Source organism: Ciceribacter azotifigens (assembly GCF_048159625.1).
Lineage (GTDB): Bacteria > Pseudomonadota > Alphaproteobacteria > Rhizobiales > Rhizobiaceae > Allorhizobium > Allorhizobium azotifigens.
Genome location: NZ_JBLQTA010000002.1, coordinates 219025 through 273900, shown reverse-complemented (window position 1 = coordinate 273900; position 54876 = coordinate 219025). Strand labels below are relative to the sequence as shown.

Here is a 54876-nt window from a genome sequence, read left to right as displayed (position 1 = left end):
GATCGACGGCCAGCCGGTGCCTTCGATCATGCCGCTCGACACCGCGACCATCTCGCCCGGCCAGCGGCTCGATCTCATCCTGCGCATGCCCGACGACGAAGGGGCGATTGTGACGATCGAGGACGTCCGGCCATCGACGCCGAAGACGGTCGCGCGGCTCAGGGCCGTCGGCACCTCGCTCAAGCGGAACCTCGGCGACGTGCCGCCGCTTGCCGCCAATCCGCAGCCTGAACCCGACCTTTCGGCGGCCACGGAAGTGCCGTTGATCCTCAGCGCCACCGCCGAACAGGCGGCGAAGGATTCCATCTGCGGTTCGCTCGGCTATTCCTTCTGGGCGATCAACAAGGTCCCCTATCCCGGCGACAGCGCCGATCCCATGGCGCCGCTTGCGGAGATGAAGCTCGGGAAGACCTATGTCTTCAATCTCGAAAACGTCACGCCGCATGCGCATCCGATCCATCTGCACGGGATGAACTTCAAGGTGCTCTCCTCATCGACGCGCAAGGTCCTGCCGCTCTTCTCCGACACCTATCTCGTGCTTCCCGACGAGAAGGTGCAGATCGCCGTCGTCGCCGACAATCCGGGCGACTGGGTGCTCCACTGCCATATCATCGAGCATCAGAAGACGGGTATGACCAGTTTCGTGCGGGTGGTATAGCGAGGTCTCCTGCCCTTGCCGACCGGAGCCGCTCCATGCCGTCGCTCACCGACACCCTGCGCATCCACGAGCCCTATCCCGGCCTATTCGCCTATTACGACGGCCGGATCGAAGGCGTGCGGCTCTGGTCGAAGGGGCGCAACTGGATGGACGACGGGGCCTATTCGCTGGGCGTCGCCAGTTTCTCGATCGTCTCGGGAAAGGAGGCGATCGTCTACGACACGCATATCTCGCTCGATCATGCCCGTGCGATCCGCACGCATCTCTTGAGCCTCGGCGTCGAGACGATCCGCGTCGTGCTCAGCCACTGGCACACCGACCATATCGCCGGCAATGCCGTCTTTTCCGATTGCGAGATCATCGCCAACCGGCTGACCCACGAGGCGATGGTGGCAAACCGCGAGACGCTCGCGGCGAAGACCCCGCCGATCTCGCCGCTCATTCTTCCGACGCGTCTTTTCGAGGACGAACTGGTGCTCGACCTTGCGGGGCTCGAACTGCGGCTCATGCGCTTCGACATCCACAGCGCCGACGGCACCGTGATCCTCATTCCCCGTCTCGGCGTGCTGCTTGCCGGCGACACGCTGGAGGACACCGTTACCTACATCTCCGAACCCGAACATACGCGCACCCACATCGCCGAGCTCGACCGGCTGGCGACCCTGCCCTTCCGCCGCATCCTGCCGAACCACGGCGCCGAGGCGGTGATCGCCGCCGGCGGTTACGAGACGAGCCTCATCTCGGCGACCAAAGCCTATCTCGAACGATTGCTTTCCCGCCTCGACGACCCTGCGATCGATAGCGAGCCGCTCTCCGCTTTCGTCGCGCCCGAGATCGACAAGGGCTGGATCGGCTATTTCGCCCCTTACGAAGAGGTGCATCGTGGAAACATCGCGGCCCTGCGCAAGGTGGCCCGCTGAGCCTCTTCTGTCGCTTCGCCGCGTCACTTCGCCCGGAAATGCCACCGCAGCGGCCGGAAACTGCCGTTCATATTGACATCGCAGGGCGAACGCGGAAGGAAGGTGGATCACAAATTCCATCAAGACCGAGACGACATGATCGAAACGACCGCTGCCCTCGAGGAAGCCTGCACAAAGCTCGCCAAGTCCGACTTCATCACCATCGACACCGAATTCCTGCGCGAATCCACGTTCTGGCCGGAACTCTGTCTGATCCAGATGGCGAGCCCGGACCTCGAGGTGATCGTCGATCCGCTCGCCAAGGGCATCGATCTCGCTCCCTTCTTCGCGCTGATGGCGGACAGCTCCGTCGTCAAGGTGTTCCACGCCGCCCGCCAGGACATCGAGATCATCTTCCACCTCGGCAACCTGATCCCGCATCCGATCTTCGATACGCAGGTTGCGGCGATGGTCTGCGGCTTCGGGGATTCCGTCTCCTACGACCAGCTCGTGCAGAAGGTGAAGAACGTCCACATCGACAAGACCTCGCGCTTCACCGACTGGAGCCGGCGGCCGCTTTCCGACAAGCAACTGGAATACGCGCTCGCCGACGTCACCCATCTGCGTGACGTCTACCTGAAGCTCAGGGGGGAGCTGGAACGCGAGGGACGCGCCGACTGGCTCACCGAGGAGATGAACATCCTCGAATCGCGGGAAACCTATGACCTGCATCCCGACGATGCCTGGCAGCGGCTGAAGATGCGGCTCAGAAAGCCGCAGGAACTCGCCGTCATCAAGTATGTCGCCGCCTGGCGCGAGCGCGAGGCCCGTAACCGCAACGTCCCCCGCTCCCGCGTGCTGAAGGACGACGCAATCTATGAGATCGCCCAGCAGCAGCCGAAGGATACCGAAGCGCTCGGCCGGCTGCGCACCATCCCGAAGGGTTGGGAACGCTCGAATGCCGGCGCCGCGATCATCGAAGCGGTCAACGAGGCGCTCGCCCTGCCGAAGGCGGAGATGCCGCATGTGCATCGTCACGTCCAGGCGCCCGACGGGGCAGCAGCCTCGGTCGAGCTTCTCAAGGTGCTCCTGCGGCTCACCTCGGAAAAGCACGGTGTCGCCGCGAAGGTCATCGCCAACAGCGAGGACCTGGAAAGGATCGCCGCCGAGGGCGAGAAGGCCGACGTGCCGGCCATGCACGGCTGGCGACGCGAACTCTTCGGCGATGTTGCCCTGAAGCTCATCTCCGGCGGCGTCGGCCTGCGCTTCGTCGACAAGCGCGTCGAAGCGGTGGAGTTCTGAGGCTGAACTGGCGCTGAAGACACCATGGAACTGCCCGCCGCCCTGCGCCGCGCCGTCGACGAAGCCCTCGAAGGCGAGCCGCTCGACCGCCTGACCCGCGCCAGCCAGACGCTCTCCGACCGTTACCGCCGCGAAGTGCGCGACGGGCGTTTCCATATCGACGGGACGCTCGCCGCCAAGGCCTATCTCGCCACCCGCCTGCCCGCGACGTTTGCCGCTGTGCGCGCTGCACTCGAGATGGTCTCCGAGGCGTCACCCACCTTCGCGCCGCAGACGTTGCTCGATGTCGGCGCCGGCCCCGGCACGGCCCTTTGGGCGGCCGCCGACTGCTGGCCGGAGCTCGGTCAGGCAACGATCGTCGAGGCGAGTGCATCGATCCGCACCGTCGGCGAGGCGCTCGCCAGATCGTCGACCGTCGCCTCGACGTGGCTTCCCGGTGACGTGACCGGCGCGCTTCCCGTGGAGGCCCCGGCCGACCTCGTCACGCTCGCCTATGTGCTCGACGAAATCGCCGAAGGCGCCATTGCGGCCGTTACGGCCAAGCTCTGGGCGCTGACCGGCCAGACACTCGTGATCGTCGAGCCGGGAACGCCTGCCGGCTGGCGCCGTATCCAGATCGTCCGCGACACGCTGATCAAGGCCGGCGCCCATCTGGTCGCGCCCTGCCCGCACGCGGCACCCTGCGCGATCGCAGGCAGCGACTGGTGCCACTTTTCCCGCCGTGTGGCGCGCTCGCGTCTTCACCGGCTGGCCAAGCAGGCGGACGTGCCGTGGGAGGACGAGAAGTACATCTTCATCGCCGCCTCGCGGACGCCGGCCGAACCGCCCCCGGCGCGGGTTCTTGCGCTGCCGCGCGCCGCAAGCGGCCTCGTGCGCTTGAAGCTCTGCCGTTCCGACGGTGGCATCGGCGAACTCACCGTCAGCCGCAGAGACGGTGATCTCTTCCGGGAGGCGCGGCGGGCGGACTGGGGCGACGGCTTCCGTCTTCCGCAAGATGAAGACAGTGTCGAAGCCGACCGTCACGACGGCGCGTAAGCCGACGGTTGAAAGCCGCGGCATGAATCGGAAGGGCCGGCGCTCGTCAGCCGTGCAACCTGGCGCCCTTGGTGATCTTGTCGACGAGCTTCTTCTCGGCCCTGAGACCGATGCCGACCACCTTCGCATTGTCCGGCGCAAACTCGGCGAAGACGGCCCGGTTGGCTGCGTCGTGGCCAGTCGAGAACATTTCCTCGATGTAGAGCGACGAGGTTACGCCGCGTTCGAGCGAGCGCCGGTGGATGGTCGAAAGCGTCGACGCGTCCGCGGAGAGCACGACGATCGGCTGCCCGGCCATGGCATTGTAGACGTTGCCGGCCGCATCGCGGTAAGGTTCACCGATCACCGATGCTTCCTGCGCGACGATACCGCTCGTCAGGAATGCGGTGACATTGAGCTTCTGCCAGCTGGCGAGATCCTCCCTGAGGACGACGACGATCTTGGTATCGAACATGGACGACAATTCCCTCCGCGGTTTCAAGGGCGCACTCGCCCCTGCCGCCGCTATAGCGAAGGATGCTGAGCACGGTCTTGAACGATCCTGCACCGCAGTGACGGAGGACCGCCTGCGCCTTCTCGGTGGCTCGGAGGGGCTGGAGCACATCGAGGCCGCCTTCAGGGGCGACGGGTTCTCCCCGCACCGCCACGACACCTACGGCATCGGCGTAACACTCTCGGGCGTGCAGACCTTTCAGTACCGGGGATCACGCCGTGCGAGCCTTCCCGGCAACATCATCGTCCTGCATCCCGACGAGTTGCACGACGGCGCCGCCGGGACCGAGAGCGGGCTTTCCTACCGCATGATCTACGTCGCCCCGGAAAGGATTGCCGACGCTCTCGGGAGACGGGGTGCGCTGCCCTTCGTCGCCGACCCCGTCATCGACGATCCGGGGTTCCGGCGCGGTCTCGCCGAGGCGATCATCCAACTCGACGAAGTTCCCTCGGAGCTCGCTGTCTCCGCCGTGGTGGCGATGATCGCCGACGGCCTCAAGCAACATTGCGACGACAGGGGCGGATCGGCCGCGCAAGGCGTATCGGCGGGCATCGCCGCCTGCCGGGACTTTCTCGCGGCACATTGTACGCGGGAAGTCCGCTCCTCCGAACTGGAGGCGATCGCCGGCCTCGACGGCTACACGATCGCCCGGCAGTTCCGCCGCGCTTTCGGCACGAGCCCGCATCGCTATCTCGTCATGCGGCGGCTGGATTTCGCGCGCTCGCTCATCCGCGAACGTGAAGGACTGGCGCAGGTCGCGCTTGCCGCGGGCTTTGCCGACCAGGCGCATTTCACCCGGCATTTCAAACAGGCCTACGGCATGACGCCCGGCCGCTGGCAGGCGCTCATTTCGACGGCACGGTGAGCTTCTACTCGAAACGGAAGGCGAGGCGCTTGCCGGTCAGACGCGCGAGTTGCTGCAGGCGCCCGTCGAGCCGCTCGCCGGCAAAGCCGCGATACTGCGGCGGCACGACGAATTCGAGGTCGAGGTCCGGCTTTGCCGACCGCGCAAAGGTGAGACTATCGACCACGCCCGGCATCGAGGCGGAGAAGAGATAGACGACCCGCAGCAGACCGCCGACGAGCTTCGCCCGTTGCAGCAGACGCTCGGTCGCGATCGCCGCGAGCGGCCCCGTCTGGCCGTCGTCGTTGAGACCCTCGAAGCGATAATAGTTGGTGAGCGCGATGAAGGCGCGTCCGGGATGGGAGATCCCGATAAAGGACGAGTGGGCGATGATGTTCAGCGCCTGCAGGCCGCGGTAATCCGGATGCGCCCGCCAGCTGATGTCGGCGAGGAGGCAGGCGGCCTGCCGGTAGCGGCCCTCCTCCACCGTCTCGTCGATGTCGAAGAAGGGCATCATCCGGCCCGTCCAGTCGGCGAGTTCGCGGGCATGTTCAGGTGAACGGGCCCTCAGGATCGCCAGTTCGTCGGCGGCGACGAGCAACGGGTCGGCGGCACGGTCCTCCTCCGCAAGCAGCGCATAGAGATAGCCTTCGCGCACGCCCTGCGCCGAGAAGGAAACCTTTGCGGGCCTCATCGCGTCGAGGACTTCGCGCATGGCTATGGCGCCGTAGGGCAGAAGCGCACGGCGGCTCTTGGAAATCGCCTGCCAGGCCGGATCGCGACTGTCGCCGTTGGCGATGATCTCGTCGAGGAAGCGGACGACCTCGTCATACGGCAGCTCGTAGCCCTGCATCATGTGGAGCGGGTAGTTGCGCTTCTCCATGTGGAGCTTGGCAACGTTTCGCCAGGTCCCGCCGACAGCATAGAAAGTGCGGCCTGCGCCCTTCTCCAGGATCGACGTCTCCCGGATCAGCCGCCGGGCGATCGTGCGGGCCTTGGCAATCGAGCCTTCGGCGGTCTCGGACAGGCGGATACCGCCGAGCGGCAAGGTGATACCCTTGCCGAGGTCCTGGCCGCGGATGTCGATAAGCTCCAGCGATCCGCCGCCGAGGTCGCCGGCGATGCCGTCCGGATCATGGAAGCCGCTGACGACGCCGAGCGCCGAATAGAGTGCTTCCTGTTCGCCGCTCAGCACCTCGATCCGGTGTCCGAGGATCGCCTCGGCCTCGTGGATGAAATCCGGCCCGTTGGCGGCCTCCCGTGCGGCCGCGGTCGCCAGTACGTACATGGATGTCGCCTGCGCCTGCTCCGAAAGCGCACGAAAACGCCGGAGCGCCGCGAGCGCACGGCGCACGCCCTCCTCGTCCATTCGGCCTGTCGAAGCGAGTCCCTTGCCGAGGCCGCAGAGGACCTTTTCGTTGAACAGGATGGCAGGCGACCTGGAAAGCCCTTCATAGACGACGAGGCGGATCGAGTTCGAGCCGATGTCGATGACGGAGACAGGGGCGATACCGGGTAAACGTCCCTGCGCTTCTGATCGTGTCATGAAGTACCAGTTATTTCTTTCGGCCGGAGATAATGCCGGCGATCAGCTTCGGCGCGCTCGACTTCAACGCTTCGCCCCGGCCCGAAAGGCTGGGATTGGTCATGAAATACTGCTGCGCATTGAACGGTTCCTCTCCCGGGCGCACTTCCATGCGCCGGGAGGTACCGTCGGGCAGTATCTCGTAGCTCTGCTGGTTGTCAATCAGATTGCCGAGCATAATCTGTGAAAGGACCTGCTCGTGAACCGTCGGATTTATCAGGGGAACCAGCGTTTCGACGCGCCGATCGAGATTGCGCGGCATCATGTCCGCGGAGCCGATGTAGACGAGCGCCTTTTCCGACGGCAGGCCGTAGCCGTTGCCGAAGCAGAAGATGCGGCTGTGCTCCAGGAAGCGGCCGACGATCGATTTCACCCGGATATTCTCGGACAGCCCCGGCACCTGCGGACGAAGGCAGCAGATGCCGCGCACCACGAGGTCGATTTCCACGCCCGCCCGGCTTGCGCCGTAGAGCGCATCGATGATCTCGGGATCGACGAGCGAGTTCATCTTCATCCAGATCGCCGCCGGACGACCGGCCTGGGCATGCTCGATCTCTTCGGCGATATGCTTGAGGATACGCGGCCGAAGCGTATAGGGCGAGACGGCCAGCTTCATGCTTTCCTCCGGCTCGCCATAGCCGGTGATGAAGTTGAAGACGTTCGCCATGTCGTGGGCGATCTTCGGGTTGCAGGTGAAGAAGGACAGGTCCGTGTAGATCTTCGCCGTGACCGGATGATAGTTGCCGGTGCCGAGGTGGCAGTAGGTCCTGAGCTTGCCCTCTTCGCGGCGCACCACCATCGACATCTTGGCGTGCGTCTTCAGTTCGATGAAGCCGAAGACCACCTGCACGCCGGCGCGTTCGAGGTCGCGCGCCCAGCGGATGTTCGCCTCCTCGTCGAAACGCGCCTTGAGCTCGACGAGCGCCGTCACGGACTTGCCGGCATCGGCTGCGTCGATGAGGGCGCGGACGATCGGACTGTCGTTCGAGGTGCGGTAGAGCGTCTGCTTGATCGCCAAAACGTCCGGATCGCGCGCCGCCTGCAGCAGGAACTGCACGACGACGTCGAAGGACTCGTAAGGATGGTGGACCACCATGTCCTTCTCGCGGATCGCCGCGAGGCAGTCGCCGGCGTGTTCGCGCACCCGCTCGGGGAAACGGGCGTTATAGGGTTCGAAGCGCAGGTCGTCGCGTGGCGCCTTGGCGATCTCGGAAAGCGTGTTGAGCGCCAGCAGCCCGGGCAGGATCGCCACACGGTTTTCCGGCACGCCCAGCTCGTGGACGACGAACTGGCGCAGCGCCGCCGGCATTTCCGAATCCGTCTCGATGCGGATCACGGACCCGCGGCGGCGACGCTTCAGCGCCGTCTCGAAGTAGCGCACGAGGTCTTCGGCTTCTTCCTCGACTTCGATATCGCTGTCGCGAATGATCCGGAATGTGCCGAAGCCCATGACCTCGTAGCCTGGATAGAGCCGGTCGATGAACATGCCCACCACATCTTCGAGCGTGATGTAGCGGAGCATGTTCCGGTCGTCGGGCAGCCGGATGAACCGGTCGAGCGTCGTCGGCAGGCGCAGAAGCGCGGTCATCGGCTCACGGCCCTGCTTGCGCTCGAGCTGCAGCCCCATGGAGAAGCCCAGGTTCGGGATGAAGGGGAACGGGTGCGCCGGATCGATCGAAAGCGGCGTCAGCACCGGAAAGATCGACTCCTCGAATTCCGTCTCGATCCACGCCCGGTCCTCGTCCGAAAGCGCGGCCGGACGGACGATGAGGATGTCCTCCTTGGCGAGATACTGTTGCAGCACGGCGAGCGAGGCTTGCTGCTCCATCTGCAGATTGTCGATCTCGTTCAGGATCTCCTCGAGCTGTTCGAGCGGCGTTTTGCCGTCGGGGCTGCGAATGGTGATGCCCTGGCGCACCTGCCCCTCGAGACCGGCGACGCGGACCATGAAGAACTCGTCGAGGTTCGTCGCGGAAATCGACAGGAAGCGGACCCGCTCGAGCAGCGGATGGGCCGTGTTCAGCGTCTCCTCGAGGACGCGGCGATTGAACTGCAGCCAGGAGAATTCGCGGTTGATGAAACGCGAAGGACTGGTCATCAGGTCTTCCGTGTCGGCGCTCGCCTCCGCCCCGACCGTTTCCATCCCGGTTGCAACGTGATCCATGATTCCGTCCTTTGTTCGCCCTCTGGCGCCCACTATAACAGCTTCAAGACGTCACTGTGACAACTCAATCATGATGGTCGTCGCCGTGGAGTTCGTCGAGGACCTCCGCGACCAGCGCCCGCGAAATCTTCGCTCGACGCGCCAGCGCCAGCCGGTCGATCCGCTCGACGACATCCTGGGCGGCGGCGAAGGAACGCTCCATCCGCTGCACGATATAGCCGACGATGCGGTCGTCGATCGCAAGCTGCCGGTCGGCGAAGAGCTTGACGATGAGTTGGGCGAGGAGCTCCTCCTCGGGCTCGCCGATCTCGACCATCGTGGCGGCCTTCAGCCGCGAACGCAGGTCGGGCAGCGCGACGGCCCAGGACAGGGGCCATGTACGCGACGTCATCAGCAGGCTGGTGCCGTTCTCGCGCACGCTGTTGATCACGTGGAAAAGCTCGACCTCGTCGAAGCCTCGCCGCTCGGCATCCTCGAAGAGGACCGGGCCCGCCGCCGCGGCGAGCGCCGCCTGCGATCCGGCGACCGGATGGATGTCGACGGCGCCGCTCTGCTCACGCCAGATTTCGGCAAGATGCGACTTCCCCGAGCCCGCGGGGCCGGCGAGGATCACCACGGGCGACGGCCAGTTCGGCCAGGAATCTATGATGGCGACGGCCGCTTCCAGACGTCCGGAGACCAGGAGGTCGTCGCGGCCCGTCGCAGCGGCATGGCCGAACACCAGAGGAAGCTGTTCCGCCACTTTCAGCTTCGCCTCGGCCTTCTTGTTTTCACTCATTTATTTCTCTGAGACATCCGGCTTGTGCTCACCGCCACGACCGGGTGTCTGTCCGTAATACAAATCGCTCTCAAGATACCGTGCGAGGGCGAACCGGACAAGGACGCCGATCGCCGCCGCCGCCGGAACGGCGACGAGCACGCCGACGAAACCGAAGAGCGCGCCGAAGGCGAAGAGCGCGAACATCAGCCAGACCGGATGGAGGCCGACGCTCTGGCCGACAAGCTTCGGCTGCAGGATGTTGCCTTCGAGGAACTGGCCGGAGAAGAAGAAGATCACCACGATGACGACGTGGACGTAATCGGGCCAGAACTGCACCAGCGCGACGCCGGCGGCGAGCACCAGGCCAACCGTCGAGCCGACATAGGGAATGAAGCTGATCATGCCGGTGAAGAAGCCGATCAGCAGTCCGAAATTGAGGCCAATTAGCGAAAGGCCGACGGCATAGTAGATGCCGAGGATGAGGCAGAGCGACCCCTGCCCGCGCACGAAGCCGGCGATCGTCTTGTCCATTTCGGTGGCGAGCTCGCGGACCGCGCCGACCTGGTTGCGCGGGATCCAGTGGTCGACCTTCGCCACCATCCGGTCCCAGTCGAGGAGGAGATAGAAGGCGACGACCGGCGTCACGACGAGGAGCGCCGCAATATCGACGAGCGCCTTGCCGGAGTTCCAGATCTGCGCCACCAGCGTGGCGACAAAGCCGGCCCCCTCGGTCACCAGCTTGGAGAAGTTCTCCTTGATCGTCACCATCTGGCCGTCGAGCCATCCCGGCAGCCAGCGGGCATTGGAGGTGGCGATGAAGTTCTGCAGCTCGGTGACATAACCCGGAACGTGCTGGATGAAATCGTTGAGCTGGGTCGCGAGCACCGGAATGATGATCATCAGGGCGAGCACGAAGACGAAGATGAAGGCCACGAGAATGAGCGTCGTCGCCATGAAGCGGTTGAGGCCGAGGCGCTCCAGCCGGTCAGCGACCGGATCGAGGAAATAGGCGAGCGCCATGCCGACGATGAACGGCAGGAGGATTGTGCGGAACAAAAACAGGAACAATATGAAGCCGGCAAGCGCCGCGAGCCCGAAAAAGGCCTGCCGCTTCAGGGTAACGCCGGAAATGTGCTGGGTCATGCTCGATGCTCCGCTGCGGTGGTCGGCATAGCAAGTAGAATGGCCGGGGCTGGAGGGTCAAGGGCCGCCGCACGCCATCCCGCTTCACCGCCCGCCGGCGCACAGATGCCGGCGCGGCAGTTTTTTCACCGGGACTTCCCGGTATTTCCCTTGAATCCCCGCCCCGGTCATGCCATTGCGCGGGAGAACGACGACACCCGATTGGAGAGCCCCATGTCCGAGAACGGCAAGAACGGTCTGACCTATAGCGACGCCGGTGTGGACATCGATGCCGGCAACCTGCTGGTCGAGAAGATCAAGCCGGCCGTCCGGTCCACGCGCCGCCCCGGCGCCGACGGCGAAATCGGCGGCTTCGGCGGCCTCTTCGATCTGAAAGCCGCGGGCTTCACGGACCCGGTCCTCGTGGCCGCCAACGACGGCGTCGGCACCAAGCTCAAGATCGCCATCGACGCCGGCATCCACGACACGGTCGGCATCGATCTCGTCGCGATGTGCGTCAACGACCTCGTCGTGCAGGGCGCCGAGCCGCTATTCTTCCTCGACTATTTCGCCACCGGCAAGCTCGATCCCGACCAGGGCGCGGCGATCGTCGGCGGCATTGCCGACGGCTGCCGGGAAGCTGGCTGCGCGCTGATCGGCGGCGAAACCGCCGAAATGCCGGGCATGTACGCCGGCGGCGACTACGACCTCGCGGGCTTCGCGGTCGGCGCGGCAGAACGTGGCCAGCTCCTGCCCGCCGGCGATATCGCCGAAGGCGACGTGATCCTCGGCCTCTCCTCCTCGGGCGTCCATTCGAACGGCTTCTCGCTGGTGCGCAAGATCGTCGAACTTTCCGGGCTGTCCTGGGACGCTCCCGCGCCGTTCGGCGAAGGCGAAAGCCTCGGCCGGGGGCTGCTTGCTCCGACCCGCATCTACGTGAAACCGCTCCTGAAGGCGATCCGCGAAACGGGTGCACTGAAGGCGCTCGCCCATATCACCGGCGGTGGCTTCCCGGAGAACATTCCGCGCGTGCTGCCGAAGCATCTCGCTGCGGAAATCGACCTCGGCGCCTTCCGGGTACCCGCCGTCTTTTCGTGGCTCGCAAAGATCGGCGGCGTCGCCCAGAACGAGATGCTGCGGACCTTCAATTGCGGCATCGGCATGATCGTCGTCGTCGCCGAGAAGGATGCCGCCCGCGTGGCCGAAGTGCTTGCCGGCGAAGGCGAGACGGTCGTCACCCTCGGCCGCATGGTCGCCCGCGCCGAAGGCGCGGCGGGCACCGTCTACAAGGGCGCGCTCGCCCTATGACAGCCTCGCGCAAACGCGTCGTCGTCTTCATATCCGGCGGCGGCTCCAACATGATGGCGCTGCTGGCGGCGACCGAAGCCGCGGATTTTCCCGCCGAAATCGTCGGCGTGATCTCCGACAAGACCTCCGCCGGCGGCCTCGCCAGGGCGGCCGCGAAAGGCATTCCGACCTTCGTCTTCGAACGCAAAGCCTATGCCGGGAAGGCGGAGCACGAGGCGGCGATCCTCGCGAAGCTCGGCGAGCTCGCGCCGGACCTGATCTGCCTTGCCGGATACATGCGCCTTCTGTCGGCCGATTTCATCCGGCCCTACGAGGGGCGCATCCTCAACATCCACCCGTCCCTGCTGCCGCTCTTTCCGGGACTGCACACTCATCAGCGGGCGATCGACGCCGGCATGCGCGTCAGCGGCTGCACCGTGCACTACGTCACTGCCGGCATGGATGAAGGCCCTGTGATCGCCCAGTCGGTCGTGCCGATCCTTCCCGATGACACGGAAGACACTCTGGCTGCACGCGTGCTCACCGTCGAGCACCGGACCTATCCGCTGGCGCTGAAGCTCGTCGCCGAGGGCAAGGTGCACATGCTGGCCGACGGCGCGGTCGAACGTGCCGGCTTCTTCGGCGACCCTGCCGCGACGCTCGTTTCCGCCTGACCTCGAGGCGCGCCGAAGCGCTACGCCTTCTTCTTGCGCGATCCCATGAAGACCTCCGCCGCCTTTGCCTGCAGGCTGCGCGGGGCAAGTCGCGTCGAAAACGCCATGATGCGGTTCGCAAGCCCGGTGACGACCGCCGGCTTTCCGGCATAGAGCGCCCGCAGCCCCTCCTCCACCACCGGCCCCGGCTGCATGAGGTCGGCACGTGCGCCCCATTTCAGGACGTGGCCGGCCCGCGCCCAGAATTCCGTCTCCGTCGGCCCCGGACACAGCACCGAAACGACGACCTTGCGCCGGCGCAACTCCTCGTGCAGCGCGTGCGCGAGCGAGAGTACATAGGCCTTGCTGGCCGCATAGACGGCGTAACCGGGGATCGGCTGGAAGGCTGCGGTGCTTGCGACGAGCAGGACGTGACCACCGCCGCGCTCTGCCATATCTGCGGCGAATGCGTGGGTGAGTTCGGTGAGGGCGGCGACATTGACGGCCACCATGCCGCCGATCGCCTCGGCCGACTGGGCGTGGAAGCGTCCGTGGAGGCCGAAGCCGGCATTGTTGACCAGTGTCTCGACCGCGATGTCGCGTGCCTCTACGGCACGCTTCAGCGCCTGCGCCGCACCGGCCTCGGCGAGATCCGCCGGCTCGACCGCGATCTCGACGCCATGGCCGGCGCGCAGTGCTTCAGCGAGCTCTTCGAGGGGAGCCGCGTGCCTGGCGGAAACGACGATATTATAGCCGCGTCGGGCGAGCGCCTCGCAAAAGGCACGCCCGAGGCCGCCCGTCGCACCGGTGACAAGAGCCCATTTCGGCGCGACGTCCGCCATAACCGTTTCCTTCCGATCGAGGGAGATGCCGCAAGATAGCCACCGCGACCGGGGCGTCAACACCGTCCGTCAAGATACGCAACGGCGAACCGGCGGCGCCCGTCTGTGGCAGAAACGAGGCTTAGGTCCAGTTTTGGACCCCAATGACCCAGATATGGACCATGCAAGCCAGTTGAAGCGAAAACCCTTCTTCTCGTATTGAGAATCGACGAAATGTTCAGTCGTGGGGGTCTCAATGCACTATCGGAGCTTCAAATCGGCAGCGGCCTGCTGTCTTCTTCTCACTGCACCGACTGCGGCGCTCGCGGAGGACACTCTGTTCTCCTCGTCTGATGGCGGCTTCGTGATCTTCGGCGGCGTCGGCCTTGCCAACATCAAGGCGGACGAATTGGTCTACGACAACGGCAAGAAGCTCAGCGAGCTCAACTGGGAAAGCAAGGGGATCACCGTGTTCACCCTCGGTGCCGACGCCCAACTCGACAAGAACTGGAGTATCCGCGGCGATTTCAACGTTGGCACCGGTGGCGACGGCCACATGGTCGACTACGACTGGATGAGCGCGACGCACGATGAGTGGAGCCACCGGTCCATCCACCCCGACACCCAGCTGGATCATTATTTCAGCGGCTCTCTCGAACTCGACCGTGCGGTTTACAGTGACGACAGCACCAATCTCGCCGTCGGTCTCGGTTTCCGTTACACCGACGTCAAATGGACCGCGTATGGCGGCTCCTACATCTATTCGAGCGGCGACCCGTTCTTCCGCGACCTCACCAGCACCTTTACGCCCGGCGAAAAGGGCATCAGCTACCAGCAGCAGATCCCGGTCGGCTTCCTGAGCGTCAACGGCGAGCACAAGGTCGGCAAGTTCACGATCAGCGGCGGCCTGGAAGGCGGCCTGAGCTTCGGCATCGACGACATCGACGATCACTGGCAACGTGACCTGCGCTTCTACGACAGCATGAATGCCGCCCCGATGCTCGGCGCCAAGGTGTCTGTCGATTACGCACTGACCGAGAGCGCCTCGCTCTACGTCTCCGGCGCCTACCAGGAGGTCTTCCACGCCTATGGCGACACGGAATACTACGACACGACGACGGACACGCTGGTCGGCACGGCCGAGGACGGCGCCGGCGCGACGTTCCGCGCGATGTCGGTTTCCTTCGGCCTCAAGGGCACGTTCTGACAAGAGCTCCGGGGCGGTGCGATATACGCCGCCCCCTACCCTTCCTGCGCCTGCAGTTCGCCCGCCCGGACGAGGCTTTCGCGGTTCAGCGCCGCCCATTGCAGCAGCATGATCGTCTTGGCGTCGCAGATCGCGCCCGTCCCGATCATGTCGAGCGCCTCGTCGAGGGCAACCTCCGAGAGCTCCAGATCCTCATGCTCGTGGTCGAGACCGCCGCCGTCGGCAACCTTGTCGGCCGCCGTCACCGTCGCGGCGTAGAAGTAGACCTTTTCGGTGAGCGCGCCGGGCGAGGTGTAGGCGGCGAACAGGAAACGTGGGGCATCGATCCGGTAGCCGGTTTCCTCCAGCACCTCCCGGCAGACCGCCGCCTCGGGTTCGTCCTCCTCGACGCCGCCGGCCGGAACCTCCAGCAGGAACGCCGGATCGCCCATCAGATGCACGGGAATGCGGAACTGCCGCACGAGCACGACCGTCTCGCGCGTCGGGTCGAACAGCAGGATCGCCACCGCGGGGCCGCGGTCGAACACTTCCCAGACGAGTTCGGTCTCGCGGCCGTCGTCGCGGCGATAGTCGAAGGTGACACGCCTGAGATGGCTCCAGCCCTTCCAGAGCGTCTCGTCCTTGCGGATGGTGATCCCGGTGCGGTCGAACTTGCTCATGCCGGGTCCTTTGAGAGCCACACCTTGTTGTCATGGAAGGCCGCGCCGCCGTGGGGAGCGACCGCGTCGGCGCCCGTCAGCACGTTGATGCCCTCGCCGTCGACATGCGCCTTGTTCGGCCAGATCCCCTCGGCGACCAGCACGCCCGGCTTGACGGCCTCCGTCACGCGGGCATGGATGCGTAGCGTGCCGCGACGGTTGCCGAGACGGACGAGCTCACCGGGCTCGATGCCGAGACGCGCTGCGTCGGACGGATTGACCATCACTTCCGGCCTGCCCTCCTTCTCGGCCGAGGTGCGGGTCTCGGAGAAGCTCGAATTCAGGAAGTTGCGTGCGGGAGACGTGGCGAGCCGGAAGGGATGCTCGGCATCCGCCACCTCGATGATGTCCACCTGATCAGGAAAGGCCGGCAATTGATCGACCGGCCCGAGAATGCCGACAGAGGCCGGCGGCCGGTTCGGCGCCGGGGCCCCCGCCCAGTCGGGACTGAAGCGGAATTTGCCGTCCGGACAGCCGAAGCCGTTCAGGAAATGCGCCTCCTCGAAGGGCGGCTGGCATTCCAGCCACTTCTCTTCGGCCAGCACGTCGAAGCCCGGTTTGCCGCTCGCCTTCAGCATGCGGTCGATGTGCTCGCGTTCCGTCAGCCCGAAGCCCGGACGGTCGGCGACGCCGAGGCGCTTTGCCAGTTCCTCGATGACGAAAAGATTGGTGCGCACGGTCGCCGGCGGTTCGACGATCTTCGGCCCGAGCAGGATATGGCTCTGGCCGCCGGCGCGGTAGATGTCGTCGTGCTCGACGAACATGGTGGCCGGCAGCACGATGTCGGCAAGCTCGGCCGTCTCGGTCATGAACTGCTCGTGCACCGCGACGAAGAGGTCGTCGCGCAGGAAACCCCGTTTCACCAGGCGTTGTTCGGGCGCGACATTGGCCGGATTGGTGTTCTGGATCAGGAGCGCCGTCACCGGCCCGCGATGGCGCAGCGCCTCCGCGTCGCCAGTCAGCACCCGGCCGATCTGCGACTGGTCGAGGACGCGGACGTCGGGATCGAGATAGGCCGTGCCCATCAGTTCCGCCTTGTTCAGACGGAAGATGTCGCCGTTGTTGTGGAAGGCACCGCCGCCCTCGTATTGCCAGCTGCCGAGGACGGTCGGCACGCTGAGCGCCGCGTGCATCTGGGCGACGCCGTTGCGGCTGCGGGCAAAGCCGTAGCCGAGCCGGAAGAAGGTCTTCTTGGTCGTGCCGACGAGCCGGGCGAAAGTCTCGATCTCCTCGACGGACAGTCCCGTGATCGCCGCCGCCCATTGCGGTGTGCGGGTGGCGAGGTGCGCCTCGAGCCCCGCCGGATCGTCGGTGAACTTTTCCATGTAGGCGCGATCGGCATAACCGTCGCGGAAGGCGATGTGCATGACCGCGCAGGCGAGCGCCGCATCGGTTCCGGGCCGAAGGATGAGGCGGATATCCGCCTGTTTCATCGTCGGATTGTCGTAGACGTCGACGACGACGATCTTGGCGCCGCGCTCCTTGCGGGCGCGGGTCGCGTGCGTCATCACGTTGACCTGGGTGGCGACCGCATTGGTGCCCCAGATGACGACGCAATCGGCCTTCGCCATCTCGCGGGGATCGACGCCGCGCAGTACACCCGTCCCCATCACGTAGCCGGTCCAGGCCATGTTGGTGCAGATCGTGCCCATGAAGCCGGAATAGCGCTTGGCGTGGCGCAGACGCTCGATGGAATCGCGCTGCACCTGTCCCATGGTGCCGGCGTAGAAATAGGGCCACACCGCCTCGCTGCCATGCGCCTGCTCGGCCTTGACGAAGGCGTCGGCGATCTCGTCGAGTGCCTCGTCCCAGGAAACTTCCTGCCAGGCGCCCTCGCCCTTGCCGCCCTTGCGCCGCTTCGGCGTCAGCAGGCGGTCCGGATGGTAGAGCCGCTCGGCGTAGCGGGCGACCTTGGCGCAGATGACGCCGGCCGTGTAATCGTTGTCGGCAGCCCCGCGGACACGTCCGATGCGGCCGTTTTCATCGATGTCGACATCGAGCGCGCAGGTGGATGGACAGTCGTGCGGACAGGCCGTATGACCGACGGAACGGGTTCGGATGGGGCTCGCGATGTTCATGTCCGCATGTATATGGCAAGCGGCAGGCGCCTTAAAGGTCCATTCCAAGAATTCATGAGAGCCATCGGAAACACAGATGAACTACCGCCACATCTACCACGCCGGCAACTTCGCCGATGTGCTGAAGCACGCCGTTCTGGCGCGCCTGATCGTCTATCTGCAGCAGAAGGACAAGGCATTCCGCATGCTCGACACCCACGCCGGCATCGGGCTCTACGACTTCTCCTTGGAGGAGGCACAGAAGACCGGAGAGTGGCGCGACGGCATCGGCCGGCTGATGGAAGCCGATCTTCCGGAGGGCGTCGCAGCCCTGCTAGCACCCTATCTCGGCGCGATCCGCGCGCTCAATCCGAAGGGGCCGATCACCCTTTATCCGGGCTCGCCGAAGCTCGCGCGGATGCTCTTCCGCCCGCAGGACCGGCTTTCGGCGATGGAGCTCCATCCGGACGACAGCCGCGCGCTCGCCCGGCTGTTCGAGGGCGACTACCAGGTGCGGGTGACCGAGCTCGACGGCTGGCTCGCACTCGGTGCACACCTGCCGCCGAAGGAGAAGCGCGGCATCGTGCTCGTCGATCCACCCTTCGAGGAGGCGGGTGAATACGAACGGCTCGTCGACGGCCTCGCGAAGGCGTATCGACGTTTTGCCACCGGCACCTACTGCCTCTGGTATCCGATCAAGAAGGGTGCGCCGATCGCCGAATTCCACGAGGCGCTGAAGGCGCTCGGCATCCCGAAAATGCTCTGCGCCGAGCTTTCGGTGCGCAGCGATCGCGAGACGACGGGGCTCAGCGGTTCCGGGCTCATTATCGTCAATCCGCCCTTCACGCTGAAGGACGAGTTGCATCTGCTGCTGCCCGAACTGAAGCGCGTCCTGGCGCAGGATCGCTACGCCTCGCAGCGTTGCTTCTGGCTGCGCGGCGAGAACTGAGGAAGAGCCGTTTCCTGCGGCGTCGATCGCCCTTGACCTCCTGCGGGTTTGACAACATTCTGGCGGCAAACGGGAGAGAGCCATGGGTGCGAAATTCCTCGTCAGCGCATGCCTTGCGGTCGCCGCCACCGCGCTTTCGGTCACGGACAGCCAGGCCGCGACACCGCGTTGCGACGACGCGGCCGTCGTCGGGTCGGTCGAAAGCCGGTTCTCCCGCAACAACCGGCAATTCCTGAAGGTCGATCTCTCGATCGCCGACTTCGGCATCATCCGCGAAACCGGTTTCCGGCCGACCGACGAGACGCATCGCGTCGAGCGGCGTTTCTGCCATGCGACTGTCACCACCAGCGACGGCCTCGGCCGCAATCTCTGGTATCTGATCGAGGGCACGTGGGGCTTTGCGGGGCTCGGTTCGTCGGTCGAATTCTGCACGGATGGCCTGGATCCTTGGCATGTCTACGGCGCCCGCTGTGCGTCCCTGCGCTGAATCGATGTGGATGTCTGCTCGACTGAAGGCGCTGCGCGCGGCCGCTCTCGCTGGCGTCATGCTCGTTGCGCCGAACGGTGCGGGAGCGGATGGGCCGCCGAAGCCTTCCGGTTTCGACTTCTATGTGCTGGCGCTTTCCTGGTCCCCGACCTTCTGTGCGAGCGCCAAGGCCTCCAGCAACCGGGACCAGTGCGGCGAAGGCAAACGCTACGGGCTCGTGGTGCACGGGCTCTGGCCGCAGAACGAGCGCGGCTATCCGGAAAACTGCCCGACCGACCAGCCGCGGCGCGTACCGGAAAAGCTCGGACGCACGCTCTTCGACATCATGCCGAGCATGGGGCTCATCGGCCATCAGTGGCGCAAGCACGGCACCTGCTCCGGGCTCGCCCAGGCGGACTATTTCGCCCTCACCCGCGCGGCTTACGAGCGCGTCCGCATTCCCGACAGCCTGCGCAATGCCGAACGCGCGACGACCGTCGACGTCGACGCGATCGAGACGCAGTTCACCAGAGCCAATGCCGGCATGACGCGGCAGGCGCTGGCGGTCACCTGCGAACGCGGCAAGCTTTCCGAAATCCGCGTCTGCCTGACACCGCAACTCGCTTTCCGCGACTGTCCGGAGATCGACGCGCAGGCTTGCTCTCTCCCCTCCGTCGCGGTGCCGCCGGCACGCTGAACAACCGAACTGGAAGAACGATGAAACTCCTCTACTCCTCCACCTCGCCCTATTCCTCGAAAGTGCGCATGGCGCTCCGCTATCTCGACATGGACGCGGAGGTGGTACCGGTCGCCACCAACGACGACCCGCCCGAACTGATCGACAACAATCCGCTCGGCAAGATCCCGACGCTTCTTTCCGGCGAGGACGGCCCGATCTTCGACAGCCGCGCCATCATGCACTATCTCGACCGCCGCTCGAAAGGCGGTCTCTACCCCCGCAAGAACCGCAAGCGTACCGAGGCAGAGGTGCTGGAGGCACTCTGCGACGGGATCACCGACTGCCTCATCGCAATCGTCTACGAACGGCGCCAGCGCCCGGAAGAGCACGTGCACCAGCCCTATATCGACCGGCAATGGCAGAAGGTGAGCCGTGGGCTCGATCACCTGAACGCCCATCTGCCGAAGACCGGGAAATCGCTTCACGGCGGGCATTTTTCGCTGGCCGCGCTGATCGGCTACCTGATGCTCCGCTTCCCCGGCGAGTGGGAGAACGGACGCACGGCGCTCGCCGCCTGGCCGCAGAAATTCGAGAAGCGTTTCGAGGATTATGCGGAACTGAAGCCGCAGGCGTAATCCCGGCGGTCACCGACAGCAAAGCGGAACAAAAAAAGCCGGGCGCGGGCCCGGCTTTCCTCGTGACGTCGTCTTACGGCGATCAGAACTTGACGCCGATACCGACCTTGACGCTGTGATCGTCGAAACCGCGCGAGACGGTCGTGCCGTCGAGGCTGAAGTCGCGCTTCTGATAGTCGCTGTAGCGGTACTCGATGCGAGCCGTGATGTTGTCGGTGACCATGGCTTCGACGCCGGCACCAACGGTGTAACCGGCGGCGACCTTCTCATCCGAGTCGGTGGCGCTCTCGAGCTTGTTGTTCGACAGTGCGAGACCGGCGGTACCGTAGATCAGGAAGGGGTTCATGTCGTAGCCGACGCGGCCACGGAGAGACCCGTTCACGCCCTGCGTACCGGTCAGGCCGGTACCGGCGTCACCGTCTTCGCCGGTATAGGCGATGTCGGCTTCCGCACCGTAGACGATCTGGCCGTTCTGGAAGTTGTAGCCGCCGTAGAGCGAGCCGCCAAAGCCCTTGGCGTCATAATCGCCGCTGCCGAAGCGGCCCCAGTCGTAGTTCGCCGTCGCACCGACATAGGCACCGGCCCAGTTGCTGACGGGCGCGCTGTAGCTTTCGGTCGCGGCAGGAGCCTCGGGGATCTGGTCGACGGCATCGGCGGCCTGTGCGGTCGAGAACGTCGCGACACCGGCGGCGGTTGCCATGAGGATCATAACGAGTTTACGCATACTAGTCTCCTTTTCAGTCCGTTGCCGCAGGCGAACATTTCAAAGTGGCGGCATGAACAATTGAGCGGGTTACCTCGCCCGTTCCGAGAGTAAATGTGGCGGCCAATTGAGGAATTGGAAGAGCCGAATTGTGAATTCATTGTGGCACAGAAATGACGGAAATTGGATGTTGCTAAACCGCAACAAACTCTTTGTTAACTATGTTTACTGCGATTCCGATTAATACTCGTTAATTTCGAAACTTATCTCCAGTCTTGCCAAGTAGAGCGCGAAAGAGGATACCGAAAAGAATCCGCATTCCCTATTTAACAATGAGCGATACGACATATATGCGGGGCAGTTCATCGGAAGTCGAAAGCAGAGCGGAAATGGAAAAAGGGATACCGAAGACCGCCCTCGTCACCGGCTCGGGAAAAAGACTTGGCCGCGCGATCGTCGAGGATCTGGCGCGCCACGGTTTCGCCGTCGCCATCCACGTCAACGGCTCGATGGACGAAGGCGAAGCACTTGCAGCGAGCCTGCGACGCGACGGTGCCGATGCCGCGGTGCTCGCGGCCGATTTCCGTGATACCGGGCAGACGGCCGCCCTGATGGATGCCGCCAACGCCGCTCTCGGCCCGATCGGGCTGCTCGTCAACAATGCCTCGGTGTTTCTGGAAGATGATGCCGGCGCCTTCGACGCCGAGAGCTTCTCCGCCCATTTCGACCTGCATGTCCGCGCGCCGTCGATCCTCGGCGCGGCCTTCTTCCGGCAGGTGCCGGACGGTGCGCAAGGGCTGATCGTCAACATCATCGACCAGCGGGTTCTCGCGCCCACACCTTCCTTCTATTCCTATACTCTTTCGAAATCCGCGCTGCTTGCGGCGACTCGCACGATGGCGCAGGCTTTCGCACCGAAGGTTCGCGTCAACGGCATCGGCCCGGGGCCGACCTTCCGGAGCGTCCGCCAGGAGGAGGCCGACTTCCAGGCACAGATCGACGCGCTGCCGCTCGGCCGTGGACCGGCGCTCGCGGAATTCGGTCAGACGATCCGCTTTCTTTTTGACACGCCGTCGATCACCGGCCAAATGATTGCCGTCGACGGCGGCCAGCATCTTGCCTGGCAGAGGCCGGGCACGGAGATTGTGGAATGACAGGAGGAAAGCTGCCGGACGGCGGCATTCTCTATGACGGGACCGAGGATGAGGACGAAGGCGTCGTCGAGAGCGAAGCGCCCGTGTCCGCACTTCCGATCGACTGGAACGAGGGCGGCACCGACCACCAGGGCCTCACCGGCGCCGAGCTGATCGGCGAATTCGTCAAGAAGCTGCCGAACAGCCCCGGCGTCTACCGGATGATGAACGCCGACGGCGACGTGCTCTATGTCGGCAAGGCCCGCAGCCTGAAAAAGCGCGTCGGCAACTACGCCCAGGGCCGCGTGCACTCCAACCGCATCGCCCGGATGGTGCGCGAGACGGCGCACATGGAATTCGTCACGACCCGTACCGAGGTCGAGGCGCTGCTGCTCGAGGCCAATCTCATCAAACGGCTGAGGCCGCGCTTCAACGTCCTGCTGCGCGACGACAAGAGCTTTCCCTATATCCTGATCACCGGTGACAGCCGGGCGCCCGCGATCTTCAAGCACCGCGGCGCGCGTGCCCGCAAGGGCGATTATTTCGGTCCCTTCGCTTCCGCGAGCGCAGTCGGCCGCACGATCAACTCGCTGCAGCGGGCCTTTCTCCTGCGCACCTGTACCGACAGCGTCTTCGAGACGCGCACGCGCCCCTGCCTGCTCTACCAGATCAAGCGCTGCTCCGCTCCCTGCACGCACGAGATCAGCGACGATGGCTATGCCGGCCTCGTCAGGGAGGCGAAGGATTTCCTCTCCGGCAAGAGCCAGAACGTCAAGGCGGCGATCGCCGGAGCGATGAACGAGGCGGCAGAGAACCTCGATTTCGAGCGCGCCGCGGTCTTCCGCGACAGGCTGGCGGCACTCTCCCACGTGCAGAGCCATCAGGGCATCAACCCTGCCGGCATCGAGGAGGCCGACGTCTTCGCGATCCACCACGAAGGTGGTCTCTCCTGCATCCAGGTCTTCTTCTTCCGCACCGGCCAGAACTGGGGCAACCGCGCCTATTTCCCCAAGGCGGACCCGCAGCTTTCCGGCGCCGAGGTGCTCGCCGCTTTCCTCGCACAGTTCTACGATGACAAGCCCTGCCCGCGGCAAGTGCTGCTTTCGGAGACAATCGAGGAACAGGACCTGCTCGCCGCCGCCCTTTCCGAGCGGGCCGGCCACAAGGTCCATGTGCTCGTGCCGCAGCGCGGCGAAAAGAAGGACATTCTCGACCACGTGGTCGCCAATGCCCGCGAGGCACACGGCCGCAAGCTTGCCGAGACGGCCTCGCAATCACGCCTGCTCGCAGGCTTTGCCGAGACCTTCGGCCTGTCTTACGTGCCGCGGCGCATCGAGATCTACGACAACTCCCACATCATGGGCACCAACGCCGTGGGCGGCATGGTGGTGGCGGGTCCGGAAGGCTTCGTGAAGAACCAGTACCGGAAGTTCAACATCAGATCGACGGACATCACCCCCGGCGATGACTTCGGCATGATGCGTGAGGTGATGACGCGGCGCTTCTCGCGCCTGCTGAAGGAAGAGGGCAAGCCGGACCGCAGCCAGCCGCCTGCCGAGGAATCCGACAACCACTTCCCCGCCTGGCCGGACGTCATCCTGATCGATGGCGGCCAGGGCCAGATGACGGCCGTGCGCGCCATCCTCGACGACCTCGACATCCGCGACTGTGTGACGGCGATCGGCGTCGCCAAGGGCGTCGACCGCGACGCCGGCCGCGAGCGCTTCTTCGCCGAGGGGAAGCCCGATTTCACCCTGCCGCCGCGTGATCCCGTGCTCTATTTCATCCAGCGGCTGCGGGACGAGGCGCACCGCTTCGCCATCGGCTCGCACCGGGCACGACGCAAGAAGGAGATGGTCAAGAACCCGCTGGACGAGATCGGCGGAATCGGCCCATCCCGCAAGCGCGCGCTTCTCCAGCATTTCGGCACGGCAAAGGCGGTGTCTCGGGCGGCGATCAGCGATCTCACTTCGGTCGAAGGCATTTCCGAAGCCGTCGCCCGCCAGATCTACAATCACTTCCACGAGAGCGGCACGGAATAGGCGCGGCCGCCGGCGATCGATCCCGACATGCGCGCGTGCAGAATTGCGCATGTCGGAATCGCAAACATCTCAGTTCCGCCGCAGGTCTATGTGACGGAAGACGAAAAAACCCGTGGGTCACCAGTTGACGGTGAAGAGAGAAAACCGTCATCTACACCCGAATTGAGAAATCACAGGTCTTTCATGGCTTCCCGCGCATTAAACATCCCCAATCTGCTGACCTATGCCCGCATCATTGCGGTTCCCGTCATCGTTCTCTGCTTCTTCGTCGAGGGACGACTCGCGAGCTCCGACTGGGCTCGCTGGACGGCGCTGACGCTCTTCATCATCGCCTCGGTCACCGACTTCTTCGACGGCTATCTGGCGCGCATCTGGAACCAGACCTCGAACATCGGTCGCATGCTCGACCCGATCGCCGACAAACTGCTGGTCGCCTCCGTCCTGCTGCTGATGGCAGCCGACGGCACCATCGCCGGCTGGTCGCTCTGGGCGGCGATCACGATCCTCTGCCGCGAAATCCTCGTCTCGGGGCTCAGGGAATATCTGGCGGCGCTCAAGGTCAGCGTGCCGGTGACCCGCATCGCCAAGTGGAAGACGACGATCCAGATGGTCGCCATCGCCTTCCTGCTCGCCGGCCCCGCCGGTGACAAATTCCTGCCCTATACGACGGAAGCCGGCATCACGCTGCTGTGGATCGCGGCCCTGCTGACGATCTACACCGGTTACGACTACTTCCGTGCCGGCGTGAAGCACATGGTGGACTGATCGCGATGAAGCTCGTCTATTTCGCATGGGTGCGGGAGAGGATCGGCAAGGGCGAGGAAGAGCTCGACCTGCCGGAGAACGTCGTCACGGCCGGCGACCTCATCGAGTACCTGAGCGGGCTCGGCGAAGAATATGAGGCGGCCTTCCAGTTTCCGCAGGCGATCCGCGTCGCGGTGAACCAGGAGCATGTCGAGCACCACGAGCCGATCGCCGGCGCCCGCGAGATCGGCCTGTTTCCGCCGATGACAGGTGGCTGAACATGACGGTGGTGCCGGATATCCGCGTCCAGCGCGAGGACTTCGACGCCACCGCCGAGACCGCGGCGCTGACCGCCGGGCGCCGGGACATCGGCGCGGTCGTCAGCTTCGTCGGCCTCTGCCGTGACGAAGCCGGCACGCTTTCCGCACTCGAGCTCGAACACTATCCCGGCATGGCGGAAGCGGAGATGCGCCGCATCGCCGGCATCGCCGTCGAGCGCTTCGGGCTCATGGGCCTTACCGCCATCCACCGCTACGGCAGGATCGCTCCGGGGGAAAACATCGTGCTGGTCCTCGCTGCCGCCCCGCACCGGCAGGCTGCCTTCGACGGCGCCGCGTTCATGATGGACTATCTGAAGACCTCCGCTCCCTTCTGGAAGAAGGAGCACCGGCGCGACGGTACCGCCGGCGACTGGGTCTCGGCCAAGGACGCCGACACTGAGGCGCTCGACAAGTGGCGCTGAGCGACCCCGTCAGGGAATCGCCCGCTCCTGCCGGCTGATGACGAGAACCGTCACAAGCCCTCCGACAATGACCAGATCGCGCCAGAGAATGGGGCCGTAGCCGCTCCAGAGCGTCTCCGCGAGCGCAACAACGGCCGCACCGAGCGCCGAGCGCAGCGGCACCGAATAGCCGCCGGCGGCCGCCACCAGCACCACCTTGAGGCCGAACATCAGCCCGGCCCCGAAATCCATCGTGCCGTAATAGGAGGTCGCGAGCACACCACAGACGGCGGCGATCGCCGCAGAGGCGACGTAGGACCAGATGAAGACGGCGCGCGCATCGGTGCCGCACATTTCGGCAGCCAGCGGATCGTCGGCGACGCCGCGCCAGACCCGGCCGAGGCGGGTGCGTGCGAGAAGCAGGTGGCCGATCGCGACGAGCGCAACCATCACCGCGGCGTTCACAAGCTGGATGAGCGTCAGCGTCACCTTGAAGCCGCCGTCGGTCCAGAAGACCACCTCGCGATTGAGGAAGGGCGAGAGCCACAGGCCACGACTCTCCATCGCGATCCGCACCATCTCCTCCAGCACCACCAGCACGCCGAGAGAGGCGACGATGACCGTGTTCGGCGAAGCGCGCCGCAGCGGCAGCATCACGTCGCGGCCGATCACCACGGCGGTACCGAGCGTATAGAGCAAGGAAGCCGCAGCGCCGAGGGCGAGCGCCGCCGGCAGCACGAGATAGAGCTGGTTCCAGCCTGCGTGGGCAAAGAAGACATAGATTTGACCGGCAAAGGCAAAGAGTGCGCCGAAGGTGATGTCGGCACGGCGCGTCATGGCGAAGGCGAGCGAATAGCCGAAGGCGAGCGCCGCATAGAGCGCGGCGACCGGCACGGCGTTGGCGAGTTGCTGTAGCAGGTAGGCCATGACCTCCTCTTTCATGGCAGATTTATAACTATCATTTTCACTTTTACTAGTTATAATTCCGCCATGACCTTCGCCTGGACCCCTCATCGCTTCTCTGGTGGAACACTGGCTTTCGACGTCGCCAACAGCGTCGTCCTGCGCTTCGACCCCGACCGCCGCGTCGATCGTTTCGACGATCCGGCGCAACTCGACCTGTTTGTTCCGGCCGCCCGCGCGCATGGCGCGGAGCGCGATCTCCTTGCAAAGCTCACACCGCTTTCGCCCGGCGGCCGGGACCGGTTCATCCGCCTGCGCGAGGAGATCGACGGCTATTTCCGCGCTCGCGCGACCGGCCTCGACACGCGCGAACGGCTTGCCTCCCTTCTGGAGGCGATTGCCGCCAACCTGCGTGCGGCGGAGAGCGGCGATGCGCTCGATGCGGCGACCGCGCTCTCCGCGCTCCGGCTCGTGTCGGCGCCCGAACAGGATCGGATCAAGATCTGCGCCAACTGCGGATGGCTGTTCCTCGACCGCAGCAAGAACCGCAGCCGCACCTGGTGCGACATGGCGGTCTGCGGCAACCGCACCAAGGCGCATCGGCACTATCGCAAGAAGAAGGAAGCCTTGTCATGAAAATGAGATGGATCGCGGCCGCGCTGCTCGCCCTTCTGCCGCTCGCGGGCTGTCAGCGGGAGGATGCGAACGAGCCGCTGAAGGTCTCGGGCCGGGTCTTCATCTTCAACTACCGCGTCGCCATGGCGACCTACGTCATTACGCTTGCGCGCAACGGCCCGCTGCCGGAGGAGAGCTTCGCCGAGACGACCTACGAGAACCCGGCCGGCGGCCCGCCGCTCGTCACCCGCTCGAAGATCTTCCCCTTCTGGGAAAAGGTCTCGCTCGAAAGCCCGCCGGTTCACTGCATCGTCAAGGACAAACCCTATGCAGTGACGATCCGCATCCTCGACAACAAGGACGCGGTGATACAGACGATTGAAACGAGCGTAACCTCGACGCTAGACCAGAGCGTCCTGCCGGCCAAACCCCTGGTGGTCGGACCGCTCTACACGCCCAATCCGGAAGTCTTCAAGAGCGACGGCAGTCATGATTTCGACCCGGAGAAGGATTGCCCGGCGCCGACTTCCGGGACGTGACCGACGTCTCCAGAAACGCCGGAAGCCGGAGCGTTTCCGCCCCGGCTTCGCGAATGTCTTCAAAGGTTTGAGGCGAGAGCCTCAGGACCTGATTCAGCCGACGATCTCGGTGTCGGAGAACCAGTACTTGATTTCTTCGGCAGCGGTTTCCGGAGCGTCCGAGCCGTGAACCGAGTTCTCGCCGATCGACAGCGCGAAGGTCTTGCGGATGGTGCCTTCGGCGGCCTGGGCCGGGTTTGTGGCGCCCATGATCTCGCGGTTCTTCAGGATGGCGCCTTCGCCTTCGAGGACCTGGACGACGGTCGGGCCGGAGGTCATGCCTTCAACGAGTTCGCCGAAGAACGGGCGTTCCTTGTGAACGGCGTAGAAGCCTTCCGCCTCGCGCTTGCTCATCCATACGCGCTTCGACGCGACGACGCGCAGGCCCGCATCTTCGAGCATCTTGGTGATCGCGCCCGTCAGGTTGCGCTTCGTTGCGTCCGGCTTGATCATCGAAAAAGTGCGTTCAATCGCCATGGGTCTCATCCTTTTGTCCTACGGGAAAGTGGGCGGTATCTACCCGCCTCAAGGCCTTAAAACAAGGGGGATGGACGAATTTCACGAGACCGTCATATCATTGCCGGCGACATGGCCGGCCGCTGTTCCCGAGCGGTTCGGCCGAGCGGCAATCGACAGGAGCCCGCCATGAAAAGTCCTCCAGACGGCGCCGGCCGCTCCATCGCGGTCCTGCCCGGACTTGCCGTCCATTGCTCGATCCTGCAGGCGTCGAGCAGCCGGTTCCGGCAGTTCCAGATCGACGAGCCGGCGGTCATCCTCGTCAGGCAGGGCTGGAAGCGCGTCATCACGGACCATGACGAGGTCGTCGCCGGTCCGGGCGAAGCGGTCTTCGTGCCGCAGGGGCTCGAATGCGTGATCGTCAACGGCGTCGGGGAAACCGGCGCCTATCACGCCGAGGCGCTCAGCCTCACGCCGGCGCTGGTCGCCGCTTATGCCGATCCAGCGACGAGGCCCACGACCGGGGCCGTCCACATCGCGCCGGACGACGGCTTCCTCGGTGCGCTTGCCCGCGCGCGGCAAACCATCACGGAAGGCGCCTCGACGCAGGAGAGCGTCCACCGCCACGTTCTCGGCGAACTGGTGATCCGCCTGCAGGCGCGCGGGATCGGGCTTCTGCCGGACATGCGCGAGCATCTCGTCTGGCGCATCCGCGCGCTCGTACGGACCGATCCCGCCGCAGACTGGCCGGCGGCAGGCGTCGCCGGCGCGCTTGCGATGAGCGAGCAGACGCTCCGGCGCAAGCTCGCCCTTCTCGGCACCAGTCTCACCGAAATCATCGCCGACGTCCGCATGACGACCGCGCTTGCCCTCCTCCAGGCGAGCGAACTGCCGATCAACCGCGTCGCGCTCGACGTCGGCTACGGCTCGGCATCGAAGTTCGCGGCACGATTCCGCGCCCGCTTCGGGCTCTCGCCCCGCGACATCCGATCTGCCGTGGATGACGGCGAGCGTTCCGGGACAGAAGTCGAGCGTCCGAGAGCCGCGGCGGAGTGAAGCCCCGGCTATGATCGGGCCTCAAAACAAAGGAGCCAGATCATGTTGAAAGCCCTCGTTCTCGCAACCGCCGTCGCGAGCCTTTCCGGCCTTGCCGCGTCGGCTGCCGACTTCACGCTTTCGAGCACGGACATCCGCGACGGCGGTACGCTTGCCGAAGCCCAGGTCGCCAATACCTTCGGCTGCGCCGGCGGCAATGTCTCACCGCAACTCTCCTGGTCGAATGCGCCGGAGGGCACGAAGAGCTTCGTCGTCAGCGTCTATGATCCGGATGCGCCGACCGGCTCCGGTTTCTGGCACTGGGTGATGTTCAACATCCCCGCCTCGGTCACGGGACTGGAACGCGGCATCACACCGGACAAAGGTGCACCGGAAGGCGCCGTCCAGAGCCGGGCGGATGCCGGATTCGCAAGCTATATCGGCGCCTGCCCGCCGGCCGGCGAGACGCACCGCTACATCGTCACGGTGACTGCGCTCTCGGTCGACAAACTGGACCTCGACCAGAATGCCAGCGGCGCCCTGATCGGCTTCATGACGAACGCCAACGCGCTGGCCAAGGCCGCGATCACCGTGAGCTACGGTCGCTGACGGGGACTACGCCACCTTCCGGGCGTCGCCGTCATAGAGGTCGAGGCAGCGCTCGTACCAGGCATAGGCGGGATCGTCCTGCGGCAGGTGCACCGAGCCGGTCGTGATCCTCAACCATTGCAGCGCACCGAAGAGGATGTAGTCGGCAAAGAGCGGGCCGTCCCCGCCGATGAACGGCTGGAAAGTCAGCGTGTGGCGCAGCGGCGTAAACTTGCCGGGGAAGGCCGCGATCTCCTGCTCACGGGCGGCCGCGACCTCCTCGATCGGCATGCCGAAACGCTGCTCGCGGCTCCGGCGGAAATAGGCCTGGTCCGCCTCGTCGAGCATGTCGTGGATGTCCATGATGGCGATCCGCGTGACCGCCGGGTGTATCACGGTCTGGGAAAAGCCTTCCACGAAACGGGCGAGCGCCTTTCCGCCCTCCCCCCCGAACAGCGTCGGCTCGTCCGGATAGGCGTCGTCGAGATAGAGCGCGATGGCGAAACTGTCGGAGACCAGGCGGTCGCCGTCGCGCAGCAAGGGCACCGTCCGCGTCGCCCCGTTTTCGATATCGGGAATGGCCGTGAACGGCAGCGGCCGCTCGGAATAGGAGAGCCCCTTGTGTTTCAGAGCCATCACCACTTTCCAGCAATGGGGAGAGAACGGGCGGGAGAGATCGCTGCCGCAAAGCGAGTAGAGGGTTCTGGACATCGCGAGGCTCCTTGTTCCAAGACTACACGGCGGCATTCAAGGGCATGGCCGCGGCGCAATCAAATCAGGAAATTTCATCGAACCTATCACACACGCTTCAGTTCCCCTCGCCTAGACTGAGGCGTCACTCATGCCGGAGACCCGAAATGTTGCAGTACTGCCAGATGTTCGCCGCCTACAACCGCTGGGCCAATGAGCGGGTCTACGCCGCCGCTGCGGAACTCACCGAAGACGAGCTCTTCCGCGACACCGGCGCCTTCTTCGGCTCGCTCTTCGGCACGCTCAGCCACGTCCTCGTCGGCGACCGGGTGTGGATGCGGCGCTTCACCGGCGAAGGTCCGGTCCCCCGCGCGTTGGACGAACGCCCCTATGAAACGCTCGCCGATCTCGCCGCTGCCCGGAAGACCGAGGACGAGCGCATCATCCGCTGGGTCGGCGGGCTCGACGAGGCGTCGCTCGCCGCCCGCATCTCCTACACCACGATCGTCAATCCGGCACCGATCAGCCACAAGCTCGGCGCCGCGGTCGCGCACTTCTTCAACCACCAGACCCATCACCGCGGTCAGGCGCACATGACGCTGACGGCGCTCGGCAAGCCCTCCCTCGTTCTCGACCTCATCTACTTCCAGAGGCAGGAAGGAAAGCAGTGGATCTAATCCGGCTGGCGACGGTCCCTTAACCGTCCCGGCAAACTCCGTTGCGCATCGCACGCCAGCGTCCCTCGCCGTTTACGGATTGCACAGGCTTTCCGCCTCATCTTGTTCCCGGAAAGAGCTTTGGATGGGGAAAGCGGGATGGGCCATCGGAACGAAGTGACTGCATCGACGGATAACGAGGCGACGGACCGGCTGCAGCGCGTCACGCAGGCGATGGCACGGCTCAAGGTCGACGCCCTGCCGCGTAATTACGAACTCTTCCACGAAGCGCTCTTCGGCCATGATCCGGCGCTCACCCGCGACGTGGCATCGCTTGTCCCGAACTCACCACAGCATGCGCTCGACCGGATCGGCCTCGCCTACCGGCTGACCGGCCATTGCGGGCTCATCGAGGAGAAGTCCTGCATGGAGGCCGCGCGTGTCCTTTCCGAGGCCGCAGACGAGATGGCCGCCGCCATTCGCGAGAAGCAGGCCTTCGTCAGCGCCATGGAAACGCTCCTTCGCGCGATCCGCGAGGACCGGGACCGCGGGGTCGACGATCTCCTCGCCGACATCGATTTTCTGCAGTCATCCGCCGCCGAGCTTCTCCGGAGCGAAAGCAGGGCCGAGCAGGCGCTGAAGGCCGGGCTCGACCGACTAGATGCGGTCGAGCGGGCGGCACGTGCGGCCAAGGCCGAAATCCTGCGCGACCGCCTGACCGGGCTGCCGAACCGCATCGCCTTTGCAAACCGCCTCGAGAGCCTCTACGAGTCCGGGGTGCTGCCGCGCGGAACCGCCCTTCTCATCGCCGACATCGACGGCTTCGGCGCCGTCAACCGCGATTACGGCACGGAGGCGGGTAACCGCATTCTCAAGCGGCTCGCCGCGATCCTGCGCAAATCGATCAAGAAGAACGACTTCGTCGCCTGCATCGGGGCCGACGACTTCGCCTTCCTCTTCGCCGACGTCGATATCGCCGCCGCGCGGACGATTGCCGGACGCATCCACGATTCGGTCGAGAACGGGCTGGTCTTCGCGACCGCGGCCGGCGAGGGCAACGGCGCACTCGGGCTGTCGATCGGGATCGCCCTCAGTGACGGTGCCGAGAGCGCGCAACACCTCGTCGCCCAGGCGGAACAGGCGCTCGCCGTCGCCAAAACGGACCCGCGCGCGCCGGTCGCCTGCTTCGCACCCGGCATCACCGGCCGCCGCGCCGCCTGACACCACAGGCTGAAACGGCCTGCGAATGTTGCCCGCCGGACACCCCGGCGAAGAGGCCGCATACCGGCGTGACCCGCAAGGCCGCTCCCGTCTTGCCTTTGACGAGCGCTTCCGCCAAAAGCCAAGGCCATGATTACCATCAACGACATCTCGGCCCGCATCGCCGGGCGGCTCCTGATCGACCACGCGACCGTTTCGCTGCCGGAGGGCACGAAAGCGGGCCTCGTCGGCCGCAACGGCGCCGGCAAGTCGACGCTCTTCAAGATCATCACCGGCGAACTTTCCGCCGAGACGGGGTCGATCACCATCCCGAAGAACGCCCGCATCGGCCAGGTGGCGCAGGAAGCGCCGGGCACCGAAGATGCGCTGATCGAGATCGTCATGGCTGCGGACAAGGAGCGGGCGGCACTGCTCAAAGAGGCAGAGACGGCCTCCGATCCCCATCGCATCGCCGAAATCCAGACGCGGCTCGCCGACATCGGCGCCCATTCGGCGGAGGCGCGCGCCGCGACGATCCTCGCCGGCCTCGGCTTCGACCACGAGGCACAGCGTCGCCCGGCCTCGTCGTTTTCCGGCGGCTGGCGGATGCGCGTGGCGCTCGCCGCCGTGCTCTTTTCCGAGCCCGACCTCCTGCTCCTCGACGAGCCGACCAACTATCTCGACCTCGAAGGGACGCTCTGGCTCGAGGACTATGTGCGGCGCTACCCGCACACCGTCATCATCATCAGCCACGACCGCGATCTCCTGAACACCGCCGTCAACGCGATCATCCATCTCGACCAGAAGAAGCTCACCTTCTATCGCGGCGGCTACGACCAGTTCGAGCGGCAGAAAGCGGAAGCCGACGAACTGCAGATGAAGGCGAAGGCGAAGAGCGACGCGGCGCGCAAGCACCTGCAGAGCTATATCGACCGCTTCCGCTACAAGGCGTCGAAGGCCCGGCAGGCCCAGAGCCGCATCAAGGCGCTGGAGCGCATGGGCACGGTCGCCGCCGTCATCGAGGATCACGTCCAGCCGATCACCTTCCCCGAACCGGAAAGGCAGCCGGCCTCGCCGATCGTGGCGATCTCCGGCGGCGCCGTCGGCTATGAGCCCGGCAAGCCGATCCTGAAGAACATCAACCTCCGGATCGACGCTGACGACCGCATCGCGCTCCTCGGCTCGAACGGCAACGGCAAGTCGACCTTCGCCAAGCTGATCGCCGGGCGCCTCAACCTGCAGGCGGGCGAGATGAAGCTTGCGCCGAACCTCTCGGTCGGCTTCTTCGCCCAGCACCAGCTCGACGACCTCGTGCCGAACGAGACGCCGGTCGACCATGTGCGGCGGCTGATGCCGCAGGCGGGCGAGGCGCAGGTGCGCGCCCGCGTCGCCCAGATGGGACTTGCGACCGAGAAGATGGCGACCGCCGCCAAGGACCTTTCCGGCGGTGAAAAGGCACGCCTCCTGATGGGGCTCTCGGCCTTCCATGCGCCGAACCTCCTGATCCTCGACGAGCCGACCAACCATCTCGACATCGACAGCCGCCGCGCGCTGATCGAGGCCCTCAACGACTACAACGGCGCCGTCATCCTGATCGCCCACGACCGGCACCTGATCGAGGCGACGGTCGACCGGCTGTGGCTCGTCAACAACGGCACCGTCAGCGTCTTCGACGGCGACATGGAGGATTATCGCAGCCTGGTCGTCGCCGCGGCGCGCAAGCCGGACGACAAGGACAGGGCCGATGCCGGCGCCCAGGTGAACAAGGCCGACCAGCGCAAGGCCGCCGCCGACAAGCGGGCAAGCCTCGCGCCGCTCAGGAAAAAGATCAATGAAATCGAGTCCCTGACGAAGAAGCTGGAGACTTTGATTCAGGCGCTTGATGCGGAACTTGCAGATCCGGCGCTCTACGAGAAGAGCCCGGCCAAGGCCGCGGAAAAGGCGAAGCAGCGCGGCGAGGCCGCGGCGAAGCTTTCGGCGGCCGAGGAACAGTGGCTCGAACTCTCCGCCGAATACGAAGAGGCGATGGCCGGCTGAGGTTTGAACACCCCGGAATATACGCTATGACGAAACCGTATATTCCGAGGGAATCACCATGCCTCTCTATGTGCGCGACGAAAGCGTCAACGCCCTGGCGGAACAGGCCCGGACGATCCTGAAAGCGCCGACCAAGACCGAGGCGATCCGCCTTGCGCTGCAGCGTGTGATCGAGGAGGAGCTGGCAAAGCCCTCGCTCGGCGAACGGGTCGCCCGGCTGCGCGAGAAATACGCGCTCGCCGACCATGCGAGTCTCCGGCCCTTCGACGACAAGGCCTTCCTGGATCAGATGTGGGGAGACGCCGATGTTCGTCGATAGCTCGGCCATCGTCGTCATCCTGATCGACGCGCCGGAGGCCGGTGCGCTCATCGAACGGCTCGACGCCACCGCCACCCCGCGCATGACGACGCCGACTGCCGTCTTCGAGGCGACGACCGTGCTCGGCAAGCGGCTGGACCTCGAACCTGCGACGGCCGACAGGCTGGTGAAGGAATTCCTCGACGTCCTCGAAATCCGCGTCACCCCGGTCACTGAGGAAATGGCGGCGAGCGCGCTCGAGGCCTTCGCCCTTTACGGCAAGGGACGGCACCCGGCGGCGCTGAACTTCGGCGACTGTTTTTCCTATGCCGGCAGCCGGGCGGCCAACGTGCCGCTGCTTTACGCCGGCGACGGCTTCTCGCAGACCGATCTCCGCCAATACTGAAGGCGGATCGTCAGGCTCAGGCCTTCTTTTCCCATCGTCCCTCGGCCGTCTGCTGCCAGTAGGTCAGCGTATGGCCCTCGCCTTTCAGCTTCTTCCACTGCGCACGGGCGGCTTCGAGCTGCGTCTGGTCGTAGCCGTCGAAGACGAAGACGACGCGGTCGTAGTCCAGCGCTTCCGGCGGTTCGGCGCCGTCGACGAGGAAGCGGACGCTCGCCGCATTGAGGTTTTCCGGCGAGACGGTCAACAGCACCGGCTGCTGCTCGGCGCCTTCGGCGGCATCCGTTCCGTGCGGCAGGAAGCTTTCGTCGCGCCATGTCCAGAGATGGGCGTCGAGCGCGTCACGGCGGGCGGGATCGGCGGTCTGCACCGCCACCCGCCAGCCGCGCTCGACGCTCTTTTCGAGAAGCGGCGGCAGGGCATCCTCAAGCTTCGATTCCGTCAGATGGTAGAAGAGGATCTCGGCCAAGTCGCCCGCCCTTCCCGTCACGCTTCGTAGTGCGCGCGCACCAGTTCGTCGAGGAGCCGCACGCCGAAGCCCGATCCCCACGAGCGGTTGATCTCGTCGGTCGGCGAGCCCATGGCGGTGCCGGCGATGTCGAGATGCGCCCAGGGCGTCTCCTGCACGAAGCGCTTGAGGAACTGCGCCGCAGTGATCGAGCCCGCCTGACGGCCGCCGGTGTTCTTCATGTCGGCGAATTTGGAATCGATGAGCTTGTCGTAGTCCTTGCCGAGCGGCATCCGCCACAGACGCTCGTTGGTCGCGAGACCCGCCGCCACCAATTGCCCGGAAAGCGTGTCGTCGTTCGAAAACAGGCCGGCATGCAGGTTGCCGAGCGCAACGGTGATTGCACCGGTGAGCGTCGCGAGGTTGATCATGAAGGCGGGCTTGAAGCGGTCGTTGCAGTACCAGAGTGCGTCGGCCAGCACGAGGCGGCCTTCGGCATCGGTGTTGATGACCTCGATCGTCTGCCCGGACATCGAGGTGACGATGTCACCGGGGCGCTGGGCATTGCCGTCCGGCATGTTTTCAACGAGGCCGATGACGCCGACGGCATTCACCTTCGCCTTGCGGGCGGCGAGCGTGTGCATGAGGCCGGTGACGGCGGCGGCACCGCCCATGTCGCCCTTCATCTCCTCCATGCCGGCGGCGGGCTTGATCGAGATGCCGCCGGTGTCGAAGACCACACCCTTGCCGACGAAGGCGATCGGCTTGTCCTTGTGCTTGCCGCCCTTCCACTGCATCACGGCAAGCCGCGGCGGCCTGACCGAGCCCTGGGCAACGCCGAGCAGCGCGCCCATGCCGAGCTTCTTCATGTCCTTCTCGGTCAGGATGTCGACCTCGACGCCAAGGGCTTCGAGCGCCTTCGCCTTGTCGGCGAATTCCTCCGGCCCCAGCACGTTGGCGGGCTCGTTGACGAGGTCGCGGGCGAGAACGACGCCCTCGGCGACCGCCTCGTTGTCGGCAAACGCCTTGCGCGCCGCGGACGCCTCGGCGGTGACGATCGTCACCTTGACCTCCTTCGGCTCGGATTTTCCGTTCCCGTTCCCGTTGCCGTTGTCGTCGCCCTTGCGGGTTTTGTAGGTATCGAAATCATAGTTGCGCAGCAGCAGGCCGAGGGCGAAGTCGGCGGCGGCCTTACCGTCCGCGTCGAGGCCGGGGGCATCGAAGAAGACCGTCACCTTTTCGGCAGACTTGAAGATGCCGGCCGCTGTACCCCCGGCGCGCAGCCAGTCATGGGCGGTGATCTCGGCGGTCTTGCCGAGGCCGAGAACGACGATCCGGTCCGCCGGCGAACCGTGCGGCGCGAGGATGTCGAGCACGGCGCGCGCCTTGCCGGTAAACTTGCCGATCTTGGCGGCCCTGGCGATCACGCCCTCGGGGTCGGCAACATCGGCGCCGGCGGCCGCGTCGGCACCTTGAACTTGAAGAAGCACGGCGATCCCGCCGCTGATCCGGTGATCCTTGGCAAAGGAAATGTCGAATTTGGAAGACATGGAGACTCCGGGGGAAGGTCGAAACGAAAGCCGGGATCATGGCCCTTTCGGTCATGAACGCAAGCGTCAATTGTGCCGACATACCGCTCTTTGCACCGTTGGCAAGACCTGCGGCCTCTCCCTCTTGCCTGCCGGGCGGGGAAGCAGATAGGGTCGCGCCGCCTCTAAAGGACCGGAAACAACCGACGTGAAGATCGACCTACAAGCCGCCGAGAGCGGGCACCTGCAACAGACCGCGACGCGAAAGATGCGGCGCGCTGCCGTCGCCCTTTTCATGCTTTGGTGGGTACTGCTGCTCGTCTTCTATTTGTGGCCGGACATCGATCTCGCAGTCGCCGGAGCGTTCTTCGAGCCCGGCCCGTGCACCGGGACTCATGCGCAGAGCACCGTCTGCGGCAGCTTTCCTTGGAGCAAGGATCCCCTCGCCGTCGCGGTGAGGAAGGTCTTCTTCTACGTACCCGCCGCCGCCGGCGCGCTGCTGCTCGGCATTCTCGTCAACGGTCTCGCCCGGCGCAGCGCGGCCTACGGTGCTGCGAGGCTGCAGCAGCTCGGCCTAGCGCTCGCGGCCCTTCTCCTCGGTCCCTATGTGCTGGTGAACCTGCTGCTCAAGAGCTTTTCCGGGCGCCCGCGGCCCTACCAGACCGACATCTTCGGCGGGGATCTGCCCTTCGTGCCGGCCGGCTCGTTCATGGGACAGTGCGACAACAACTGCTCCTTCATCTCGGGTGAGGCCGCAGGTGCGGGCTGGGTCGCCTGCCTCCTCCTCTTCCTTCCGGCGAAGCTCCGTCCGGTTCTCGCACCGCCGATCCTCGTCGTCGCACTGGTGACACCGGCGATGAGACTCGCCTTCGGCGGCCATTATCTCTCCGACGTCGTACTCGGCTGGCTCTCCTCGCTCGTCGTCTTCGCGGCCGTCTTTGCCGTGTTCGAAATATCGCGAAAACGGAAAATTGAGCGGTAGACGGACGAAATTCCGCATCGCTCCTGTCGCCAAATCGCCGCAACCGTCGTAGAGAACCGACTGTCCTCAGTCGCCGGCGCGGCCCGATCGTCACGCCCTCGGGAAATGGAATGAAGCTTCTCGAACACTACATCCTGCGGCGCGTCTTTCAGATGATGCTCACCGCCCTGCTGCCGGTCCTGGCGATCATCTGGACCACGCAGGTGCTCGGGCGAATCAATCTGGTGACCGACAGCGGACAGTCGGTCGGGTCGTTCATGAAGCTCGCCACCCTCATACTGCCGACGATCATCCCGGCGGTGCTGCCTTTCGCGCTGGTGATCGGCATCACCCAGACGCTTTCGGCGATGAACAACGACTCGGAACTGGCGGTGATCGACGCAGCGGGCGCTCCGCGCAGCATCATCAACCGCCCGATCATCGTCTTCACGATCCTGCTTTCGATATTCTCCTTCTTCATGGCGAACTTCGTCGAGCCGAAGCTGCGGGTCGCCGCCCGCGAAATGGTCGCGGCCGCCTATGCCGACCTTTTGTCGACGGTCATCGAGGAAAAGAACTTCCGCCGCATCGAGGACGGCCTCTACGTGCAGATTTCGGAGCGACTGTCCGGCCGCGTGCTGAAAGGGCTTCTCGTCGCCGATTCCCGCGACCCGGCCTATGACCTCATCTATTACGCACGCGAAGGCGCCGTCGACGAGACCGGCACCGCCCTGGTGATGCGCGACGGCGAAGTGCATCGCAAGGCGCCGGACGGCAACGTCTCGGTCGTGCGCTTCGATTCCTACTCCTTCGACCTTTCGGATCTGACGCAGACGCGCGGCCAGGCGCAATTGCACGCCCTCGACCGCGATCTGCCCTATCTCTTCAATCCCGACATGACCGATCCGGACGTCAAGAGAAACTACGGCGAATACCGCAGCGAGTTGCACAAGCGGCTGACCAGCTGGACCTTTCCGTTCGTTTTTGCGCTGATTGCGCTCGCCCTTTCCGGCAACGCCCGCTCCCATCGCGAGGCGCGTATTCCGCCGATGGCGACGGCGCTCACCACCGCGCTCGTCCTCTTCTGGCTCGGCAACTATACGGTGAAGCTCACGGAGAAGAACGAGGCCTATGCGCCGCTCATCTATCTGCTGCCGGTCGTCAGCGGCGGCATCGCTGCATTGAAGCTCTGGCGGGGTAATTCCTGGCGCCTGCCGCGCCCGCTTTCCGACAGCACGGCGCGCGCCATGCGCGCGATCAACGTGCGGCTTGCCGGCAACGAGACCGGCGGAGAAGGAGAGGCCCGATGATCTTCACCCTCGGCCGCTATTTCTTCCGGCGCTACATCGTGACGACGCTCTGGTTCTTCGTCGGGGTCACCTCGATCATCTATCTGATCGACTTCAGCGAGACCACGGGCCGGTTCGCCGGGCTGACCGGCTATTCGCTGCCGGGCGTCCTCTATCTGACGGCGCTGCGCCTGCCGCTCATCCTGCAGCAGACCATCCCGTTCGTCGCGCTCTTCGTCGGCATGACCACGCTGATCGCGCTCAACCGCAAGTCAGAGCTGGTCGTCGCGCGCGCCGCCGGCATATCGGTCTGGCAGTTTATGATGCCCTTCGTCGTCGGGGCTCTGATGGTCGGCCTTGTCACGACGCTGGTTATCAATCCGCTGGCTGCGTGGGGACAAAGCCAGGCGCTCAACATCGAATCGACCTGGCGCGAGGCGAGCAACCGCCGCAAGGAGACGGCTGCGGTTCCGTGGCTTCGCCAGATCAGCGGCAAGGATGACGTCGTCATCGGCGGAAGGACCGTTCTGGACAACGGAACCCTGATCACGGATGCCGTCCTCATCCACTTCGACAGCGACGGCCGGATCATCCTGCGGCAGGATGCGCGGTCGGCAAAATTGAAAGATGGTTACTGGCTTCTTACCGATGTCACCGAGACGCGGCCGGGCGAAGTTCCGACAAGGCTCGCGACAGCCAAGGTCAGTACCAATCTGAAACAGGAGTTCGTCCAGCAGCGGCTCGCACAGCCGGAGACTGTTGCTTTTTATGATCTTTCTCAGAAAATTGCAGTTGCACGATCGTTCGGCGTCTCGACCAAAGCACTTGAAACGCAGTTTCACTCGCTGCTGTCGCTTCCGTTCCTCCTCGTCGCCATGACCCTGATCGCCGCCACCGTCTCGTTAAAATTCAGTAGATTCAACCAGTCCCGGTCAGTGATTCTGGGTGGAATCCTGTCGGGCTTCGTGCTTTATGTTGTAACCACGCTTGTCAAAGCATTCGGAAGCAGCGGTGTCGTGCCGCCATTCGTCGCGGCATGGGTACCCGTCGTCGTGGCGATGGCACTCGGAGCGACGATCCTGCTTCACCAGGAGGATGGTTAGTGGCGGTAACAGACCGCGGAAATATCAGAAGGCTGTTTCTGGCCCTGCTGACGAGTGCCGCTGTGTGCTCCTACCTGTCCTCGACGGCCGAAGTGCGCGCGCAGGACAGCGGAGAATTGCGTAATCTCGAACCCAGCATTCCCGAGGATGCGAAGCTTCTGCTTGCCGCCAACGAGCTCGTCTATGATCGTGACGCCGAGCGCGTCGTGGCGCGCGGAGCCGTGCAGATCAATTATGCCGGCTACCAGATGGTCGCGCGGCAAGTGGAATACGACCAGAAGAGCGGTCGCATGACGGCGACCGGCAACATCGAACTGGTCGAACCGGGCGGCAACCGGCTTTATGCCGACACGATGGACGTCACCGACAATTTCGCGGACGGCTTCCTCAAGGCGCTCCGGATCGAGACGACCGACAACACCCGCCTTGCCGCCGAAAGCGGCCAGCGAGTCGGCGGCCGTGACATCATTCTCAACAAGGGCGTCTATACGGCCTGCCTCCCCTGCGCCGATCACCCGGAACGACCGCCGCTCTGGCAGGTCAAGGCCGAGCGCGTCGTGCAGAACGGGGAGACCCACACGATCCGACTCGAAAAGGCCCGCTTCGAACTCTTCGGCAAGACGGTCGCCGTGCTCCCCTTCCTCGAAGTGCCGGATCACACGGTCAAGCGCAAATCGGGCTTCTTGTTTCCCGAAATGCAGACCTCGCAGAACCTCGGCTTCGGTCTGACGGTTCCTTACTATATTGCCCTCTCGAACCAGCGCGACGCGACGATCCGCGCGACCGGCTTCACGAGCCAGGGCCTGCTTCTCGAGACAGAAGTCCGCCAGCGCTTCGAGAAAGGAACGGCGACGATCCGCTTCGCCGGCATCCAGCAGCTCAACAGCGAGAATTTCGACGCCGGCACCAGCGACGCGCGCAGGGACCAGCGCGGGATGGTGGCCTCCGAAGGCGAGTTCAAGATCAATCCCCGCTGGACGTTCGGCTGGGATGTCATGCTGCAGAGCGACAACAACTTCGCCCGCACCTACAATCTCGAAGGCCTCGACGGCACCACGCATGCCAACGACGTCTACCTGACGGGTCTCGGTGAGCGGAACTATTTCGATCTGCATGGCTACTATTTCGACGTGCAGGACGCGGATCCCGAGAACAATGCCGAGAAACGCCAGCCGGTCGTGCTGCCGTCGCTCGACTACAGCTATGTCGCGCCGGAGCCGGTGGCAGGCGGACAATTGTCCGGTACGCTCAACTTCACCGCGCTTTCGCGTTTCAAGACCGACGAAGTCGACACGGATGCGGACGGCATCAGCGACCGCTTCCGCGGCCTGAAGGGCTCCATGAGTCGAATGACGGCAGAGACAGAATGGAAGCGGACCTTCTCCGTTCCCGGCGGCCTTCAGCTTACCCCGCTGCTTGCTGCCCGCGGCGACGCCTACTGGCTCGATATGAACAGCCCGACGGGCTATACCGGCGATTACTACGACGAGGCGACCGCAAGCCGTCATATGCTGACGGCAGGGCTCGAGGCGCGCTATCCGATCCTTATCACCACCGACAACAGCAGCCATATCGTCGAGCCGATCGCGCAGATCTATGCACGCAACGACGAGCAGCTTGCCGGCAGGTTGCCGAACGAGGATGCGCAGAGCTTCGTCTTCGACGCCACCAATCTCTTCGAGCGTGACAAGTTCTCCGGCTTCGACCGCGTCGAGGGCGGCACCCGGGCCAATGTCGGCATTCGCTATACCGGCACGCTCGACAACGGTTTCGGCCTGCGTGCCATCTTCGGCCAGTCCTACCACCTCGCGGGCCTGAACTCGTTCGCGACGGACGATCTCGTCCATGCAGGCGCCGATTCCGGTCTGGAAACCGACCGCTCCGACTATGTCGGCATGGCCGGGATCGACATACCGAACGGCCTGACCCTGAGCGCGAATGCGCGTTTCGACGAAAGGACCTTCGACGTCCGCCGCACCGACGCAAGCCTCGGCTTCACCAACGACCGGCTGCTGGCGAACCTCACCTACACCCAGATCGCCGCACAACCGGAATATGGATTCAAGGACAAGAACGACGAGTTGCAGGCGGCAAGCTCGGTGAAGGTCGACGAATACTGGTCGGTCTTCGGTTCGCTCACCTGGGACATCAACAACGCCACGGTCAACCGCAAGGGGATCGGTATCTCCTATGCCGACGAGTGCACGATCTTCTCGCTGGTCTATTCCGACAAGCGGGACCCGGAAGACGAGTCCGCGAGCGACTGGACGATCGGCGCCCGGCTAACTTTCCGCACACTCGGCGACGTGCGCGTCGGCAAGACCGACCTCGCCGGCTTCGATTGATCGGGGTGCCGGGGCGATCAGGCATGGGCGTATCGCGATCATCCTTTCGAGCATTCGCGACGAACGCCGGCGGCGGGCCGGCGCGAATGTCATTGTTTCGCCGCACGGATTGTGCAATCCCTGCGGCACATTATACTTCGGTGGCCAACGAAATGCCGGGTCGCGCCGACGAATGCGCGCCCGAGGGAAAGGAATGCCAATGACTTTTGGCAAAAAGCAGACACGTATGCTGCTTCTCTGTGCGGCAGCACTCGCCTTCACCGCGGGTCCCGGCCCTCTGCCCGGCGTTCCCGTCGCCCATGCGGCAAGCGAGGTCGCCGTGGTCGTCAACAAGACGGCGATCACCACGGGTGACGTCGCCAAGCGCGTCGCCTTCCTGCGCCTTCAGCACCGCAAGGGCGACCTGAAGAAGATGGCACGCGAAGAGATGGTCGACGAGACCCTCAAGCGTCAGGAGATCGCTCGCGTCGGTATGTCGGTCAGCACCGAAGATGTCGATGCCGCCTTTGCCCGTTTCGCAAGCTCCAACAAGCTCTCCGTCCAGCAGCTCACCGGGATCCTGAGCCAGGCCGGCGTCACGGCCGATCACTTCAAGGCCTATATCGCCGTCTCGATGAGCTGGCCGCGCCTCGTCAACGCCCGCTACGGTTCCCGCGGCAAGCTTTCAAGCCAGGAGGTCGCAACGCGCCTGCTCGAGCGCAAGGAGAAGCCGGTCACTACGGAATATTTCCTGAAGCAGGTGATCTTCGTCGTTCCTGCGAACAAGAAGGGCATCGTCGGCAAGCGCAAGTCGGAGGCTGAGGCCTCGCGGTCGAAGTTCCCCGGTTGCGACCAGGCGATGGAATTCGCCAAGAACTATCGCGACGTATCGATCCGCAATCTCGGCCGCGTCCTGGCGCCGGAACTGCCCGACGACTGGAAGCCGCTGATCGAGAAGGCGAAGGGTACGACGACCGGAACGCGCGTCACCGAGCGCGGCGTCGAATATCTGGCGATCTGCAACCAGCGCCAGGTATCGGACGATGTCGCGGCGGAAGTCGTCTTCCGCGCCGAAGACCTCGGCAAGGACAAGCCCGCAGACAATCCGAACGCAAAGAAGTACCTCGACGACCTGCGCTCCAAGGCGCAGATCGTTTATCGCTGATCCCAGGGGCACTCGACGATGACGCAGACCGAGAGCCTTCCTCTCGCACTCAGCCAGGGGGACCCGGCGGGTGTGGGCCCAGATATCGCGCTTTCGGCCTGGCTGGAGCGGACGGTTCACGACCTGCCACCGTTCCTCTTCATCGGCGATCCGGCCGTTCTTGCCGTTCGTGCCAGACAGCTCGACATCGACGTCCCGCTGAAGGAGACCGATGCCGCCGGCGCCATGTCCGTCTTCTCCGACGCACTCCCGGTACTGCCGGTTTCGACCGGCGTCGACGTAGTGGCGGGCAACCCGCACGTCGCGACCGCGAAATCGACGATCGCCGCGATCGAGACGGCCGTGCAGCTCTGCTTCGACGGCAAGGTGCGCGGCATGGTCACCAACCCAATCGCGAAGGCCGTGCTCTACGAAGCCGGCTTCGGCTTTCCGGGCCATACCGAGTTCCTGGCGGACCTCGCGAGCCGCGCCACCGGAAAGAGCTTCCGCCCGGTGATGATGCTCGCCGGGCCGAAGCTGAAGGCCGTGCCGGTCACCATCCACATTCCGATCAAGGACGTTCCGGCCGCGCTGACCGAAACGCTGATCCTCGATACCTGCCGCATCACCGCCAGGGACCTCAAGGAGCGCTTCGGCCTCTCCTCGCCGCGGCTTGCCGTCGCCGGGCTCAACCCCCATGCGGGCGAAGGCGGGGCGATCGGTCTCGAGGACGAAGAGATCATCCATCCGGCGATCACGCAGCTGCGTGCCGAAGGGATCGACGCCTTCGGACCCCTGCCCGCCGACACGATGTTCCACGACGAGGCCCGCCGTCGCTATGACGTTGCGATCTGCATGTACCACGACCAGGCCCTGATCCCGGTCAAGGCGCTCGGTTTCGACGACTCCGTCAACGTAACGCTCGGCCTTCCCTTCGTGCGCACCTCGCCCGACCACGGCACCGCCTTCGGCATCGCCGGCACAGGTATCGCCCGCCATGGCAGCCTCGTCGCCGCGCTCAAGCTCGCCTCGGAGATCTCCCGCCCGGCGGGCGCCAGTTCCTGATGGCAGCCCTCGACGGCCTTCCGCCGCTGCGCGACGTCATCCGTCGCCATGAGCTCGACGCCCGCAAGGCGCTCGGCCAGAACTTTCTGCTCGACCTCAACCTGACGCAGAAAGTCGCACGCACGGCCGGCTCGCTCGAGGGCGTGACGGTGTTCGAGGTCGGTCCCGGACCGGGCGGCCTCACCCGGGCGATCCTCGCGCTCGGCGCCAAAAAGGTGATCGCCGTCGAACGCGACGCCCGCTGCCTGCCCGCGCTCTCCGAGGTCGCCGAGCACTATCCCGGTCGGCTGGAAGTGATCGAGGGCGATGCGCTGAAGACCGATTTCGAGGCACTCGTGCCCGAAGGTCCGGTCAAGATCATCGCCAACCTGCCCTACAATGTCGGCACGCAGCTGCTCGTCAACTGGCTGCTGCCGAAGGCCTGGCCGCCGTTCTGGCAGTCGCTGACGCTGATGTTCCAGAAGGAAGTCGGCCAGCGCATCGTGGCGCACGAGGACGACGACCATTACGGCCGCCTCGGCGTGCTCTGCGGATGGCGCACCGATGCCCACATGGCCTTCGACGTGCCGCCGCAAGCCTTCACCCCGCCGCCGAAGGTGACGTCGACCGTCGTTCATCTCGTTCCGAAGGCCAATCCTCTGCCCTGCCCGGTCGAAAAGCTCGAACGCGTCACGCAGGCAGCCTTCGGCCAGCGGCGCAAGATGCTGCGCCAGAGCCTCAAATCCCTCGGCGGCGAGGCCCTGCTCGTCAAGGCAGGCATCGATCCGGCGAGGCGGGCCGAGACGCTGTCGGTGGAAGAGTTCGTCCGGCTGGCGAATTCGCTCTGAGGCGGCGCAAACCTCCGCGCACGAATTTTCGGAAAAAATCGCCGGCATGTCACATCGGGCGATGTCCACTCGTCATGGTGTCGTAACCAACAGAAGGATACGAACCATGAGTGCAAGACTTGATATCTTCTCCGCTGCTCCCGCCCTGATGAAGAAGTGGATGGGTATGTCGATGGACGCCGCCGCCAGCCTCGAGCCTAGCCTCATCGAGCTCGTGAAAATCCGCGCCTCGCAGATCAACGGCTGCGCCAACTGCCTCAACATGCACACCGTCGAAGCGCGGGCGAAGGGCGAGAGCGAGCAGCGCATCTATCTGCTCTCCGCCTGGCGCGAAGCACCGTGCTATTCCGATCGCGAGCGTGCCGCGCTAGGCTGGACCGACGCCCTGACCCGGCTCTCGGAAGGCCATACGCAAGATCGCGCCTATGAAGTGCTGAAGGCGCAGTTCACGGAGGACGAACAGGTGAAACTCACACTGATGATCAACGTCATCAACGGCTGGAACCGCCTTGCCGTCGGCTTCGGCCTGTGGGTCGACCCGGCCGCGGCGAAGGCCATCCAGACGGAGGTGGCCGCCTGATGGCGCCCCAGCCCCGGGAGGACGCAGCGGCGAGTTTCGACCCGCTGCGTCCGAAACTCGTCCGCGTCGCCTACCGGATGCTCGGTTCGGTGGCAGATGCCGAGGACATGGTGCAGGAGGCCTTCATCCGCTGGATGGGGGCCGACCGCCAGGCCGTGCGCGAACCGGAGGCCTTCCTTCGCCGCACGGTGACGCGACTCTGCCTCGACCAGCTGAAGTCGGCGCGGCGCCAGCGCGAGACCTATGTCGGCCCCTGGCTTCCCGATCCGGTCGTAGAGGACGAGGAGGAAGAGGATGTCACTCTCCCCCTGATGCTCGCGCTGGAGCGTCTCTCGCCGCTGGAGCGCGCGGCCTTCCTGCTGCACGACGTGTTCGGCCTCGCCTTCGAGGAGGTCGCCACCACGATCGAGCGGGACCCCGCCGCCTGCCGGCAGCTCGCCGCCCGTGCGCGCGGCCATGTGCGCGAGGCGCGGTCACGCTTCCAGGTCGACAAGAAACGCGGCATCGAACTGGCCGAGGCCTTCTTCGCCGCCTCGCGCAGCGGCGACATGTCGGCGCTCGGGGCGATGCTCGCGGCCGATGTCAGCATCCATGCCGATGGCGGCGGAAAACGCGCGGCGGCCGGCGCGCCTGTCTTCGGGTTTGCAGCCGTGATGACGCTGCATGATCATCTCGCAGACCTGTTCCGGCGGCACGGCTCGCGGCTGGTCCGCGCCGGGTTCATCAACGGCCTGCCGGGGTTCATCTCGCTGGAGGCCGACGGCGAGCTCCAGACGACGGCGCTCGATATCGTGGACGGAAAGATCGCGGCGATCTACGTCGTCCGCAATCCCGACAAGCTCCGGCACCTGAATTAGGGTCGGCCGGAGGCAATGCCTCCGGCTGTTATGCCTCTGTGATGAGCCCGTTGACGAAGTCGAACAGGCCGTGGCGCCGGTCGCGCCGCAGACGCTCCGCCTTGATGATCGATTTGACCGAGTCGATCGCGGTGTTGAGATCGTCGTTGACGATCACGTAGTCGTATTCCCGCCAGTGCTCGATTTCGGAGCGCGAGTTGGCAAGCCGCGTCTGGATCACCTCTTCCGTATCTTCCGCACGGCGATGCAGGCGCGACTGCAGTTCGGCCATGGTCGGCGGCAGGATGAAGATCGACACCACGTCAGCCGGCATCTTTTCCTGCAGCTGCTGAGCACCCTGCCAGTCGATGTCGAAGAGCATGTCACGGCCTTCGGCCATGGCGATTTCCACCGGATCGCGCGGCGTGCCGTAGAAGTTGCCGTGGACTTCGGCCCATTCGAGTAGCGAGTCGGAGGCGCGCAAGCCCTCGAACTCGCGTTGAGAAACGAAGCGGTAGTGGACACCTTCCACCTCGCTGTGGCGCCGCTCGCGCGTGGTCACACTCACCGACACGCTGATCTGCATGTCGGGCTGGCTGAGCAGCGTGCGCGCGATCGATGACTTGCCCGCGCCCGACGGCGACGAGATCACCAGCATCAATCCGCGCCTGGCGATCTCCACCACGCCTCCCTTCGGCTTACCCATTGTCTACTCCAAATTCTGGACCTGTTCGCGGAACTGGTCGATGACGACCTTCAGCTCGATGCCGGCGGAGGTCACCGCGACGGCATTGGACTTGGAACAGATGGTATTCGATTCGCGGTTAAATTCCTGCGCCAGGAAATCGAGCTTGCGACCGATCGGCCCACCTTCGGCGAGAAGCTCGCGGGCGGCGGCGACATGCGCCTTCAGCCGGTCGATCTCCTCGCGGAGATCCGCCTTCGTCGCCAGCAGCGCCGCCTCGGCATGGAGCCGGTCGCGGTCGAGCGACGGCGCGCTTTCCAGCAAGGCCTGAAGCTGTGCTTCCAGCTTGCGGGCGATCTCTTCCGGTGAGCGTGACGGATCGGCCTCGACGCGACGGGCAAGCTCCTCGATCCTGTCGACGTGCCCGGAAAGAAGACGGCCGAGCGCATCGCCCTCCCGCCGGCGCATGTCGCCGAGTGCCGCGATGGCTCTCGAAAGACCGTCGAGGATGGCCGCGTCACGCGCGGCGATGATCTCCTCGCTGTCGACCGCCTCGCGGAATTCGACGAGCCCGCGGATACCGAGAAGCGCGTCGAGGCGCATGGGCGACGGATCGACCACGGAGGAGCCGAGCGCATCGCGCAGTTTGAGGACGGCTGCAAGCGCCTCCTCGTTGACGACGGCCTCGACACGGTTCTCGCTGATGGTGACGGAAAGGGTCACCTGCAGGTTGCCGCGGGAGAGCGCTTCGGACAGGCGCTGACGCGCCTCTACTTCCAGCGCTTCCATGCCGCTCGGCAGCCGTAGCCGGATGTCCAGTCCCTTGCCGTTGACCGAGCGCAGTTCCCAGGCCCAGCGATAGCGCCCGCTGGTGCCTTCGCTGCGAGCGAAGCCGGTCATGGATTGCAGTGCCATCGCTCTACTCCGTAGGCTCTGAAGGACAGGAATTATCCGGCGTTCGCCGTGCGGGCCGGAGCCCGGGAATGCGGAGGCAAGTATCGGACCGCTAGTTGTTCGGCGCCGGAGCGTCCATCACCACGTCGGGTTCGACCCCTCGTTCGGCTTCGATCTTGCGCCACTTCTTGACGTTGGCGTTGTGCTCTTCGAGCGTCGCCGCGAAGACGTGTCCACCGGTGCCGTCGGCCACGAAATAGAGGTCCTTGGTGCGCCAGGGATTGGCGACCGCTTCGAGCGCCTCGCGGCCCGGATTGGCGATCGGCCCCGGCGGCAGGCCCTTCACCACATAGGTGTTGTAGGGCGTTTCCTTCTTCAGGTCCGACTGGTAGATCGGACGGTCGGACGGCTTTCCGTCGCCGCCGAAGAGGCCGTAGACGATCGTCGGGTCCGACTGGAGACGCATGCCTTTCTGCAGGCGATTGTAGAAGACCGAGGCGACATGGGCGCGTTCATCCGGCTTGCCCGTTTCCTTTTCGACGATCGAGGCGAGCGTCACCAGTTCGAGCTTGCTCTTCAGTGGCAGGTCGGGATCGCGCTTCTCCCAGACCTGATCGATGACCTTCTCTTGCGCCGCGATCATCTGGTTGATGATCTCGTCGCGCTTCGTACCGCGGGAGAACTTGTAGGTGTCGGGCCGGAGCGCCCCTTCGGCCGGCAATTCCGCGGGCAGTTCGCCTTCAAGCACAGGATCTTCGGCAAGCCGCTTGAACATCTGCTTGACCGACAGCCCCTCCGGGAATGAGATCGCATAGAGGATCGACTTGCCGGACTTCAGGAGATCCATGATCTCCTTCATCGACGCCTTCGCCTTGATCTCGTATTCGCCGGCCTTCAGCGTCTCGTTCTCTTCGAGATAAGTGGCCGTCACGTAACGAAAGATACGGGAATCGGTAACGATGCCGCTCCGCTCGAGGTTGTTGGCGATCTCGGCAAGGCCTGCGCCGTTGCGCACGACGAAATTCAGATTCGCCTGCAGCGGTCCCGGCCCCTGGTAGGCCGACATTACGTAATAGAAACCGGCGACGGCGATCACGAAAACCGTAACCGTCAGCGTCATCAGGAAATTGAGGAAGATCACCAGCTGGCTGCGCGCCTTGCGCGAGCGTTTGGGAGGCGCCGGAACGCGTTCCGGCTTCAGCGCTTCGGCCGGCGATTTCGGAATGATCGGTCCCTTGGACGCCGGTTCCGCGCCGCGGCCGACTTCATTCCCGCTGTTCTGATCGATCTCGCTCACCGGCACTCCTCTTCATTTCGGTCCAGCCGCTCTTTCGCCGGACATTGCGGCGAAAACCGGTACGCGGCATCCATCCCGAAAGCGTCGTTCCGGCGCGCCCGGCCTGCCGGCAGGTTATCCCTGGTAGCGACGTAGAACCAGCGAGGCATTGGTGCCTCCGAATCCGAACGAATTGGAAAGCGCGACATCGATCTGACGTTCGCGCGCCTTGTGCGGCACGAGGTCGATCGCCGTTTCCACTTCGGGATTGTCGAGGTTGAGCGTCGGCGGCGCGATATTGTCACGGATCGCAAGCGCAGAGAAGATCGCCTCGACGGCACCGGCGGCACCGAGCAGATGGCCGATCGCCGACTTCGTCGACGACATCGAGATCTTCGAGGCGGAATCGCCGACGAGCCGCTCCACCGCGCCGAGCTCGATGACGTCGGCCATGGTCGAGGTGCCGTGTGCGTTGATGTAGTCGATATCGGCGGGCGTCAGGCCGGCGCGCTTCAGCGCCATCGCCATGCAGCGCTGCGCGCCTTCACCGTCTTCGGACGGGGCGGTGATGTGATAGGCGTCGCCGGAAAGGCCGTAGCCGACGATCTCGGCATAGATCTTGGCACCGCGCGCCTTTGCGTGCTCCAGCTCTTCCAGCACGACGATGCCGGCGCCCTCGCCCATGACGAAGCCGTCACGGTCCTTGTCGTAGGGGCGCGAGGCGCGGGTCGGATCGTCATTGCGGGCGGTCGACAGCGCACGGCAGGCGGCAAAGCCGGCAAGCGAAATGCGGCTGATCGGAGATTCTGTGCCGCCGGCGACCATCACGTCGGCATCGCCGAGCGCGATCAGGCGCGCTGCGTCGCCGATAGCATGGGCGCCGGTCGAGCAGGCGGTGACGACCGAGTGGTTCGGGCCGCGCAGCTTGTGGCGAATGGAGACTTGACCGGAAGCCAGATTGATGAGACGTCCGGGAATGAAGAACGGCGACAGGCGGCGCGGGCCCTTGTCGCGCAGGATGAATCCCGCCTCGACGATCCCTTCGATCCCGCCGATGCCGGAGCCGATCAGCACGCCGCTCGCAATCTGGTCCTCGTCGCTCTTGGGATGCCAGCCGGCATCCTCGAGCGCCATGTCGGCGGCAGCGATCGCGTAAATGATGAAATTGTCGACCTTGCGCTGCTCCTTGAGCTCCATCCAGTCGTCAGGACTGAACGCACCCTCGCCTTCGGTCGGAATACGGCAGGCGACCTGTGCCGGCAGGTCATCGACCTCGAATTCGGTCACGCGGCGCGCGCCGCTCTGCCCGCCCAGGAGTTTCGACCACGTCACCTCGGTTCCACACCCCAGAGGCGATACCATGCCGGTACCGGTGATAACGACCCGTCTCATAGTCCGCAGCCCACCTGTTCTTTCGGTCTGAAAACAGCAAGGCCCGCCAGGAGCGGGCCTCCGCAGGCCGGATCGAGGGCGATCCGCCTGCCTTGCATGCCAACGATCAGGCCTGAGCCTTCTCGATGAACTTTACCGCGTCGCCGACCGTCAGGATGGAATCGGCCGCGTCGTCCGGGATTTCAACGCCGAACTCTTCTTCGAAAGCCATGACCAATTCGACCGTGTCGAGCGAGTCGGCGCCCAGGTCGTCGATGAAGCTTGCGCCTTCGACGACTTTCTCGGCATCAACGCCGAGATGGTCAATTACAATTTTCTTCACGCGTTCTGCGATATCGCTCATGTCGGTTTCCTCGACCTTCTTTATCTCGGGGCGCCGCGACGGTCCCCTACCCTGTATCAAACCGGCGATCGATGCTTTTGCAACCTCACCGGCAAACTCGTTCAGCCCAATCCACAACGAACAGCAGCCTAGGCACAACTGCCGCCTGTCATTTCGGGACGACTGTACACAGTCTTGGCCCGCTTAACATGCTTTAAGCCCTTCGCAAAGCCTGAAAATCACCGGCGAGAGGCTGCTCAACATGCAAATCCCGCACACATCGTGCGCGTGCGTCAGATCATCGCCATACCGCCGTTGACGTGGAGCGTCTGGCCGGTGACGTAGCCCGCCTCGTTGGAGGCGAGATAGAGGACGGCGGCGGCGATGTCGCTGCCGGTGCCCATGCGCTTCATCGGAATCGCCCCCATGATCGCTTCCTTCTGCTTGTCGTTGAGCTTGCCGGTCATGGCGCTTTCGATGAAGCCGGGCGCGACGCAATTGACGGTGACGTTGCGCGTCGCGATCTCCTGTGCCAGCGACTTCGAGAAACCGATCATGCCGGCCTTCGAGGCGCAGTAGTTCGTCTGGCCCGGATTGCCGGTGACGCCGACGATCGAGGTGATGTTGATGATGCGGCCGAAGCGGCGGCGCATCATCGGATGGGTGAGTTCGCGGGTCAGACGGAAAACCGCCGTCAGGTTGACCTCGAGCACGCTGTCCCAGTCCTCGTCGCTCATGCGCACGAAGAGACCGTCCTTGGTGATGCCGGCATTGTTGACGAGGATGTCGACGCCTTCGAGTTCGGTCTCCGCCTTCTCGCCGAGTGCCTTCACTTCGTCGCGGTTCGACAGGTTCGCCGGGAAGACCTTGACCCGGTCGCCGAGCTCGGCGGCGAGCGCCTCAAGCTTTTCGACGCGCGTTCCATGCAGGCCGACGATGGCGCCGCGCGCATGCAGCAGGCGGGCGATTTCCTCGCCGAGGCCGCCGGTTGCGCCGGTGACGAGGGCCTTGCGGCCGGTCAAATCAAACATGATCGCAATCCTTGTTTTTGAAACGGAAGATCAGCCGAGAAGTGCTGCAAGCGCGGCGTCGATATCGGCCGGAGTATTGACGGCGATGCCGTTCACGGACTTGTCGATGCGGCGGGCGAGACCGGTCAGCACCTTGCCGGAGCCGAGTTCATAAAGCGTGGTGACGCCGTTTGCGGCGAACCATTCCACCGTTTCGCGCCAGCGAACCTGGCCGGTGACCTGCTCGACCAGCAGGGCGGCGATCTCGTCGGCCGCGGTGACGGGCGCGGCGCGGACGTTGGCGATCAGCGGTACGACCGGGTCCTTCTTCTCGACCTTGGCGAGCGCCTCGCGCATTGCCTCGGCGGCCGGCCCCATCAGGGCGGAATGGAAGGGTGCGGAGACAGGCAGCATGATCGCACGCTTGGCGCCCTTGTCGGTCGCAAGTGCAGCCGCCTTTTCGACCGCGGCCTTGCCGCCGGAAATCACCAGCTGGCCGCCGCCGTTGTCGTTGGCGATCTGGCAGGGGCCGACGGCAGAAGCCTCGACACAGATCGTCTGCACGTCACCGTGCTCGAGCCCGATGATTGCGGCCATGGCGCCCTCGCCGACCGGAACTGCGGCCTGCATGGCATTGCCGCGAATGCGCAGGAGCCGGGCGGTATCGGCGAGCGAGAAGGTGCCAGCGGCGCAGAGTGCGGAATATTCGCCGAGCGAATGGCCGGCGACGAAGGATACCTTCGACTTGAGATCGAGGCCGCGGGCCTGCATCACGCGGATGACGGCCATCGACACCGCCATCAGCGCCGGCTGCGCGTTGGCGGTCAGCGTCAGGGTTTCTTCGGGCCCCTCGAACATGACGGAGGAGAGCTTCTCGCCGAGCGCTTCGTCGACTTCCTCGAAGACCGCACGGGCCTCGGCATAAGTCTCAGCAAGTTCCTTGCCCATGCCGACGGCCTGGCTGCCCTGGCCGGGGAACGTAAATGCCACACTCATGGTCCATTCCTTCTTGGGATATGTTCTTCCCTGACTTTTTTCTCTCCCTTTGACGGGTTTTCAAAGGGAGTCAAGTGCAGGCGGGCCGCTTTGCCCCGCTCGCGGCACGTTGTCCAGAGGCGGGAAAGGAGGATCGGTGCATTGGCGCAGGCATGGAAAGAACGCGCTTGCAGTGCAGCGAAATCGACCTAAATTCGCAACGCAATCCCCGCCCTCCGATATCCTTTCCAGCAACGGAAACTCTTTTCATGAAGTGTAACAAGCTTGGCCGCACCGGCATCACCGTGTCCGAAATCTGCCTGGGGACGATGACCTGGGGTTCGCAGAACACGGAGGCCGAAGCCTTCGCGCAGATGGACTATGCGCTCGACCGCGGCATCAATTTCTTCGACACGGCCGAACTCTATCCGACCACGCCGGTCTCCGCCGAGACCTACGGCGACACCGAGACCATCGTCGGCAACTGGCTCGAAAAGACCGGCAAGCGCAAGGATATCGTGCTCGCGACCAAGGTCGCCGGCGCCGGCCGGCCCTATATCCGCGGCGGCGAGCCGATCACCGGGGCGGCGATCCGCGAGGCGGTCGACGCGAGCCTCAGGCGACTGAAGACCGACTATATCGATCTCTACCAGATTCACTGGCCGAACCGCGGCCATTACCACTTCCGCCAGGCCTGGACCTACAATCCGTTCAAGCAGGATCGCGAGAAGGCGGTCGCCGACATCGAGGAGAAGCTCTCCGCGCTCGACGACTGCGTGAAGGCCGGCAAGATCCGCGCGATCGGCCTCTCCAACGAAACGGCCTGGGGCACGCTCAAATATCTCTCGCTCGCCGAGAAGAAGGGGCTCCCGCGCGTGGCGACGCTGCAGAACGAGTACAACCTGCTCTATCGCAGCTTCGATCTGGACCTCGCCGAAGTCTCGCACCACGAGGATGTCGGCCTGCTCGCCTATTCTCCGCTGGCCGGCGGCATTCTTTCGGGCAAGTATCTCGACGGACAGAAGCCTGCGGGCTCCCGTGGCTCGATCAACGGCGATATTGGCGGACGCCTGCAGCCCCGCCAGGAGCCGGCGACGCGC

The 54876-nt window shown here is 64.8% G+C and carries 57 protein-coding genes (2 of these 57 cut by a window edge); 36 read left to right on the top strand and 21 right to left on the bottom strand.

Translation table 11 applies throughout. The annotated features are described in order from the left end of the window. The 4 genes from ACM6UT_RS04280 to ACM6UT_RS04265 form a co-directional block, all read left to right on the top strand. On the top strand, positions 1-658 hold the final stretch of the coding sequence (locus ACM6UT_RS04280; RefSeq protein WP_416796128.1) for a multicopper oxidase family protein. 755 nt of this gene lie to the left of the window's left edge; the window shows 658 of its 1413 coding nt (coding positions 756-1413); the start codon falls outside the window, past its left edge; the stop codon is at positions 656-658. 35 nt (positions 659-693) lie between these two features. Next, positions 694-1578, top strand: coding sequence for an MBL fold metallo-hydrolase (locus ACM6UT_RS04275; RefSeq protein WP_416796127.1), 885 nt, complete (start codon positions 694-696; stop codon positions 1576-1578). A 135-nt stretch (positions 1579-1713) separates the two neighbouring features. Continuing rightward, positions 1714-2859, top strand: a complete 1146-nt coding sequence (gene rnd, locus ACM6UT_RS04270) for a ribonuclease D (protein ID WP_416796126.1) — start codon at positions 1714-1716, stop codon at positions 2857-2859. A 24-nt stretch (positions 2860-2883) separates the two neighbouring features. Further along, positions 2884-3894, top strand: coding sequence for a small ribosomal subunit Rsm22 family protein (locus tag ACM6UT_RS04265; protein ID WP_416796125.1), 1011 nt, complete (start codon positions 2884-2886; stop codon positions 3892-3894). A gap of 46 nt (positions 3895-3940) precedes the next feature. On the opposite strand, the gene ACM6UT_RS04260 is transcribed toward ACM6UT_RS04265, so the two are convergent. After that, positions 3941-4348 carry a DUF2000 family protein gene (locus ACM6UT_RS04260; protein ID WP_416796124.1) on the bottom strand — a complete coding sequence of 136 codons (408 nt, stop codon included), beginning with the start codon at positions 4346-4348 and terminating at the stop codon, positions 3941-3943. On the opposite strand from ACM6UT_RS04260, the gene ACM6UT_RS04255 reads away from it, so the two are divergent. Continuing rightward, positions 4347-5252: an AraC family transcriptional regulator gene (locus ACM6UT_RS04255; RefSeq protein WP_416796123.1), complete on the top strand. Its 906-nt coding sequence runs from the start codon at positions 4347-4349 to the stop codon at positions 5250-5252. The genes ACM6UT_RS04260 and ACM6UT_RS04255 overlap by 2 nt on opposite strands. A 4-nt stretch (positions 5253-5256) precedes the next feature. Here ACM6UT_RS04255 and ppx read toward each other — a convergent pair whose 3' ends face one another. The 4 genes from ppx to ACM6UT_RS04235 all read right to left on the bottom strand — a co-directional run bounded on the left by ppx (position 5257) and on the right by ACM6UT_RS04235 (position 10883). Further along, a complete protein-coding gene (gene ppx, locus ACM6UT_RS04250; RefSeq protein ID WP_416796122.1) occupies positions 5257-6777 on the bottom strand; it encodes an exopolyphosphatase in 1521 nt (506 codons plus the stop codon). 10 nt (positions 6778-6787) lie between these two features. After that, positions 6788-8959, bottom strand: coding sequence for an RNA degradosome polyphosphate kinase (locus ACM6UT_RS04245; protein ID WP_416796286.1), 2172 nt, complete (start codon positions 8957-8959; stop codon positions 6788-6790). 85 nt (positions 8960-9044) lie between these two features. After that, positions 9045-9758, bottom strand: coding sequence for a DnaA regulatory inactivator HdaA (gene hdaA / locus ACM6UT_RS04240; RefSeq protein ID WP_416796121.1), 714 nt, complete (start codon positions 9756-9758; stop codon positions 9045-9047). Beyond that, a complete protein-coding gene (locus ACM6UT_RS04235; RefSeq protein ID WP_416796120.1) occupies positions 9759-10883 on the bottom strand; it encodes an AI-2E family transporter in 1125 nt (374 codons plus the stop codon). Positions 10884-11096: 213 nt separating this feature from the next. Between ACM6UT_RS04235 and purM the strand changes: the two genes are divergently transcribed. Together purM and purN are read left to right on the top strand one after the other, a co-directional pair. After that, positions 11097-12170: a phosphoribosylformylglycinamidine cyclo-ligase gene (gene purM / locus ACM6UT_RS04230; RefSeq protein WP_416796119.1), complete on the top strand. Its 1074-nt coding sequence runs from the start codon at positions 11097-11099 to the stop codon at positions 12168-12170. Further along, the gene (gene purN / locus ACM6UT_RS04225) at positions 12167-12823 is read left to right on the top strand and encodes a phosphoribosylglycinamide formyltransferase (RefSeq protein ID WP_416796118.1); all 657 of its coding nucleotides are present in this window, start codon (positions 12167-12169) and stop codon (positions 12821-12823) included. Before purM ends, purN begins: the two co-directional genes overlap by 4 nt. A 20-nt stretch (positions 12824-12843) precedes the next feature. Here the strand turns inward: purN and ACM6UT_RS04220 are convergent, their stop codons facing one another. Further along, complete coding sequence (locus tag ACM6UT_RS04220; RefSeq protein ID WP_416796117.1) at positions 12844-13644, bottom strand: SDR family NAD(P)-dependent oxidoreductase; 801 nt, start codon at positions 13642-13644, stop codon at positions 12844-12846. A gap of 235 nt (positions 13645-13879) precedes the next feature. On the opposite strand from ACM6UT_RS04220, the gene ACM6UT_RS04215 reads away from it, so the two are divergent. Further along, complete coding sequence (locus ACM6UT_RS04215; RefSeq protein WP_416796116.1) at positions 13880-14830, top strand: omptin family outer membrane protease; 951 nt, start codon at positions 13880-13882, stop codon at positions 14828-14830. 35 nt (positions 14831-14865) lie between these two features. Here the strand turns inward: ACM6UT_RS04215 and ACM6UT_RS04210 are convergent, their stop codons facing one another. Together ACM6UT_RS04210 and ACM6UT_RS04205 are read right to left on the bottom strand one after the other, a co-directional pair. After that, on the bottom strand, positions 14866-15489 hold the full coding sequence (locus ACM6UT_RS04210) for an NUDIX domain-containing protein (RefSeq protein ID WP_416796115.1): 624 nt from the start codon (positions 15487-15489) through the stop codon (positions 14866-14868). Further along, entirely contained in the window at positions 15486-17606 is a 2121-nt protein-coding gene (locus tag ACM6UT_RS04205) for a molybdopterin-containing oxidoreductase family protein (RefSeq protein WP_416796114.1), read from the bottom strand. Before ACM6UT_RS04205 ends, ACM6UT_RS04210 begins: the two co-directional genes overlap by 4 nt. 76 nt (positions 17607-17682) lie before the next feature. On the opposite strand from ACM6UT_RS04205, the gene ACM6UT_RS04200 reads away from it, so the two are divergent. The 4 genes from ACM6UT_RS04200 (at position 17683) to ACM6UT_RS04185 (ending at position 20314) form a co-directional block, all read left to right on the top strand. Next, positions 17683-18534 carry a 23S rRNA (adenine(2030)-N(6))-methyltransferase RlmJ gene (locus ACM6UT_RS04200; protein ID WP_416796113.1) on the top strand — a complete coding sequence of 284 codons (852 nt, stop codon included), beginning with the start codon at positions 17683-17685 and terminating at the stop codon, positions 18532-18534. Positions 18535-18616: 82 nt separating this feature from the next. Then, positions 18617-19021 (top strand): hypothetical protein, encoded by a 405-nt coding sequence (locus tag ACM6UT_RS04195; protein ID WP_416796112.1) that lies wholly within the window; start codon positions 18617-18619, stop codon positions 19019-19021. A gap of 10 nt (positions 19022-19031) precedes the next feature. Continuing rightward, positions 19032-19697, top strand: coding sequence for a ribonuclease T2 family protein (locus ACM6UT_RS04190; RefSeq protein ID WP_416796111.1), 666 nt, complete (start codon positions 19032-19034; stop codon positions 19695-19697). A gap of 20 nt (positions 19698-19717) precedes the next feature. After that, entirely contained in the window at positions 19718-20314 is a 597-nt protein-coding gene (locus ACM6UT_RS04185; protein ID WP_416796110.1) for a glutathione S-transferase, read from the top strand. An 82-nt stretch (positions 20315-20396) separates the two neighbouring features. On the opposite strand, the gene ACM6UT_RS04180 is transcribed toward ACM6UT_RS04185, so the two are convergent. Further along, positions 20397-21038 (bottom strand): outer membrane protein, encoded by a 642-nt coding sequence (locus ACM6UT_RS04180; protein ID WP_416796109.1) that lies wholly within the window; start codon positions 21036-21038, stop codon positions 20397-20399. Between the two features lie 368 nt (positions 21039-21406). On the opposite strand from ACM6UT_RS04180, the gene ACM6UT_RS04175 reads away from it, so the two are divergent. The 5 genes from ACM6UT_RS04175 (at position 21407) to ACM6UT_RS04155 (ending at position 25678) form a co-directional block, all read left to right on the top strand. Next, on the top strand, positions 21407-22171 hold the full coding sequence (locus ACM6UT_RS04175) for an SDR family oxidoreductase (RefSeq protein WP_416796108.1): 765 nt from the start codon (positions 21407-21409) through the stop codon (positions 22169-22171). After that, a complete protein-coding gene (gene uvrC / locus ACM6UT_RS04170) occupies positions 22168-24192 on the top strand; it encodes an excinuclease ABC subunit UvrC (RefSeq protein WP_416796107.1) in 2025 nt (674 codons plus the stop codon). The genes ACM6UT_RS04175 and uvrC overlap by 4 nt, the downstream gene beginning before the upstream one ends. Positions 24193-24375: 183 nt before the next feature. Continuing rightward, the gene (gene pgsA, locus ACM6UT_RS04165) at positions 24376-24957 is read left to right on the top strand and encodes a CDP-diacylglycerol--glycerol-3-phosphate 3-phosphatidyltransferase (protein ID WP_148155759.1); all 582 of its coding nucleotides are present in this window, start codon (positions 24376-24378) and stop codon (positions 24955-24957) included. A 5-nt stretch (positions 24958-24962) separates the two neighbouring features. After that, a complete protein-coding gene (gene moaD, locus ACM6UT_RS04160; RefSeq protein WP_416796106.1) occupies positions 24963-25214 on the top strand; it encodes a molybdopterin converting factor subunit 1 in 252 nt (83 codons plus the stop codon). A gap of 2 nt (positions 25215-25216) precedes the next feature. Then, the gene (locus tag ACM6UT_RS04155) at positions 25217-25678 is read left to right on the top strand and encodes a molybdenum cofactor biosynthesis protein MoaE (RefSeq protein WP_416796105.1); all 462 of its coding nucleotides are present in this window, start codon (positions 25217-25219) and stop codon (positions 25676-25678) included. 9 nt (positions 25679-25687) lie between these two features. On the opposite strand, the gene ACM6UT_RS04150 is transcribed toward ACM6UT_RS04155, so the two are convergent. Next, on the bottom strand, positions 25688-26584 hold the full coding sequence (locus ACM6UT_RS04150; protein ID WP_416796104.1) for a branched-chain amino acid ABC transporter permease: 897 nt from the start codon (positions 26582-26584) through the stop codon (positions 25688-25690). Positions 26585-26647: 63 nt separating this feature from the next. Here ACM6UT_RS04150 and ACM6UT_RS04145 point away from each other — a divergent pair, with 63 nt between their 5' ends. Both ACM6UT_RS04145 and ACM6UT_RS04140 read left to right on the top strand, forming a co-directional pair. Next, entirely contained in the window at positions 26648-27196 is a 549-nt protein-coding gene (locus tag ACM6UT_RS04145; RefSeq protein ID WP_416796103.1) for a CGNR zinc finger domain-containing protein, read from the top strand. 2 nt (positions 27197-27198) lie between these two features. Beyond that, entirely contained in the window at positions 27199-27714 is a 516-nt protein-coding gene (locus ACM6UT_RS04140) for a hypothetical protein (RefSeq protein ID WP_416796285.1), read from the top strand. A 93-nt stretch (positions 27715-27807) separates the two neighbouring features. Here ACM6UT_RS04140 and ndk read toward each other — a convergent pair whose 3' ends face one another. Next, positions 27808-28230 carry a nucleoside-diphosphate kinase gene (gene ndk, locus ACM6UT_RS04135; RefSeq protein ID WP_129331329.1) on the bottom strand — a complete coding sequence of 141 codons (423 nt, stop codon included), beginning with the start codon at positions 28228-28230 and terminating at the stop codon, positions 27808-27810. A 168-nt stretch (positions 28231-28398) separates the two neighbouring features. Between ndk and ACM6UT_RS04130 the strand changes: the two genes are divergently transcribed. Continuing rightward, the gene (locus tag ACM6UT_RS04130; protein ID WP_416796102.1) at positions 28399-29265 is read left to right on the top strand and encodes a helix-turn-helix transcriptional regulator; all 867 of its coding nucleotides are present in this window, start codon (positions 28399-28401) and stop codon (positions 29263-29265) included. A 45-nt stretch (positions 29266-29310) separates the two neighbouring features. After that, positions 29311-29853 carry a YbhB/YbcL family Raf kinase inhibitor-like protein gene (locus tag ACM6UT_RS04125; RefSeq protein ID WP_416796284.1) on the top strand — a complete coding sequence of 181 codons (543 nt, stop codon included), beginning with the start codon at positions 29311-29313 and terminating at the stop codon, positions 29851-29853. 6 nt (positions 29854-29859) lie between these two features. Here the strand turns inward: ACM6UT_RS04125 and ACM6UT_RS04120 are convergent, their stop codons facing one another. Then, a complete protein-coding gene (locus ACM6UT_RS04120; protein ID WP_416796101.1) occupies positions 29860-30543 on the bottom strand; it encodes a glutathione S-transferase family protein in 684 nt (227 codons plus the stop codon). 146 nt (positions 30544-30689) lie between these two features. On the opposite strand from ACM6UT_RS04120, the gene ACM6UT_RS04115 reads away from it, so the two are divergent. The 5 genes from ACM6UT_RS04115 to ACM6UT_RS04095 all read left to right on the top strand — a co-directional run bounded on the left by ACM6UT_RS04115 (position 30690) and on the right by ACM6UT_RS04095 (position 35119). Then, positions 30690-31199, top strand: a complete 510-nt coding sequence (locus tag ACM6UT_RS04115) for a DinB family protein (RefSeq protein WP_416796100.1) — start codon at positions 30690-30692, stop codon at positions 31197-31199. 138 nt (positions 31200-31337) lie between these two features. Continuing rightward, entirely contained in the window at positions 31338-32399 is a 1062-nt protein-coding gene (locus ACM6UT_RS04110; protein ID WP_416796099.1) for a GGDEF domain-containing protein, read from the top strand. A 129-nt stretch (positions 32400-32528) separates the two neighbouring features. Further along, positions 32529-34415 (top strand): ABC-F family ATP-binding cassette domain-containing protein, encoded by a 1887-nt coding sequence (locus ACM6UT_RS04105; protein ID WP_416796098.1) that lies wholly within the window; start codon positions 32529-32531, stop codon positions 34413-34415. A 58-nt stretch (positions 34416-34473) separates the two neighbouring features. Next, entirely contained in the window at positions 34474-34734 is a 261-nt protein-coding gene (locus tag ACM6UT_RS04100; RefSeq protein ID WP_416796097.1) for a type II toxin-antitoxin system VapB family antitoxin, read from the top strand. Next, positions 34721-35119 (top strand): type II toxin-antitoxin system VapC family toxin, encoded by a 399-nt coding sequence (locus ACM6UT_RS04095; protein ID WP_416796096.1) that lies wholly within the window; start codon positions 34721-34723, stop codon positions 35117-35119. The genes ACM6UT_RS04100 and ACM6UT_RS04095 overlap by 14 nt, the downstream gene beginning before the upstream one ends. 16 nt (positions 35120-35135) lie before the next feature. On the opposite strand, the gene ACM6UT_RS04090 is transcribed toward ACM6UT_RS04095, so the two are convergent. Together ACM6UT_RS04090 and ACM6UT_RS04085 are read right to left on the bottom strand one after the other, a co-directional pair. Continuing rightward, positions 35136-35585, bottom strand: a complete 450-nt coding sequence (locus tag ACM6UT_RS04090; RefSeq protein WP_416796095.1) for a DNA polymerase III subunit chi — start codon at positions 35583-35585, stop codon at positions 35136-35138. A gap of 17 nt (positions 35586-35602) precedes the next feature. Next, entirely contained in the window at positions 35603-37114 is a 1512-nt protein-coding gene (locus ACM6UT_RS04085) for a leucyl aminopeptidase (protein WP_416796094.1), read from the bottom strand. Positions 37115-37301: 187 nt separating this feature from the next. On the opposite strand from ACM6UT_RS04085, the gene ACM6UT_RS04080 reads away from it, so the two are divergent. From ACM6UT_RS04080 to ACM6UT_RS04040, 9 genes are all read left to right on the top strand, one after another. Beyond that, positions 37302-38075: a phosphatase PAP2 family protein gene (locus tag ACM6UT_RS04080; RefSeq protein ID WP_416796093.1), complete on the top strand. Its 774-nt coding sequence runs from the start codon at positions 37302-37304 to the stop codon at positions 38073-38075. Positions 38076-38185: 110 nt separating this feature from the next. Beyond that, positions 38186-39364 carry an LptF/LptG family permease gene (locus ACM6UT_RS04075; protein ID WP_416796092.1) on the top strand — a complete coding sequence of 393 codons (1179 nt, stop codon included), beginning with the start codon at positions 38186-38188 and terminating at the stop codon, positions 39362-39364. Continuing rightward, entirely contained in the window at positions 39361-40446 is a 1086-nt protein-coding gene (gene lptG / locus ACM6UT_RS04070) for an LPS export ABC transporter permease LptG (RefSeq protein WP_416796091.1), read from the top strand. The genes ACM6UT_RS04075 and lptG overlap by 4 nt, the downstream gene beginning before the upstream one ends. Then, on the top strand, positions 40446-42791 hold the full coding sequence (locus tag ACM6UT_RS04065; RefSeq protein WP_416796090.1) for an LPS-assembly protein LptD: 2346 nt from the start codon (positions 40446-40448) through the stop codon (positions 42789-42791). The genes lptG and ACM6UT_RS04065 overlap by 1 nt, the downstream gene beginning before the upstream one ends. 199 nt (positions 42792-42990) lie before the next feature. Beyond that, on the top strand, positions 42991-43935 hold the full coding sequence (locus ACM6UT_RS04060) for a SurA N-terminal domain-containing protein (RefSeq protein WP_416796089.1): 945 nt from the start codon (positions 42991-42993) through the stop codon (positions 43933-43935). Between the two features lie 18 nt (positions 43936-43953). Continuing rightward, a complete protein-coding gene (gene pdxA / locus ACM6UT_RS04055) occupies positions 43954-44979 on the top strand; it encodes a 4-hydroxythreonine-4-phosphate dehydrogenase PdxA (RefSeq protein ID WP_416796088.1) in 1026 nt (341 codons plus the stop codon). Continuing rightward, positions 44979-45806, top strand: coding sequence for a 16S rRNA (adenine(1518)-N(6)/adenine(1519)-N(6))-dimethyltransferase RsmA (gene rsmA, locus ACM6UT_RS04050; RefSeq protein ID WP_416796087.1), 828 nt, complete (start codon positions 44979-44981; stop codon positions 45804-45806). The genes pdxA and rsmA overlap by 1 nt, the downstream gene beginning before the upstream one ends. Positions 45807-45912: 106 nt before the next feature. Continuing rightward, positions 45913-46386 carry a carboxymuconolactone decarboxylase family protein gene (locus ACM6UT_RS04045; protein WP_416796086.1) on the top strand — a complete coding sequence of 158 codons (474 nt, stop codon included), beginning with the start codon at positions 45913-45915 and terminating at the stop codon, positions 46384-46386. Further along, on the top strand, positions 46386-47243 hold the full coding sequence (locus ACM6UT_RS04040; RefSeq protein WP_416796085.1) for a sigma-70 family RNA polymerase sigma factor: 858 nt from the start codon (positions 46386-46388) through the stop codon (positions 47241-47243). Before ACM6UT_RS04045 ends, ACM6UT_RS04040 begins: the two co-directional genes overlap by 1 nt. 28 nt (positions 47244-47271) lie before the next feature. Here the strand turns inward: ACM6UT_RS04040 and gmk are convergent, their stop codons facing one another. The 7 genes from gmk to fabD form a co-directional block, all read right to left on the bottom strand. Continuing rightward, positions 47272-47928, bottom strand: coding sequence for a guanylate kinase (gmk, locus tag ACM6UT_RS04035; protein ID WP_416796084.1), 657 nt, complete (start codon positions 47926-47928; stop codon positions 47272-47274). A gap of 3 nt (positions 47929-47931) precedes the next feature. Beyond that, a complete protein-coding gene (locus ACM6UT_RS04030; RefSeq protein ID WP_416796083.1) occupies positions 47932-48822 on the bottom strand; it encodes a YicC/YloC family endoribonuclease in 891 nt (296 codons plus the stop codon). Positions 48823-48913: 91 nt separating this feature from the next. Further along, positions 48914-50098 carry an endolytic transglycosylase MltG gene (gene mltG, locus ACM6UT_RS04025; protein ID WP_416796082.1) on the bottom strand — a complete coding sequence of 395 codons (1185 nt, stop codon included), beginning with the start codon at positions 50096-50098 and terminating at the stop codon, positions 48914-48916. 114 nt (positions 50099-50212) lie between these two features. After that, a complete protein-coding gene (fabF, locus tag ACM6UT_RS04020; RefSeq protein WP_416796081.1) occupies positions 50213-51469 on the bottom strand; it encodes a beta-ketoacyl-ACP synthase II in 1257 nt (418 codons plus the stop codon). Positions 51470-51575: 106 nt separating this feature from the next. Then, entirely contained in the window at positions 51576-51812 is a 237-nt protein-coding gene (locus ACM6UT_RS04015) for an acyl carrier protein (protein ID WP_027507378.1), read from the bottom strand. Between the two features lie 272 nt (positions 51813-52084). Then, positions 52085-52822, bottom strand: coding sequence for a 3-oxoacyl-[acyl-carrier-protein] reductase (fabG, locus tag ACM6UT_RS04010; protein WP_416796080.1), 738 nt, complete (start codon positions 52820-52822; stop codon positions 52085-52087). 30 nt (positions 52823-52852) lie between these two features. Beyond that, on the bottom strand, positions 52853-53797 hold the full coding sequence (gene fabD / locus ACM6UT_RS04005; protein WP_416796079.1) for an ACP S-malonyltransferase: 945 nt from the start codon (positions 53795-53797) through the stop codon (positions 52853-52855). 248 nt (positions 53798-54045) lie between these two features. Here fabD and ACM6UT_RS04000 point away from each other — a divergent pair, with 248 nt between their 5' ends. Beyond that, positions 54046-54876 carry the 5' portion of an aldo/keto reductase gene (locus tag ACM6UT_RS04000; RefSeq protein WP_416796078.1) on the top strand. The gene runs 213 nt beyond the window's last position, so only the first 831 of its 1044 coding nucleotides appear in the window; its start codon is at positions 54046-54048; the stop codon falls past the right edge of the window.

What these genes read in the sequence shown, in the direction of transcription:
- ACM6UT_RS04235 (WP_416796120.1), bottom strand. Translation starts at nt 10,883, where the DNA reads ATGACCCAGCACATTTCCGGCGTTACCCTGAAGCGGCAGGCCTTTTTC.
- ACM6UT_RS04150 (WP_416796104.1), bottom strand. Translation starts at nt 26,584, where the DNA reads ATGGCCTACCTGCTACAGCAACTCGCCAACGCCGTGCCGGTCGCCGCG.
- rnd (WP_416796126.1), top strand. Translation starts at nt 1,714, where the DNA reads ATGATCGAAACGACCGCTGCCCTCGAGGAAGCCTGCACAAAGCTCGCC.
- fabF (WP_416796081.1), bottom strand. Translation starts at nt 51,469, where the DNA reads ATGAGACGGGTCGTTATCACCGGTACCGGCATGGTATCGCCTCTGGGG.
- fabG (WP_416796080.1), bottom strand. Translation starts at nt 52,822, where the DNA reads ATGTTTGATTTGACCGGCCGCAAGGCCCTCGTCACCGGCGCAACCGGC.
- ACM6UT_RS04105 (WP_416796098.1), top strand. Translation starts at nt 32,529, where the DNA reads ATGATTACCATCAACGACATCTCGGCCCGCATCGCCGGGCGGCTCCTG.
- ACM6UT_RS04265 (WP_416796125.1), top strand. Translation starts at nt 2,884, where the DNA reads ATGGAACTGCCCGCCGCCCTGCGCCGCGCCGTCGACGAAGCCCTCGAA.
- ppx (WP_416796122.1), bottom strand. Translation starts at nt 6,777, where the DNA reads ATGACACGATCAGAAGCGCAGGGACGTTTACCCGGTATCGCCCCTGTC.
- uvrC (WP_416796107.1), top strand. Translation starts at nt 22,168, where the DNA reads ATGACAGGAGGAAAGCTGCCGGACGGCGGCATTCTCTATGACGGGACC.
- ACM6UT_RS04115 (WP_416796100.1), top strand. Translation starts at nt 30,690, where the DNA reads ATGTTGCAGTACTGCCAGATGTTCGCCGCCTACAACCGCTGGGCCAAT.
- ACM6UT_RS04060 (WP_416796089.1), top strand. Translation starts at nt 42,991, where the DNA reads ATGACTTTTGGCAAAAAGCAGACACGTATGCTGCTTCTCTGTGCGGCA.
- ACM6UT_RS04015 (WP_027507378.1), bottom strand. Translation starts at nt 51,812, where the DNA reads ATGAGCGATATCGCAGAACGCGTGAAGAAAATTGTAATTGACCATCTC.
- ACM6UT_RS04255 (WP_416796123.1), top strand. Translation starts at nt 4,347, where the DNA reads ATGGACGACAATTCCCTCCGCGGTTTCAAGGGCGCACTCGCCCCTGCC.
- moaD (WP_416796106.1), top strand. Translation starts at nt 24,963, where the DNA reads ATGAAGCTCGTCTATTTCGCATGGGTGCGGGAGAGGATCGGCAAGGGC.
- ACM6UT_RS04175 (WP_416796108.1), top strand. Translation starts at nt 21,407, where the DNA reads ATGGAAAAAGGGATACCGAAGACCGCCCTCGTCACCGGCTCGGGAAAA.
- ACM6UT_RS04180 (WP_416796109.1), bottom strand. Translation starts at nt 21,038, where the DNA reads ATGCGTAAACTCGTTATGATCCTCATGGCAACCGCCGCCGGTGTCGCG.
- ACM6UT_RS04245 (WP_416796286.1), bottom strand. Translation starts at nt 8,959, where the DNA reads ATGGAAACGGTCGGGGCGGAGGCGAGCGCCGACACGGAAGACCTGATG.
- ACM6UT_RS04040 (WP_416796085.1), top strand. Translation starts at nt 46,386, where the DNA reads ATGGCGCCCCAGCCCCGGGAGGACGCAGCGGCGAGTTTCGACCCGCTG.
- ACM6UT_RS04085 (WP_416796094.1), bottom strand. Translation starts at nt 37,114, where the DNA reads ATGTCTTCCAAATTCGACATTTCCTTTGCCAAGGATCACCGGATCAGC.
- ACM6UT_RS04145 (WP_416796103.1), top strand. Translation starts at nt 26,648, where the DNA reads ATGACCTTCGCCTGGACCCCTCATCGCTTCTCTGGTGGAACACTGGCT.
- purN (WP_416796118.1), top strand. Translation starts at nt 12,167, where the DNA reads ATGACAGCCTCGCGCAAACGCGTCGTCGTCTTCATATCCGGCGGCGGC.
- ACM6UT_RS04120 (WP_416796101.1), bottom strand. Translation starts at nt 30,543, where the DNA reads ATGTCCAGAACCCTCTACTCGCTTTGCGGCAGCGATCTCTCCCGCCCG.
- ACM6UT_RS04045 (WP_416796086.1), top strand. Translation starts at nt 45,913, where the DNA reads ATGAGTGCAAGACTTGATATCTTCTCCGCTGCTCCCGCCCTGATGAAG.
- ACM6UT_RS04195 (WP_416796112.1), top strand. Translation starts at nt 18,617, where the DNA reads ATGGGTGCGAAATTCCTCGTCAGCGCATGCCTTGCGGTCGCCGCCACC.
- pdxA (WP_416796088.1), top strand. Translation starts at nt 43,954, where the DNA reads ATGACGCAGACCGAGAGCCTTCCTCTCGCACTCAGCCAGGGGGACCCG.
- ACM6UT_RS04130 (WP_416796102.1), top strand. Translation starts at nt 28,399, where the DNA reads ATGAAAAGTCCTCCAGACGGCGCCGGCCGCTCCATCGCGGTCCTGCCC.
- fabD (WP_416796079.1), bottom strand. Translation starts at nt 53,797, where the DNA reads ATGAGTGTGGCATTTACGTTCCCCGGCCAGGGCAGCCAGGCCGTCGGC.
- ACM6UT_RS04215 (WP_416796116.1), top strand. Translation starts at nt 13,880, where the DNA reads ATGCACTATCGGAGCTTCAAATCGGCAGCGGCCTGCTGTCTTCTTCTC.
- ACM6UT_RS04185 (WP_416796110.1), top strand. Translation starts at nt 19,718, where the DNA reads ATGAAACTCCTCTACTCCTCCACCTCGCCCTATTCCTCGAAAGTGCGC.
- ACM6UT_RS04220 (WP_416796117.1), bottom strand. Translation starts at nt 13,644, where the DNA reads ATGGCGGACGTCGCGCCGAAATGGGCTCTTGTCACCGGTGCGACGGGC.
- ACM6UT_RS04140 (WP_416796285.1), top strand. Translation starts at nt 27,199, where the DNA reads ATGAGATGGATCGCGGCCGCGCTGCTCGCCCTTCTGCCGCTCGCGGGC.
- ACM6UT_RS04275 (WP_416796127.1), top strand. Translation starts at nt 694, where the DNA reads ATGCCGTCGCTCACCGACACCCTGCGCATCCACGAGCCCTATCCCGGC.
- rsmA (WP_416796087.1), top strand. Translation starts at nt 44,979, where the DNA reads ATGGCAGCCCTCGACGGCCTTCCGCCGCTGCGCGACGTCATCCGTCGC.
- purM (WP_416796119.1), top strand. Translation starts at nt 11,097, where the DNA reads ATGTCCGAGAACGGCAAGAACGGTCTGACCTATAGCGACGCCGGTGTG.
- ACM6UT_RS04075 (WP_416796092.1), top strand. Translation starts at nt 38,186, where the DNA reads ATGAAGCTTCTCGAACACTACATCCTGCGGCGCGTCTTTCAGATGATG.
- ndk (WP_129331329.1), bottom strand. Translation starts at nt 28,230, where the DNA reads ATGGCGATTGAACGCACTTTTTCGATGATCAAGCCGGACGCAACGAAG.
- ACM6UT_RS04260 (WP_416796124.1), bottom strand. Translation starts at nt 4,348, where the DNA reads ATGTTCGATACCAAGATCGTCGTCGTCCTCAGGGAGGATCTCGCCAGC.
- ACM6UT_RS04095 (WP_416796096.1), top strand. Translation starts at nt 34,721, where the DNA reads ATGTTCGTCGATAGCTCGGCCATCGTCGTCATCCTGATCGACGCGCCG.
- ACM6UT_RS04030 (WP_416796083.1), bottom strand. Translation starts at nt 48,822, where the DNA reads ATGGCACTGCAATCCATGACCGGCTTCGCTCGCAGCGAAGGCACCAGC.
- lptG (WP_416796091.1), top strand. Translation starts at nt 39,361, where the DNA reads ATGATCTTCACCCTCGGCCGCTATTTCTTCCGGCGCTACATCGTGACG.
- gmk (WP_416796084.1), bottom strand. Translation starts at nt 47,928, where the DNA reads ATGGGTAAGCCGAAGGGAGGCGTGGTGGAGATCGCCAGGCGCGGATTG.
- ACM6UT_RS04190 (WP_416796111.1), top strand. Translation starts at nt 19,032, where the DNA reads ATGTCTGCTCGACTGAAGGCGCTGCGCGCGGCCGCTCTCGCTGGCGTC.
- ACM6UT_RS04210 (WP_416796115.1), bottom strand. Translation starts at nt 15,489, where the DNA reads ATGAGCAAGTTCGACCGCACCGGGATCACCATCCGCAAGGACGAGACG.
- ACM6UT_RS04205 (WP_416796114.1), bottom strand. Translation starts at nt 17,606, where the DNA reads ATGAACATCGCGAGCCCCATCCGAACCCGTTCCGTCGGTCATACGGCC.
- ACM6UT_RS04100 (WP_416796097.1), top strand. Translation starts at nt 34,474, where the DNA reads ATGCCTCTCTATGTGCGCGACGAAAGCGTCAACGCCCTGGCGGAACAG.
- ACM6UT_RS04155 (WP_416796105.1), top strand. Translation starts at nt 25,217, where the DNA reads ATGACGGTGGTGCCGGATATCCGCGTCCAGCGCGAGGACTTCGACGCC.
- ACM6UT_RS04110 (WP_416796099.1), top strand. Translation starts at nt 31,338, where the DNA reads ATGGGCCATCGGAACGAAGTGACTGCATCGACGGATAACGAGGCGACG.
- ACM6UT_RS04200 (WP_416796113.1), top strand. Translation starts at nt 17,683, where the DNA reads ATGAACTACCGCCACATCTACCACGCCGGCAACTTCGCCGATGTGCTG.
- pgsA (WP_148155759.1), top strand. Translation starts at nt 24,376, where the DNA reads ATGGCTTCCCGCGCATTAAACATCCCCAATCTGCTGACCTATGCCCGC.
- hdaA (WP_416796121.1), bottom strand. Translation starts at nt 9,758, where the DNA reads ATGAGTGAAAACAAGAAGGCCGAGGCGAAGCTGAAAGTGGCGGAACAG.